This window comes from Limnohabitans sp. (assembly GCF_030158565.1).
In the GTDB taxonomy this organism is placed as follows: Bacteria; Pseudomonadota; Gammaproteobacteria; order Burkholderiales; family Burkholderiaceae_C; genus Limnohabitans_A.
The window spans coordinates 1-52217 of the sequence record NZ_JAOASQ010000036.1 but is presented as its reverse complement, the minus strand read 5'-3'; the positions used below and the strand labels follow the sequence as shown (position 1 = coordinate 52217).

The following is a 52217-nucleotide window of genomic DNA, read 5'->3' as shown; positions in this document are numbered from 1 at the left end:
CGCGATGCCCCGCTGCGCACGCCGTTGGCTACATGCGTGAAATATCCGGGCTAGCCATTCTTACCCCCTAGGCGGAAATGTGTCGTTGCCGTGACTGTCCTTGTATTGAATCTGACCGTTCTGGCCATGGACAACCAACTCGGACTTCTGATTCTGCGATATTTCCCGGGCACGATCCACCGCATCTTGCTTGCGGTCGAACAGTTGTGTGTCTCGTTGGGCACCGGCACCTCGGACGGCCCAGCCATCTTCGCGAGGGACAACATGCTGATTGCGTTTACTCATATTGATGTTCCTTGTTGCAGCGTGATTGCTGCTACATAGGTGTGCGGTGGCAAATCCCAGCGCGGACAATTGTTCGAACGCTGTCCGCATGCAAAATGACAACCGCACACTTAAGAACCTAGGGAGGATTCGTGTCACCAAAACCGTCTTCAGAACGTCATGCCAGTGTCGAGGAGCTATCCCGTGCCCTGACCATGCTGACCGCCGCCGAGCGGCTTCGTTTGTTCGCAAGAGCACGTCTGCTTGTTTGGGGTACCGAGTACACGGATCCCACAGAGTTGTTCAATGAAGCTTTTAAGCGCGCCCTCGTCGCTGCAAGCGGGTCCAAGCAGGACGGTGAACGTGGCCGTCCGTGGCCTATTGATCGAGTTCCGTTTCCGGCCTTTTTGTCCGGCTGCATGGACAGCATTGCCAACGGATCCCGTGAGTCACTAGGACAAACACAGGTTGACCGTTTGGAGAATTTGGCGGGCGAGACCAGGGACATGGACGCAGTGATGCATCGGGCTGGCCGTTGGAACGCTGATGTCGTAGAACAGGCCATGGAGGTAGAGGAGACGTTTGACAGGCAGAAGGAAGTTGAGGCTGATGTACGAATCATTGAGACTCACTTTAAGGACGACCAGGAAGTGCTCGCTGTTATCGAGGGGCAGAAGGCGGACATGCCGGTGGCAGATGTACTTGCTTTATTCGATCTCGATCAAAAAACCTACGACACGGCACGACGGAGGCTGAGGAGACAGGTGGATAAATTGATGCCAGGAAGGAGACAGCGATGACCAACGAATTTCAGAAAACTCTCGACGCAGTTCGAGTGTTGTCACTCAAAGACCTCGATGCCTCGTCTGACGAAGACATTTGGGCTGAGTTTGTCGCTGAAGGTATTGACCCCGATCAACTTGCGACCAGCATTGCAGTGAGTCTTGATGACGTTCTGGCTGCCAGTCTCCGTCAACAAGCTGCAGCTTCCAAGGTGGCTATGCAGGTGCGCGCGGTCCCCAAGAAATCATTAGGGCTTACGTTGGATCTAATAAAGAAGCGCATCGCGCAAGCCTTCGCGACGGAACCACAGTTAGCGACCGCCTTCCGAGATGGAAGTCGCCAAAGTGATGCCGATCTGGAAACGCTCTATGACGATCTAGTGCTAATGGGCAAGATCATCGATGCCGATGATGATCGTTAATGTCGACATGCTCAGCCGCCCGGAGCGTTTGCTCTGGGTGCATGGCGTAAGGATGCCCGAACACATTGATTTGGAGGCCATTGCCAGCGCTAAAGGTGCGCACATCGTTTACAGAAAACTCGACGGCTGCGCGGCCCGTTTGGTTGCTACCGATGATCGTGCTGTTATCAGTGTCGCCGTGGACGACAACATAGGAAGAAGGCGCTTCTCACTGGGTCATGAATTGGCTCATTGGATCCAGGATGCTCAGAGAGCATCATTCAAGTGCTCGAGCGCTGATATTGGTCCACAGAACGCAGAAGCCAAGACTATTGAGGCTGATGCAAATAATTTCGCTAGCCAACTGATTCTTCCGGATTATTTAGTCTGGCCATGGGTTGCAGATCGCAAACCCAGCCTTGATCTTGCCAACGCAATGGGCGACGCTTTTCAAGCCAGTTTGACTGCTTCCGCTTTGAAGCTGCTTCAGCGTGCCCAGGGGGCGATCGCGATCACCTGTCACGATCAACGAAGGTTGAAATGGTCCAGGCGCAGCCGTAACTTTTCAACCGATTTCTACATCCTCAACGAATTACATCAGGACACCATCGCATTCGAAATGGCTTTTGGCGCAGTGAAAGGGCTGAGTCGCCCGAAGCGAGAGGGTGCCTCCCGCTGGATTAGCGGCCCAAGCACCTATCGAATGGAGGTCTGGTCGCAATCGATCAAACTTCCCGAAGGTTCAGTGTTGACTATGCTTTCGGTTATATAGTCAGTCGACGGCATCAGGCGTGCCATCGCAACGATATATCGAAGGCTACATAGAATTTTTCTGTGCCGATTACCGCCAGCAGAGGCCGTCGATCCCTGTGGTCACGTTGTAGATGATTGGGCATTTTTATTCATGACCGAACGGCTGAAGTTCGTCTGAAATTTAATATTAAAAGAACGACCACACATATTAAGGATCGCGTATATTTGGAACTCGTTTTGCGACCCGGCTAGGCATGGTAGCAATAGTGGTAGCAGATTTTTGTAGAGTGAACTGCAAAAAGTCTAATGAAATCAACGATGTTTTTAGTTTGGCGTAGAGTCCCGTCCACTCCGCCAAAATAAAAAAGCCGCTGCAGAAATGTAGCGGCTTTTTTCATGCCTGCTCACCAACTGGAAAGCAGGCGCTTCAAGCGCTGTTCAGGTCTGCAGTTCCACGTGGCGGCCTGCGATCAACGCGGTGAAAAAACCATTGAACCATTGCATGTTGATGGGCTTGGCCATGAACACCGTGCCTTCTGGCAAGCCACCGCGAGCGGCAATGTCCTCTTGAGACAATGCAGAAATGACCAAGCAGGTCATTCGGTTGAACTGAGGTGTTTGGCGTATCGTGCGCAAGAGCTCAAAACCATCAACACCGGGCATGTTCAAGTCGGCGATCAGCACGTCTGGCTGAATGCTGGCCATGTCGATCAGTGCTTCTAGGCCCGATGACATGGCCGTGCAATCGACGGGTGTTTCGCACCTGTTGCAAAAATCCCGCAGCATGTCACGTGTGACAGCATCATCTTCAACCAGCAATACTTTCAGCCGACCTTCCCGATTTTCGGCGGGCGACATGAGCATGTTGTGCTTGCGCTGGTATTCACGAATGGACTGCATGGAAATTCGCCTGTGGCCACCCTGTGTTTTCCAGGCTTGAAGTTCATTCTTTTCGACCAATGTCTGGATGGTCCCTACCGACAGTCCAAGCAATTTGGCTGCATAGGTGGTGCCACAGTAGTCTTCGATGGTGTCGTGGGTAGGATGTGTTTGCATAAGTTTATTTTAGTGATAAAAATGTGAAATGTTCCTTAAATTAAAACCAAATTACTTATTAATAAACAATTTGAAACAGGTGAGCAAGGATGGGTCTATGCATTCATGGGGGCTCAGGTCCCGCCTGCGACAAAACCCACCCTTGTGGGCGGCGTGTGGCCTATTAACATGCAGGCCAAGCCACAAGAATCAGGAGACCATCAATGCCAGCCCATGATGCCGTTTGGCCAGCGCGCCTGCCCGCCAAAATCACGCCACCGGTCACGTCCCTGTGGATGAATTTGGCAATCAGCGCCATGCGATACCCCGATAAGCCTGCCTTGGTTTTTATGGCCAGAAGTTGGTCGTACCGGCAGCTGCAGGCTGCGGCCGAAAATATGGCCTCAGCGCTGTCGGCTTTGGGTGTAAAGGCAGGCGATCGCGTCATCCTGAACATGCAGAACTGCCCTCAACTGGTGATCACGCATTTCGCGATCTTGCGTTTGGACGCGGTGGTCGTACCCGTCAACCCGATGAACAAGGCCGAGGAGCTCAAGCACTACATCACAGACCCCGATGCCCGGGTGGCTGTGACCACGGCAGATCTGGCGCCAGAACTGGCCCAAGCGAGCAATGCTTTGCCCGCGGATCAACAGCTGCGGCACATGGTCGTGACGCAGTTCTCGGATGTCTTTGATCCTGAAGCCTTGACGGCCGATGACTTGCCACCAGCCTGGCATTCCTGGCTTTTGCCGGTGCGCGATCTGCCCGCATTGTCGGCAGGTCAAACCCACGCATGGCAGGCTTTGATGGATGCTCCAGCAGTCGCTTTGCCTGCGGTGAAGGCCAGCTCCGATGACTTGGCCATCTTGCCCTATACAAGCGGGACCACGGGCTTGCCCAAGGGGTGCATGCACACGCATGGCACGATCATGCACAACGCCATGGCGTCTGGCTTGTGGGGCAACGGCACGCCTGAAAACGTGACACTTTGCGTGGTGCCCATGTTCCACATCACGGGCATGGTCAGCGTCATGCATGCCAGCATCTTTATCGGGGCCAGCCTCGTCATCATGCCGCGCTGGGATCGGGATGCTGCGGGGCACTTGATTTCCAAATGGCGTGTGACGCACTGGACCAACATCCCGACCATGGTGATCGATTTGCTGGGCAGTCCGAACTTGCAAAAGTACGACCTGAGCAGCTTGGCTTACATCGGCGGTGGCGGTGCCGCCATGCCCGAAGCGGTGGCCCAGCGTTTGCTCGACCAGTTCGGTTTGCGTTACATCGAAGGCTATGGCTTGACCGAAACCGCAGCCCCTTCGCACACCAACCCGCCCGACGCACCGAAGAAGCAATGCCTGGGCATTCCGATCTTGAGTGTGACGTCACGCATCGTTGACCCAGAGACGTTGGCCGAGTTGCCACAGGGTGAGTCCGGCGAGATCGTGATCAGTGGCCCGCAAGTTTTCAAAGGCTACTGGAAACGTCCGGATGCGACCGAGAGCGCTTTTTTTGAGCGCGATGGCCTGCGCTTTTTCCGTTCGGGGGACATGGGGCGCATCGATGAAGAAGGCTATTTCTTCATGACCGATCGCCTCAAACGGATGATCAATGCCAGCGGCTTCAAGGTCTGGCCCGCAGAGGTCGAGGCGCTGATGTTCCGGCATCCCGCCATTCAGGAAGCGTGCATCATCTCGACCCGCGATGCCTACCGCGGTGAATCCGTCAAGGCCGTGGTCGTGCTGCGGCAAGACCACAAGGGCCAAGTCAGCGAGCAGGACATCATCGACTGGTGTCGTGAGAACATGGCGGTCTACAAAATGCCCCGCGTGGTGAGCTTTGTCGATGCGCTGCCCAAGAGCGGCAGCGGCAAAGTCATGTGGCGTGCCCTGCAAGAGGCTGAAATGGCCGGCTTGGACAGCTCGGCCAAGGCCTGAGTCCTTCATCCCACATCCGAATGCCTTTGAAACTTTCCATTCTTGACCAATCCGCTGCCGCCTCAGGGCGCGGGCAAGACCTCACGATTCGTCAGACGCTGGCGCTGGCCGAGCAGGCCGAAGCCTTAGGCTACCACCGCTTTTGGGTGAGCGAACACCACAGCCACCCCAGCATCGTGGGCACGGCGCCTGAGGTCTTGATGGCCGCCATCGCCGCCCGCACGCAGCGCATACGCTTAGGCAGTGCGGGGGTGATGCTGCCGCACTACTCGGCGCTCAAGGTGGCCGAGCAGTTCCGCGTGCTCGATGCGCTGGCTCCAGGCCGAATTGATTTGGGCGTGGGCCGCGCACCGGGCAGCGACGGGCGCACCGCTCAGCTGCTCAATCCCGACCGCAACGCCTCTGAGCGCTTTCCGCAGCAAGTGATGGAATTGCAAGCCTGGGTCAAGGGCCAGAACCTGCCACCCGGTCACCCGGGCCACAACGTGTACGCTTACCCGCAGTCGGACACTTCACCCGACGTCTGGATGCTGGGCAGCTCTGACTATGGCGCTCAGCTGGCGGCGCACCTGGGGCTGCCCTATGCGTTTGCCTACTTCATCACCGACGGGCAGGGCGCAGATGAGGCCTTGCAGATTTACCGCGAAACCTTCCGACCCAGTGCCACGCTGCAAAAGCCCGCCGCTACTGTTTGCTTGTGGGCACTGGCTGCTGACACCGACGAAGAAGCGCTGCGCCTGTTCGAGAGCCGTGCCCGCTGGAAGATGGACCGCAACCTGGGCCGCATTGGGCCTTTGTTGCCGCCCGAAGAAGCAGCGCGTGACTACAGCCCGGCCGAGGCGTTCGCGCTGCAACGCCTGCGTGATGGGGCCTTGATCGGCTCGGCCGCCACCGTAGGCCGCAAGCTGCGCCAACTGGCGGCGCGCCTGGAGGTCGACGAGCTGGTCGTCATCACCTGGACGCATGACCCTGCAGCGCAAATGCGCTCTTACGAACTGCTCGCCCAAGAATTTGCCCTTGCGGCAAACTCCTGAGCATTGATTTTTTAACCCAAGGATTTTTGACATGTTCACCACCGCGATCGCTGGCAGCTTGCCCAAACCCGCCTGGCTGGCCGAGACCGAAAAACTCTGGCCCCAGTGGACCACCCAAGGCCCCGAGCTGCAGCAAGCCAAGGCCGATGCCACGCTGCTGTGGATCAAGGCGCAGGAAGACGCGGGCCTGGACGTGATCGGTGACGGGGAGCAGGCGCGCCAGCACTTTGTGCACGGCTTTGTCGAGCAGGTCGAGGGCATCGACTTCGTGAACAAGGTCACCATGGGCATCCGCAACAACCGCTACGACGCGCAAGTGCCCCAAGTCATTGCGCCGCTGCGCCTCAAGGGCCGTGTGCACGCCTTCGAAGCCCAGCTGGCCCGAGCCCACACCAAAAAGAAACTCAAATTCACTTTGCCCGGCCCCATGACCATCGTGGACACCGTGGCCGACCGCTTTTATGGCGACAAGGTCAAGATGGCGATGGCCTTTGCCGAGTTGCTCAACCAGGAAGCGCTGGCGCTGCAAGCCGATGGCGTGGACATCATCCAGTTCGACGAACCGGCTTTCAACGTTTACATGGACGAGGCGGCCGACTGGGGTGTGAAAGCGCTGGAGGTGGCCGCGCGCGGTCTGACCTGCACCACCGCCGTGCACATTTGCTACGGCTACGGCATCGAAGCCAACAACAAGTGGAAAGAAACGCTGGGCCATGAATGGCGGCAGTACGAAAAGGTGTTCCCGGCCTTGGCCAAGAGCAGCATCCAGCAAGTCAGCCTGGAGTGCATGCACTCGCATGTGCCGATGGAAATGATGAAGCTGCTCGAAGGCAAAGACGTGATGGTGGGTGTGATCGACGTGGCCAACCCGGTCATCGAGACGGCCGAAGAAATCGCTGACACCATTGGCCGCGCCTTGCAGTTCGTGCCCAAGAACCGCCTGATCGCCTGCACCAACTGCGGCCTGGCCCCCATGAGCCGCGCTGTGGCCGAGGCCAAACTCAAGGCGCTGGCCGAAGGCGCCAAGCTGGCCAGCCAGCGCTACGCCTGAGGTGATGCCTGTCCTTACGCTGCCAAGGCGATGTCGTCGGGCATGCTGAGCACGCCGGTGGCGGGGTCGTAACCGGTTTTGCGCAAGTGCAAGGCCAGCGCGGCATCCATCGATTGCGAATGGTTGGCGAACCATTGACCCAGTTCGCCGGCCATTTTGCGGATCGTGGCCAACTCGCCCGATTCACCGGCCGCCAATCCTTCGCGCATGACTTGCAGCACCACCTTGTGTTGCGTGCTGTGAATGTGGTCCGATGAAAACTGCGTGGCGTGCATCCACCGGTCTTCGCGCTCAAAAATACGGGCCGTGTGCGTCAACAGATCGCGCCAGCGATCAACCAGCGAGGCGTCGCTGGCTTCATGCGCCAAGTCCAGCAGTTCCACAAAGCGGCGATGACCGTCATCGATGGCGGGCATGTCCAGCGACAAGGCATCGCTCCATTGCAGTCGGGTCATGGTTTTCTCCTGTGCAGCCGGATGCGACCACCTGCGGAGAGCTTAAATTTGGACGTGCCTGCAGATCTTGATCCACATCAGCACTGTCCTTGAAAGTCCCTTCATTCGGCCTTGCTCGTGATCATGGTTCTTGGGGACGTTATGCTTGCAGTCTTTGCCTGATTGCCCGGACGTTTTCATGCCTCAAAACACCCTGCCGCCGCCGCTGACTGCGCCTGACCAACTCAATGTCACCTTGTCTTCTCAAGGCTTCGCGGTCTTGAGCGCCGACAGTGTGTGCGCTTTGGCCGGTGTGTCTGTTCAGGCCTTGCAGGCACTGCAGCCCAGCTGGAACGACTTGCCGCCAGACCAGTACCTCAAAGACGGCGGCCGTTACCGCCGCCGTCGGCATGCCAGTTTTGAAGTCACTGCCCAAAAACTGAAGGCCACGCCGCACCGTGCGCATTGGCAACCCGTGTCCTACAACGCCTTGCACGGCGGCATGCAACGCTGGTTCGAGCCCATGGCTGCCGAGGTGGTGCAACAAGCGGCATGGTCTGCCTTGCTGCGCTGGTTGGCAAGCGTGGCCTCGGCGGCGCAGGGTGATCAAACCTGGTTCACCGAAGCGCACCAATTTCGCATCGATACCACCGACGGCATTGGTCGCCCCACGCCCGAGGGCGCGCACCGCGATGGCGTCAACTGGGTGGCGGTGTTTTTGATTGGACGTCACGGCATCAAGGGTGGGGAGACCCGTGTGTTCGACATGGACAGTCCACGCGGCCAGCGTTTCACCTTGAGCGAGCCCTGGTCGCTTTTGCTGTTGGACGACACCCGCGTCATCCACGAAACCACGCCCATTCAGCCCGAAGCGGAGGGTGGCTGGCGCGACACGTTGGTGATCACCTTGCGGTCGGACAGCTTTCTGGATGAGCCGACTCCTCTTGCCGCTTTGAATGCCCGTTGAATGTTCTGGCATGGACCCCGGATCAAGTCCGGGGTGACGAATGTGCTTGTGACCCCGGGCGAAGACCTGGGGTGACATAAAGGCCATACCCGCGCAGGCGGGTAGCCTTATTACATGCGTTCAAAAATCGCCGCAATGCCCTGACCGCCGCCAATGCACATGGTCACCAGCGCATAGCGGCCGTTCACGCGCTGCAGCTCGTACAGGGCTTTCACAGTGATCAATGCGCCCGTGGCACCGATGGGGTGGCCCAACGAAATGCCCGAGCCGTTGGGGTTGACCTTGGCAGGGTCCAGGCCCAGTTCGCGCGTCACGGCGCAGGCCTGGGCCGCAAAAGCTTCGTTGGCCTCGATCACGTCCAGGTCGTTCACGGTGAGGCCGGTTTTCTTGAGCACGGCGTGCGTGGCCGAGATGGGCCCCACGCCCATGATCTTGGGGTCCAGACCGGTGTGGGCATAACCCACCAGACGGGCCATGGGCTTGGCACCACGGGCCTTGGCGGCACCGGCTTCCATCAGCACCACGGCGGCGGCGGCGTCGTTGATGCCCGAGGCATTGCCTGCGGTCACGGTGCCGTTTTCTTTCACGAACACGGGCTTGAGCTTGGCCATGTCTTCGAGCTTGCAGCCGGGGCGGAAGTGCTCGTCGGTGGCATAGGCCACATCACCTTTTTTGCTTTTCAGCATGACGGGCAGGATCTGGTCTTTGAAACGGCCCTCGGCTGTGGCGCGTTCGGCGCGGTTGTGGCTTTCCAGCGCCAAGGCATCCTGCATCTCGCGGGTGATGCCGTATTTGGCGGCCACGTTTTCAGCCGTCACGCCCATGTGGATGGTGTGGAAGGGGTCGTGCAAGGCACCGACCACCATGTCGACCATCTTGGTGTCACCCATGCGGGCACCCCAGCGGGCGCTCAAGCTGGCATAAGGGCCACGGCTCATGTTTTCTGCACCGCCGCCGATGGCGATGTCGCAGTCACCCAGCAAGATGGACTGGCTGGCGCTCACGATGGCTTGCAGGCCCGAGCCGCACAGGCGGTTCACGTTGAAGGCGGGCGTGCCCTCGGCGCAGCCGCCGTTGATGGCCGCCACGCGCGACAAATACATGTCTTTGGGTTCGGTGTTGACCACATGGCCGAACACCACATGGCCGACGTCCTTGCCCTCGGTGCCCGCGCGGGACAGGGCTTCGCGCACCACTTGTGCGGCCAGCTCGGTGGGGGCAATGTCTTTGAGGCTGCCGCCATAGGTACCAATGGCGGTGCGCACACCGCTGACAACAACAACTTCACGGCTCATGGGAATGTCTCCAGAATTGAAAAAATAAAAACGGTGCAGGAACAACGTTACCAGTGTCCTGCCTAATCGCTACATTCTCCTGACAACGGTGAATGCCGAAGTAACGTGGTTGACAAAAGTCATGACGAGGGCAGGTCTGACCGACTCGGTGGTGTATTTGAATTCCAAAGTGCTGGTTTGGGTATGCTTGGTGTTCTTTGTCGCTGGAAATGGCCCAGCCTGACCCGCGACACGAACCCACCTTGACCCTCCCATGCCCGCACCTCGCCGTTCTGCCAAAGACATCGCCCAATTGAACCAAAACCTGAGCGCGCTGGGGCAGCGCTTTGTGCAGCTCATGGCGCAGGGCGAGCATGCGGCAGCCTTGGGCGTGAATGCTCAGGCGCGGGCCTTGATGCCACAGCACCCACAGATTTTGGGAGATGCCGCGCTGTGCCATCTGCGCCTGCGCGAATACGACAAAGCCCACGCCACCTACCTGAAAGCCTGCGCTCTGGGGCCGAAAGATGTGAACTTGTGGGATGGCCTCACCGAGGTGTGTGGGCACATGGGGAGCATGGCCGAAGTGCGACAGCATGGCGCCCACAGCCTGCATCTGAAGGACCAGCAAACCCTGGCGCAAGTGCCGATGTCTTTGCCCTTGAGCCTGCCCGAAGTTGCACGCGATCCACAACGCCAGGTGATCGCTTTCAGCCTGTTTGGCGACAACCCCCGCTATGGAGAGACGGCCAAGCTCAATGTGATGGTGGCGCAGCAGTTGCTGCCGCAGTGGATTTGCCGCTTTTATGTGGACGACAGCGTGCCCGAACAGGTGCGCGCTGGCTTGCTGGCGCTGGGTGCGCAGGTGCGCGAAGTCAGTCCGCTGGACCGGCAAGAACTCAGCGGTCTGATGTGGCGATTTTTGGTGCTGGAAGATGCGGGTGTGGACCGCTTTCTGATCCGGGACGCCGACTCGTTGATCTCAAGGCGTGAGGTGGCCGCCATCGAGGCTTGGCTGCAAAGCGGCAAATGCTTCCATTTGATGCGCGACTATTTCTCGCACACCGAGCTCTTGCTGGCCGGCATGTGGGGCGGCTGTGGCGGCATTTTCAAAAATGTGCGCCAGCAGATGGTGCAGTACATCGCGCAAGGCCAGTACCTGGGCGCTCGGGTGGTGGACCAGCATTTCCTGCGCCTGCACATCTGGCCCACCGTCAAGCAAAGCCTGCTGTCACACGATCCGGTGTTCGGCTTCATGGACGGGCAGGATTTTCCGCCCCACGAAGCGCAAGATTTGGGGCTGGACTTTCATGTGGGCTGCAACCTGTCGTCCAGCAGCATCGGCGCTGACAGCGCCTTGCCCGAGGGTCAGCGGGTTAGCTGGAAAATCGAGGATTTGCAAGGGCAAACGATTTGCCAGTACGACACAGCTGTGCGCCAGGGCCAGTGGCGTGCCGATGTGCCGGGCCCTTATGCCAAGCTCATCAAGGACGGCGTCTGGCGGGTGCAGGTGCTGGGCGCTTAGGTACTGGGCGCTTGAAGTGCCTCAGTGGTCCTGTGAAGCCCGGATCCGGTTGACCTGCAAGGGGGTGACTTCGCCGCCTTGGTTGCCCCATTGGGTGCGCAGGTGCGTCAGCACCGCTGCGATGTCGCGGTCGTCCAGCTCCAGCACAAAGGGCGGCATGCCAAAGGGCCGAGGGTGACCTGCTGTGGCCGGTGAGTACCCGCCATACAGCACCAGCTGCACCAGGTTGGTCGGGTCGCGCAACTGCACGGCGCGGTTGACTGCCAAGGCCGGGTAAGCGATTTGGCCGCTGGATGAGCGCACACCCTGGCCTTGTTCGCCGTGGCATTGGGCGCAGTGGCGATCGTAGGTTTTCAGACCCATTTCGGCTACACGCAGGCTCACAGGCGCGCGTGTCGCAGGTGTGTCGGTGCCCTTGGCCTTTTGCGCCCGAGATTGAAGGTACACCGCCATGGCCTGCAAATCGGCGGGGTTCATGTATTGCGTGCCGTGTTGCACCACTTCGGCCATGGGGCCGCTGGTTTGGGCCTGTGCCGAGCTGCCGGTTTGGAGCAGGCGCACGATTTCGGCCAAGGGCGTGCTGGCCAGGCCGGTCTCCCGGTCGCTCGTCAGGTCAGGCGCGTACCAGTTGACGACGGGCATGAGCCCGCCCGACAGGTCATTGACCGGGCCACTGGCGCCCAAGGCGTTGCGCGGGCTGTGGCAGGCCGCGCAGTGACCCAGGCCCTGGACCAGGTAGGCACCCCGGTTCCATTCGGCGCTTTGCCGGGTGTCCGCCACAAAGGGTGTGGGTTTGAAAAACAAGCTGCGCCACACCGCGAGGGCGGGCTGTGTACCCACCGGCCACATCAGTGCATGGGGCGTGGGGGCCTGTTGAACAGGGGGCAGGCTGTGCAACCAGGCCAGCAATGCATCGCTGTCTTCGCGGGTGATCACGCTGGTGTGGTTGTAGGGAAAGGCCGGGACCAGCAGGCGACTGCCTTTGGAGCGGCCATGGTGCAGGGCTTGCCAAAAATCATCGCTGTTCCATTGGCCGATGCCGCTTGTGGGGTCCGGCGTGAGGTTGCTGCTGAAGACGCTGCCAAATGGCGTGTCGATGCGCCGACCACCGGCCATGGGTGTGGACCCTTTGGCGCTGTGGCAGGCGATGCAGTTGCCCACCCGCGCCAGGTATTGACCGCGCTCAATCTGTGCAGCGTGCCCCTCCTTGCTGACGTGGTTTGTGGTGGGCGCACTGGCGCGTTCAAACCAAAAGCTGCCCCAGTTGTCAGCGACGACATAAACCACCAAGGCCAGCAGCGTGCCGATCAGTCCCCAAGCGATGCGTGTTGTGCGAGACGGCTTCATGGTTTGCCCCCGTGCAGTTCAGGGGCGCTGCCGCAGCGCAAGGCTTGGGGCAATGGCTGGCCTTGGGGGGCTTGTGCCGCAGGGTGGGTGTCGGTCGGCAAGGGCTGGCGGGCCAGCCAGCTGGAGACCGCGATCAGGTCTTCGGCCGGGATGCGTTTGACCACTTCGGCCATGCAATCGGGGGCCAAGGCTTTGCGTTGGCCGGTTTGCCAGGCGCCGAGCTGGGCGTTCAGGTAGTCCAGGGGCAGGCCCAGCAGGCCGGGCACATTGGCTTGCACACCGGTCAGGCGCGCGCCGTGGCATTGGGTACAGGCTGGCAGGCCCCGGCTGGCATCGCCTTGGGTCACGAGTTGCTGGCCTTTGGCCAGCCGCTCGGGGGTGATCGCATTGCTGGCGCTGGGGGCGGGGTAGGGCAGCTCCAGAGATGAGAAATAACGGGCCATTTCGCCCAGGTACTCGTCCGTCAGCGGATCGATCAGGCGGGCCATCAGTTCGTAGTGGCGGCGGCCTTGGGCGAAGTTGCGCAATTGGTTGTGCAGATAGCCGGCAGGTTTGCCCGCCAGGCGCGGGTAATAGCCATCGGGTCCGGCCCGTCCTTGGTCACCATGGCAGGCCATGCAGGCGCGGGTGCGCTCGGCCATGTTGTCGGCAAATCGGGCGGGCGTTTGGGCCATGGTTGTGGCGGCCACCAAGCTCAGCCAGGCCGCCAGCGGCCATGCCATCAGGCGTGTCGGCCTGGTCAAGCGTGAAAAAAACAGTCTCATCCACTGAAGATAACCGATGCGGCGACAATATCGGGTTTTCCGCTCGGTTGTGCCGGTCACGCCAAGCGCTTTGCGACCCTTTCGAATGCCAAGAACATGTCCGATATCCAAGTCCGATTCGCCTCCCAACAAGACGCCGCCGCTGTGGCCGCTTTGCACCTGAATGCTTGCCGCATGGCCTACGCCGGTCAGGTGCCCGACGAACATTGGGCAGCAACGCCCATGGCCAAGCGCGTGACGTACTGGAAAGAGGCCATCGAATATGGCGAACCTCAGGTCATCGTGGCGGTGGACGGCCAAGAGATCGTGGGCTTTGTGGGCTTTGACCGCTCGCGCGATCCGAAATCGAAAAACACCACCGGCGAAATTTGGGCCATCTACGCCGCCCCAGAGCGCATTGGCCAAGGCGTGGGCCTGGCCCTGTGGGATGCGGCCCGTGAAGGCCTGCAGGACGAAGACTGCACCGACGTGACCGTGTGGTTGCCTTTGTTGCACGAGCAGACCCTGCGTTTCCATGAATTGGCAGGCTTCAAGCGCGAGATGAACACTGCGCGCACCGTGCCACTGGGCGGCGTGAAGGTGGAAGAAGTCCGCCTCAAGCGCAAACTGGGCTGATGGGGCCAGCCCCAATGGACCCCGGGTCTTCGCCCGGGGTGACAAAAATGCCGCGCCGTTCGGGCAGGCAAGTCATTCCACGTCAGCAGGTCATCCTGCGTCAACATGTCATCCCTCGTCAACATGTCATCCCGCGTCAGCATGTCATCCCGCGTCAGCATGTCATCCCGGGCTTGACCCGGGATCCATCCCCAAGGCCAGCCACTGTCCACTGACACCATTCGCCACCGTTCATGAAAATCCTTTTGGCGCCCATGGAGGGCCTGCTCGACCACACGCTGCGGGACATGCTCACGCGGGTGGGTGGGGTGGATTTGTGCGTGACCGAGTTCATCCGGGTGACCAACACGGTCTTGCCGCGCAGGGCCTTCATCCGCGTGGCGCCCGAATTGCTCAACAACAGCCGCACCGTGGCGGGCGTGCCGGTGCGGGTGCAGTTGCTGGGGTCTGACCCCATCTGCCTGGCCGACAACGCGGCGGCTTTGGCCGAGCTGGAGCCGCACGGCATTGACCTGAACTTTGGTTGCCCCGCCAAAACCGTGAACCAGCACCGGGGTGGGGCGGTCTTGCTGGACGAGCCTGAACTGGTGGGCCAAATCGTGGCGGCCGTGCGCCGGGCGGTGCCCGCGCACATCCCGGTCTCGGCCAAGATGCGGCTGGGCTACAACGACGACCGCCGCGCCGAAGACTGCGCTCAAGCGATTGAGGCGGCTGGTGCCAGCGATCTGGTGGTGCACGCCCGCACCAAGGCCCATGGCTACCGCCCGCCAGCGTACTGGGACCGGATTGCCGACTTGCGCCAGCACGTGCGTTTGCCCATGGTGGCCAATGGCGAAATCTGGACCGTGGCCGATGCTTTGCGATGTCGCGAAGTGACCGGTTGCGATCGCCTGATGATCGGGCGCGGCATGGTGTCTGACCCGGGGCTGGCGCTGGCCATTGCCCGCCACGATGCGGGCCAGACCGATGAAGCGGGCAACCGCGCTGTACCTTGGGCGGTGATTGCCGGTTTGATGCAGTTGTTTTGGGTGGGGGTCAGCCAGCGGGTGGCACCCCGACACCGCTCAGGGCGTCTCAAGCAGTGGCTCAATTACCTGCGCAAGGTCTACCCCGAGGCCCAGCAAGCGTTTGATGAATTGCGTTTGATGCATGACCCAGCACAGATCACGCAATGGTTGATGGTCCATGCGGCGGGGGGAATGTGGACCCCGTATCAAGTACGGGGTGACAAGACATGTACGGGGTGACAAGACATGTATGCAGTGGCAAGACCCGTATGCAGTGGCAAGACAACTGCGCGTTGATCGATCATGCGTGTTGGTCAGGCTGGCTTGGCGCCGCGTAGAGACCATTGCGGCTGTTTCTCGGGCATGTCATCCCGGGCTTGACCCGGGATCCAGGTCTTCCAGGGGTCAGCTGTGTTGTGCCAAATGGTCGACCACTTCGGTGCGCAACTGCTCCAGCTGCGGTGCCAGTTGACCATAAGCGTTGCGCACTTCAGCGGGTTCGCCGTGTTTGCTCAACTGCTCCACCGCGACCACGCGCTCGACCAGGCTGTCCACACAAAACACGGGTGTGAAACCTTTGAGCTGGTGCAGGACGCGGTTGGCGCCCAGTACATCGTCCTTGTTCAGCAAATCCACGATCAAGGGTAAATCATTGCTGAGGGTCTGTTGCAAAGTCTTGAGCAGGGTCAGCACCCCATTGGTGTCCCCAATGAACTCCATGGCCCTTTCGACGGACAGGTAAGTGGGGGCAGCAGACGGGCTCATACAGGGTTGATGCAATTAAAGGCTGAGGTGTACGTTACAAAATGAAACGTTTGAGTTACGTATTCTAGTCAAGCAATGCGGCCAGTCCGGATTCGGGCTCAAAACGTTTGTCTTTGAACATCAAACGGCTGGGTCCGGGGAAGGCGGGCTCGGCCACCGAGTGCCGTGGATCGCCGGGGTAACAGATGGTCCGGATGCCGTCCTGGTCAAAGGGCTCGGGCTGCACCACGGGTGGTTTGCGGCTTCTCGCTTCGGCCAGCACGCTTTGGGCATTGGCGTGGCGTGACAGATGAACCAGGCTCATGATCTGCGGTGGGGCCAGCTCGATCTCGCGGTCCCAATAACGCAGCAGGGCTTCGCGTGGGCCGATCCACAGGGTTTCGGTGGTTTCGTGTTCGTCGTGGCGAGCGGTTTGGTCGGCAGGGACTTGGGTGATGAAAAAACGGGTGTCAAAGCGTTTGTTGGTCACCGAGGCCTGTTTGGGCGTGATCCATCGTGTCCAGGGCACCAGGGCTTCGGTTTGCAGTGTCAAGGCGTGGCTCTGTAAAGCTTGCGTCCAGCTTTGGCCGGCGCTGAGGCTCGCTTGCAGGGCGTTCAGGTCGGCGCTGCCGTTTTCGACTTGTCCAAGCAAAACGCGGCATTCTTCAAAGGCTTCGCGCATCGCCGCCACAAACAGCCCCGCCGCTTGTGTTGGCGGCAATTCGGGTTCTGCCAGTCGCTCATGCAGGTGGTCGCTGCTCTGGCTCAAACGGGACAAGACCTCGGGGTGCTGATCGGCCACGTCGAGCTTGCCGCCCGGAAAAACATAGGCCCCGCCCAGCACATTGGAGGCCTGGTGGCGCCTGAGCAGCAAAACCTGCAGGCCATCGGCTGTGTCGCGCAACAAGACCACGGTGGCCGCGTCAGCGGGGGGCGTCGTGATGATTTCGGTGTTCAGTTCCATGGGGCAGGTGTCAAGCGGGTAACAGAGCCAGAGCTCGGGCTGATTTACAGTGGACTGCAAGCAGGTGTGTGTTCATGGCTTCAGATTAGCAGATGGCTGCGAGCAGACCTGTCACCGATTGAACCCCAGCATTTCACAAGAAAGATTTTCATGAGCATCGATTTCAAAGGCCGCGTGGCGATCGTCACAGGCGCAGGCGGCGGCCTGGGCAAACAACATGCGCTGGCGCTGGCCGCCCGTGGGGCCAAAGTGGTCGTGAACGATCTGGGCGGCGATGTGCACGGTGTGGGGGGCTCGGTGTCCGCTGCGCAGGCCGTGGTGGATGAAATCCGCGCCGCCGGTGGCGAAGCCATCGTCAATGGCGCGTCCGTCACCGATTTTGAAGCCGTGCAGGCCATGGTCCAACAGGCCGTGGACACTTGGGGCCGGGTCGACATTCTGGTCAACAACGCCGGCATCTTGCGCGACAAGAGCTTTGCCAAGATGGACCTGGCCGATTTCCGCCTGGTGGTCGATGTGCACCTGATGGGCGCGGTGCATTGCTCCAAGGCCGTTTGGCCCATCATGCAAGCGCAAAACTATGGGCGAATCGTGATGACCACCTCGTCCAGCGGCTTGTACGGCAATTTTGGCCAGGCCAACTACGGCGCGGCCAAGATGGCTTTGGCCGGTCTGATGCAGACCCTCTCGATCGAAGGCGAAAAGCACGGCATCCGTGTCAATTGCTTGGCCCCTACCGCTGCCACGCGCATGACCGAAGGCCTGATGCCCGAAGCGGTGCTCAAAGCCCTGGAGCCACAGGCCGTGGTGCCCGCCATGCTGGTCATGGCCAGCGAGCAAGCGCCCAACCGCACCATCATCTGCGCCGGTGCCGGCAGCTTTGAAGTGGCCCACATCACTCTGACCCAGGGCGTGCACTTGGGCCTGACCCCTGACACGCCAGAGCGCTTGGCTGCCGCCTTGGCCCAGGTGACCGATCGTCAAGGAGAGACCGTCCCGCTGTCGGGCTCTGCGCAAGGCACGCTGGAAGTGGGCAAGGCGATGGTTGCGCACGGCGGTTAACGCCTTTCGTCAAAAGTCAGCCGATGCGGCTGGCCACGAACTTGGCAATGCTGGCGATGTCCATCGGCTTGTAAAGCACCTCGATGTCCAGTTGTTTGAACAAGGTCAGGTGTTGAGGTGCTGTGTCGGCCGTCACGATGCAAGCGGGAATGGATTGGTTGAATTCTTCCCTCAGTTGTTCGATGAAATAGATGCCGTCCTTGTCGCCCAGTCGGTAATCGGAAAGGATGAAGTCCAGCTTTGGGATGGTCATCAGGGCACTCGTGAATTCAGCCTCATCGTGCGGGATGGGATGCACCACATACCCTTGACCGACGAAAAACTCGATGTAGGCATACATCAGAGCACTGTCATTTTCGAGAATGCCCAAGTGCATGGTTTCGGTCGAGTCCATGGACGAGGCCTGTGGCAATGCGAGTGGGCCAGCCGCGGGTGGTGTGGCACTGTCAATCAATCCCGTGATCTCGAAATTGGTGTGGACACTGAAAACCGTCCCTTTGTCTTTCTCGGTTTGAACCGATACCGTGCCACCGGTTCTGTGCAGGATGCGGCTGACAATCGACAGACCCAAGCCCAGACCGTCGTGTTGTGGGCGAGAGCGTTGTGATCGGAAAAACTCCTTGTAGATGAATGGCAAATCCTCTTCGGGAATACCGCAGCCCGTGTCTGCCACGGTCAAGACCAGCATGCCCTGTTCATCGCTGAAATTGACCGTGATGCCGCCTCTGGTGGTGTACTGAACGGCGTTGGACAGCAGGTTGATCAGCACTTGGCTCAGGAGGTTGGCGTCGCCGTAAACCTGAAAGTGCTCATGGTTGAACCGCAGGTCCAACTTCTTCTCGACAGCGAGCTGCTGGAAGGATGGAATCAAATCATCCAGCATGGCATCCAACTCAAAGGAAGCATAAGCCGTGTCCAGTTTTGAGTCGAGTTTGCTGATGTCCAGCAGGGTGTTGAACATTTTGTTGAGCACCGTGATGCTGGAGCGCATTTTCAGGAAAATCGACTTTTCGACCTCCTTGAGGTTGTTCAAGTTGAGCAGTTCAATGAAGATGTTGATGGCTTGCATCGGCTGGCGAAGGTCGTGGCTGGCGGTGGCGATGAATTCTGATTTGGCGATGTTCGCGGCGACAGAGACATTCTTTTCTTGCACCAATTGGTCGAACAACTTCTCGTTTTTGAATCGCAGCGCAATCGACTTTTCCCAAGACTTGGAAAAGAAAAATCCCATCTTGAGGGCGAGGTAAAAGTTGACCAATGAGCCGATCGCGATGGGCCAAATGATGAATTGACTGTGAACGATGATGAACAGCAGTTCCGTGATCTTCAGGGGCAGTGCGAAACTGAAAAACGTTTGCCAATGCACGCAGTAGCCCACCATGCCCACAAACAGCACGGTCAATGAGATGACTTGGTAAATCAGGTAATTGACGGGGTCCATGCCCGGGACCAGCATCAGCCAACCCAAGCCCCAAACCGAGGTCACGATGCCCACGGCCCAGTTCAATTTAACGAAATTTTTGTGTGCGTCATCATCGAGTCGGATGGAGCGAACCAGGAAAATTCTGATCAGTACGGCCACAGCCATCAGTCCGAGCCAGATGTGGAAGTTATTTCCCAGATCAACGCTGTCGAACAAGGGAATGCAAAGCAAGGGGGCAATGACGGTGGCAGGGGTCGATGTTTTGGCGAACCCATGCATGTAGCGGATTTTTTCAAGCGCCACTTGCTGGACTTGGCGCAAATCCATCGGCTCGGACGATGCTGACTGTTCTTCGAAGAAAGACATGCTGGTGATCACGCGTGTGGGATTCACCGCTCCATGGCCCAGCCTCTCCAAGCTCAAATGGATTCAGGAATCGGAGGGATGGGTGCCGTCAGTAAATTGCTTTTTTGCGCCTTCAAGACCGCTTGCGTTCGGTTGAACACCCTCAACTCTTTGAAGATCTGATTGATGTGAATCTTGATGGTCTGTTCCTTGATGTCCAAATAGTCCGCAATCACTTTGTTAGGGTGGCCCAGGGCAATGAGCTGCAGGACTTCCAATTGGCGTTGGGTCAACCGGTACGCTTGAGGCCCGACTTCTTTGGGCAAGACTTTCAAGCTTGGGCTTGCATCGAGCAAAGATTTGATTTTGCCGATGATGCGGTCAGAGGTGTTGTTTTTGGACAGGAAAAGCGTTGCGCCAGCGGCTACTGCCCGGGGCTCCCAAGCGTTCTCATCGAGGCCGGAGACCGCAATCACATGGGCAACGTTGTGCTTGGTTTTAAAGACTTTGATCGAGGCCACACCACTGAGCCCCGGCATCAGGATGTCCAGCAAGATGATCCACTGTTTATGGCCATGGTCCAGGATCTCGAGCCCCTCGGCAGCGCTGCTGGCGCCAAGCACTTCAATTTCTTGGGCCTGGAACTCCTGCGTCAAGCGTTCAACCAGTGCTTCTCTGTAAATCGGATGATCGTCGATGATCAGCAGGGATTGGAAAGGCTGGACGTCCATGTTGCTGATCATCTTACAACTCCACCCCAGCCCATCGCAATAAAACTTAGGTTCAAAGCGCCAAACTGCCCCCATCCGCCTGGCTGTCAATGGTCATTGATGATCTCGGCCAGTTTCGTGCAAACACGGACGAACATGGTCCGTGGCGTGGCCCGTGTGCTGACGGTACCTTTGCCTGCTGGTCCTTCGTAGTCGTAGAACGGGTACCTTTGGCCATCAACGACTTTGCTGTAATAAAACATTCGGTAGGACTCCCCGTTATGGCAATTCCCGGAGAAAACGAACTCGTTTTCGTCCTCACCGATTACAGGAAATTTTTGGGCTGACACCGGAGAAAGGGATGTTGATAAAAAAATCGAAAGGCTTGCTGCTGAAATAAAGGCTATGCCGATGGTGAATGCACGGCTGAACGAGTTGGTTTTCATGACGCTTGTGTTGAATCCGGTACAGCGCAGTGTTACGAACAGAGGGAATTTTGTGAATACGAAAATTGATCTATGTCCAAAGTTTTAGATCTGTAGTTCGGTGTCCATTTGGCCTTCAACTGCAAATACATTCGAGCATGACCGTGTCATTTGTGGGCGTCCTAAGGTGACGCAATCAAGGAACGGTTACCTTCATTCAGAATCGACGAAAGCCACCAGGTGATTGAAAAAATCCCATCCATGTCGCCAGCTTCTTCCATGACTTGGTGCATCTTTTTGTACTGATCGCTAGTCGATGTGCCTTCGCTCCAAACCATCCTTCATGATGAGCTAACTGGTCACCCTCAGCTGATCGAGATCAGTCCTTCAAACTGATCTTTCTGCCAAATAATTCATGGGAAATCGGAATGGGTTTGTCGGTCTTGATCAAAGGTGTTGGGGTCCCTGGCTTGATCGTTTTGAAGGGCAGGAACTCCTCATACCCGCCACTGTTCGACTAGACAATTTGCTCATGGTTGCCCGCCTGAACCAAGACGGGGCTGCCATCATGGCAAAAGCCTGTCTGTGGCTATATGCCGATGGTGCAGATCAGATCCAACCCTGCCGCCAGACACTGTCGTCTTGCAATTCACGCCAACCAATTACCTGCACCGCCTTGGAAAACACCGCTTCGATTTCTACCCGCTCAATCGGATCCGTGGGCTGATCGGGTTGAATCACCCGGCTGACCAAGAAGTGCTTTTGCTTGGCGATGGGCTGGACGGCGGTCCATTTGCTCAGTAAAAGTTTTTTGGGATTGAGAGGGTTCATGGCTGTCGAGTGTATGGGGGTACGCATTTCGAGAACCTCGGTCAATGCAGTTGCCGTTCCGTTCAAGGCGCTTGAAATAATGCCAGGTGATGGAGAAGCGCAAAGTCAGTTGTGTGGCCTGAACGTCAAGTTGGCGGCATGTCAAACAGCTTTTTCAGATAGCGGCCCGCACCATCGGCAGCACCCGAGTCTGGATGCTTCAAGCAATGCGCATCCACGTCGATGATGGCGGGTTCATGGGCCTTGGGATCGTCGTTGTATTTGTCCTCTTTGCTTTTATGAAGACCTTTGAGCGTCAAACTCAGCGGTGCCAAAAAGGCATTCGTCCATGCACGCTTTTCAGCGTAACCAAGGCCCTGCCATGACTGGCAAGAATGGTCACCAAACAAGCTGGCTCCAAGGGCAGTTTGGCCCGACATGACCAGGACAAAAAAGCCCGCCATGAAGCCAGTCCGATATTGAAAAGAGGGCGAAGTGAGATTCATTCCCTGACTGTATGCCGACTTTCAATCGGTATTCGTGGAATGGTCAAGGCGTGTTCTTGACCTCACGCGCCACCGCCTCCGCCAACTCAATCACCGCCATGGCGTAATAACTGCTCCAGTTGTACCGGGTGATCGCATAGAAGTTTTCTGTGCCCGCCACATAGCTTGGGGCGTTGCTGCCATTGCGCAGTTCGATCAGAGCCAGGGGCCCGGGGTGCACCAATGCCGTGCCATTCAGGCCTGCGCCTTTGGCGGTGAAGCTGGTCACGCTGAAGGTGGGCAGGATGTCGGGTGCCAACAAGCTGTCCATGTCGGTTTGGTCGCTCAGGCTCACCGGGTAGTGCGTGGGCATGCCGGTGCGCCACTGGAAGGCTTTGAAGTAATTGGCCACTGAGCCAATCGCATCTGCGGGGCTGGCGAAGAGGTCGACGCGACCGTCCCCATCGAAATCCACCGCGTATTTGGCCCAACTGGATGGCATGAACTGCGGCAAGCCCATGGCTCCTGCATAGCTGCCGCGAATCGACAAGGGGTCTGCGCCGCTGCGCGCACTCAGTACCAAAAAGTGCTCCAGCTCGCTGCGGAAAAATGCCTGCCTTTCCGTGGCACGGGGGTGAGCCTGCGGGAAATGAAAGGCCAAGGTGCCCAGCGCATCCACCAAACGGAAGTTGCCGGTGTTTTGGCCATAAAGGGTCTCTACGCCGATGATGCCGACCACGATGGCGGCGGGTACGCCAAATTCCCGTTCGGCCCTCTCAAGGGTGCTTTGGTGTTTGCGCCAAAATCGTGCGCCAGCTTGGATGCGTGTGGGCTCTATGAAGCGGGCGCTGTACGCAGACCAGTCTTTCGCCGTGGGTGAGGCGGGGGGCAGAACCAGTTTTTCCACCAACGGCAGGCGTTGGGCGTGTGCCATTGTTCTTTGCAGCCACGAAGGGTCCAGTTGCAAGCGTGCTGCCGCTTCCCGGGCCCAGGCCATCACATGGATGTCATCGCTGAGGGGGGAGCCTGTGTGCTTCGTGCTGGGTTTGGCTTTGTGTGATTTGCCAGATTTGGCGTGCGTGCTGTTGTGTGGGGCCTTTTGAGCCAAGGCTGGGGGCGAGGTCAAAAACAGGGCTGCGCAAAGGCCGCCGATGAGGGGCAGTTGTTTGAGGCCTGGATGGCGCAATGGCGTTTCAAAATGCATGCAGGCAGTTTAATGGCCGCCGGGCATGATTTGGCTCAGACTTGTGCAAGATGGCGCGTGATAAGCTGGGCCATCAATTCGAAAAATTCAAGAAAAGCAACAGTCCCGAGGGACTCCGCTTTGGCAGAAAGACAAGCCGTATGGGCGCTACAGGTTATTTCACTCACCCCCAGTGCATGAAGCACGAGATGGGCGCTGGCCACCCCGAATGCCCCGAGCGGCTCAGCGCCATTGAGGACCGCTTGTTGATCACCGGTCTGGACATGGCTTTGCAGCGCCGCGAGGCGGGACCGGCCGCACTGGCCGACATCGAGTTGGCCCATGGGCGCATGCACGTGGCCGCCCTGCGTGGCTTGAGTGACAACTTGCGCGACGACATGGCCGCCGGAGGCCCCAGCCATACCGCGCTGGATTCGGACACCTCGATCAACGTGCACACCTGGGATGCCGCCTTGGTTTCTGCGGGCGCGGCCATCGAGGCGACAGACGCCGTCATGGCGGGCGAATTGGAAAACGCCTTCTGCGCCACCCGCCCGCCGGGCCATCACGCTTGCCGCGACAAGGCCATGGGCTTTTGCTTTTTCAACAACGTGGCCATTGCGGCCAAGCACGCGGTGGAGCGCCACGGCCTGAAACGGGTGGCGATTGTCGACTTTGATGTGCACCACGGCAATGGCACCGAAGACATCGTGGCCGGAGATGAGCGGATCTTGATGGTCAGCTTTTTTCAGCACCCTTTTTACCCCGAGGGCGGCTCGCAATCGACCGCATCCAATCTGCTGAACTTGCCGGTGCCGGCCTACACCCGTGGCATGGACATTCGCGAGCTGGTCGACATGATGTGGATGCCCAGGCTGGAAGCGCACAAGCCCGAGCTGATTTTCATCAGTGCCGGTTTTGATGCCCACCGCGAAGACGATATGGGGCAAATGGGCCTGGTCGAGCAAGACTACGCTTGGATCACCCAGCGCATCAAGGATGTGGCCCTGCGCCATGCCCAGGGGCGCATCGTCAGTTGCCTGGAAGGCGGCTACAGCCTCAGCGCTCTGAGCCGCAGCGTGGAAGCGCATTTGAGGGTTCTGGCGGACGTGTGAGCGGCTGCCCAGCTTGCCGCAGGCCAGCCCTTCTTTGTGCACAATCGAGTGCATGAACTCACCTGCTGAAAACACCAACATCTTGCTGCACGAGCGCGATGCGCGCGGCGTGCACCGACTCACCCTGAACAGCCCCGCCAGCTTCAACACTCTGGGCGAGGCCATGCTGGAGGCCTTGCAAAGCGCGTTCCATCAGATCGCGCAAGACGCCGATGCGCGTGTCGTGGTCTTGGGGGCGACAGGCAAGGCCTTTTGTGCAGGCCACAACCTCAAAGAAATGCGCGCCCAGCCTGAGCTGGCGTATTACCAAAAGCTGTTTGCCCAGTGCACGCGCATGATGCTGTCCATTCAGAACTTGCCCGTGCCTGTGATCGCCAGAGTGCAAGGCGTGGCCACGGCAGCGGGTTGTCAGTTGGTGGCGCAATGTGATTTGGCGGTGGCCGCGCAGGGCGTTCAGTTTGGCGTCAACGGCATCGATGTCGGCTTGTTTTGCGCCACACCCAGCGTGCCGCTGGTGCGCAATATGCACGCCAAACAGGCCATGGAAATGTTGCTCACGGGCGGCTTTGTCTCGGCCGATGAGGCTTGCCAGCGCGGTTTGATCAACCGCGTGTCTCCACCGCAGGAGCTGGATGCCCGTGTGGACGAGTTGGTGAATGCGATCTTGGCCAAACCCCGTGAAGCGGTGCGCATGGGCAAACAGTTGTTTTACACGCAGCGCGAGATGGGCATCGAGGCGGCCTACCAGTTGGCAGGTCAAACCATGGCTTGCAACATGGTGCACGATGTGGCGCAAGAGGGCGTTCAAGCCTTTATTGAGAAAAGGGATCCCTCATGGCGAATCTGAAAACCGTCCATGTGGCCGATCCCATGGCCTGGTTGGACTCCTTGGCTCGCCCAGAGTCATTGCAGGCATTGGCTGCCTTTGCCCTGTGTTTGTTTTTGGCCTGGCTCATGGTTTGGGGTTTGCGGCGTTTGCTGCGCGGCCATGAGCTGAAGATTTTGCTGGGACACCAGTTGGTGGATGGGGTCTTGTTTCCCATCTTGTTGCTGGGCCTGACCTTTGTGGCCCGTACGCTGTTGACAGAGGATCATCCGCTTGCAGTGTTTGATATTTTGCTGCCCGTTTGCACATCTTTGGCCGTGATTCGCCTTGGGGTGAAGGTGCTTCAGGTGGCTTTTTCTGGTGCCGTTTTTGTGCGGGCGTTGGAACGCACCATTTCATGGCTGGCTTGGGCTTGTGTGGTTTTGTGGGTCACGGGCATCTTGCCCTTGGTGCTGGGTGAGCTCGAGCAGATCCATTGGAAGTTGGGAGGCACCTTGGTCTCGGTGCGCACTTTGATCGAAGGCGCATTGACTGCCGGTGCTGTGCTGATCGTGGTGTTGTGGATTTCGGCGGCCATTGAAGCGCGCTTGCTCAAGTCGGCCACGGGCAGTGACTTGTCCTTGCGCAAAGTCATCAGCAACACCGTGCGAGCCATGCTCATGTTTGTGGGCTTGCTGATGGCGTTGTCTTCCGTGGGCATTGATTTGACGGCCTTGTCGGTGCTGGGCGGTGCTGTTGGCGTGGGCATTGGCTTTGGTCTGCAAAAGCTCGCGGCCAACTACGTCAGTGGTTTTGTGATCCTGGCCGAGCGCAGTGTGCGCATTGGCGATACGGTCAAAGTCGATGGCTTTGAAGGCCGGATCACCGACATCAAGGCCCGCTACACCGTGATTCGATCGCCCAATGGCCGTGAGTCCATCGTGCCCAACGAGTTGATGATCACCCAGCGCGTGGAGAACATGACCTTGAGTGACGCCAAACTGGCACAGACAGTGATTGTGCTGGTGGCCTACGATTCACCGGTCGATCAGGTGATCGGCCTTTTGTTGCAGGCGTGCTCGTCACAAGAGCGTGTCCTGGCTGATCCCGCCCCTTCTGTCGCTTTGTCAGCCTTTGGCGCTGATGGACTGGAATTCACGGTCAGTTATTGGTTTGAAGACCCTGCCAGTGGTTTGCTCAATTTGAAGTCCGACATTCATCTGGCCATCTTGAAAGCCCTGAAGGCACACCAGATTGAAATTCCTTATCCACAGCGTGTGGTGCACCTGCAACCTCCCCCCTGATGCCAATTGGAGAGCGTCAGAAAAAAGGCTCGCCTGTGGCGAGCCTTTTTCTTGGGCATGTTTTTCGTTCAATCCATCATGGACGGCAGCCACAGGCTCAGGCCGGGGAATGCCAACAAAATGCCCAAGGTGACGATGAGCACCAGCACCAGTGGCCAGACGCCACGGAAGATGGTCAGCAAGCCGACTTTGGGCAACAAGGTGTTGAGCACAAACAGGTTCATGCCCACAGGGGGTGAAATCAGGCCGATCTGGATGACCATCACGATCAGCACGCCGAACCACACCGGATCAAAGCCCAGTTGAATCACGATCGGGAAAAACAGTGGAATGGTCAACAGCACCATGGTGAGCTCTTCCATCACCGTGCCCAACAGGATGTAGATCAGCATCATGGCCGCCACGATCATGATGGGCGACAGGCCCAGATGGGTGATCCATTCTTTGAGCTCCATGGGCATGCTGGTGAAGTTCACGAAGTTGGCAAAAATCGTCGCAGCGATCAGCAAGGTGAACAGCATGGCGGTGGTTCGCGCCGATTCAACCAGCACCTGGAACAATGTTTTCCAGCTGAGGGCCCGTCGGGCCAGCGCAAACAAGAACGCGCCCATGGCCCCCATGCCGGCGCCTTCTGTGGCCGTGAAAAAGCCGCCATAAATGCCGCCCAACACAACGACCACCAGCAACAAAACGCCCCAGATGCCGCGCAAAGCTGCCCAGCGCTCGGACCAACTGAACTTTTCGCCTGCGGGCGCGTGCTCGGGGTTGCGCGAGGTCATGATGACCACGGCCACCATCATCAGCGCAGCCGTCAACACACCAGGGATCACGCCGGCAGCAAACAGTTTGCCAATGTGTGTCTCGGTGATGATGCCGTAGATCACCATGATGGTGGACGGTGGAATCATGATGCCCAAAGTGCCGCCGGCGGCGATCACGCCGGTGGACATGGCGTCGCTGTAGCCCAGTTTTTTCATGGACGGGTAGGCCACTTTGCTCATGGTGGCGGCGGTGGCAATGGACGAGCCACAAATGGCACCAAAACCTGCACACGCAGCGATGGTGGCATGCGCCAGACCACCACGGCGGTGACCGATGAAGGTGTAGGCCGCATGGAACAGTTCGTGCGCCAGACCTGCTCGGGCCACGAAGTTGCCCATCAAGATGAACAAGGGGATGACCGACAAGGTGTAGGCGAAACCGGTGTCATAGACCACTTGTGCGGTGCTGGCCATGGCGGGGATCCAGCCTCGGGTCAAGCCAATGCCCACCAGGCCAACCAGGCCCATTGAAAAGGCCAGGGGAATGCGCAACAGGGCCAGAACAAAAATGGCCGAAAATCCAATCAGGGCTTCAATCACAGGGCGCCTCCTTCGGTTTCTTCATGATCCAGTGGGCGCAGTATCAGGCTCAGATGGATGAGGCCGGTGAAGCCGCACAGCAAGCCCATGCCGTAAATGAAAGGCGCTTTCAAAATTTTGAGTTGGGCGGTGGTTTCGCCACTGGCCATGAAATCTGTACCGGTTTGCCACATCAGCCAGCCCAGCGCCATCAGGGCTGCCGCACACAGCAGATGCACCAAGGCCCTTTGAACTCTTTTCAGGGCATCGGGCACGAGTGCATCCAAAGAGTCGAACACCACATGTTCACCGCGCTCAGAGACAAGGGGGAGGGCGCCAAAGATCACCACCACCATCAAAAGTTCGGTCAACTCCAGCGATCCGGTGATGGAGTGGTTGAGCATTTTTCGACCACTCACGTCCAAGAAGGTGAGCACCATGATGGCAAAAAGCGCCAGTCCGGCCAAAATGCCGCAGACCGTTTCCAATAGTTTTTTCAAAATCATTCCTTGATGAAAAAAAGCGGTACCCACCGGTTAGGGCAGATACCGCTGCGGGCTGAAGTCTAGTTCAGCCGACCAGCCTGGGTGAAGGTCCGGTTTACTTTTCGAGTTTGGCGATCTCTGCGCGGAATTCGCTGAGCACTTTCGCCGGGTTCTTCAGGCCTTTGGCTTCAGCTGCTTTGATCCAGCCTTGCTCCAAGGGGGCGGTCTTGGATTTGATGTCGGCCACAAATTTGGCGTCTGCCTTGGTCACTTGCACGCCGTTGACTTGCATCAACGCGAAAGCACGGCGGTCCACTTTGTCCCAGCCACGGCCAAAGATGCGCGCTGCGGTTTCGCCAGAAATGGCGTCCACTGCCTTTTTGTCTTCGGCCGACAATTTGTCGTACTTGGCCTGATTCATCATGAACACGAAGCTGGTGTTGTACAGGCCACCTGGGAAGGTGGTGGCGTGCTTGATGATTTTGTCGATGCGGAACGATTCGGTGGACTCGGCCGGAAAGAGGGTGCCGTCCATCACACCGCTGGATAACAACTCGTAGGAGTCGGGGGCGGGCTTCAAGGTGACGTTCATGCCCAATGTTTTGGAGATGTCGTTCACCATGCCGCCGCCGACGCGGAATTTCAGGCCACTCAGGTCGTCAGTCTTGGCAATGGGGCGCTTGGTGTTGAACACAATGCCAGGACCATGGGAGAACAAGGTCAGGACTTTGACGCCCTGGTGTTCCGCCGCGAATTCAGGGTTTTTGCCAGACACGCGGCTCAAGGCCACGGAGATGGTCTCTGCGCTGTTGCCCAAGAAAGGCAACTCGGTCATCTGTGTCATGACAAAACGGCCGGGTGTGTAGCCATGGACGGTGTAGGACAGATCGGCCAAACCGTTTTTGATGGCGTCATAAGTGCCCGGTGCAGGCGATACGCCTCGCGGCAGCATGTTGCACTTGATGCGGCCTTTGGTGTTTTCTGTCAGCAGATCGCACCACTCTTTTTGCGCCATGCTGGCTGTGTGCGTGGGGGGCAGCCAGCTGGAGACCGTCAAAACGGTTTGTGCTTGCGCCAAGCCAACGATGCTGGTCAAGGCCAAAGCGGCCATGGAAATCAGGGTTTTCTTCATCAGAATGCTCCATCAAATTGGTTACAAAACATAATCTAATCGCTCTTTGCCCAGAACTGAATCCATGCTTACCCTGATTTCCCGACTCCTTGGTCGGGAAATTCCTGAGGGTAGGATGTTTCCAAATTCATCGCGAGGGATTAAAAAACCCGAACGACCGTGCTTTTTTACCGATAATGTCTCGTCTTGCAAAGTGTTTTGATGCACAATTGACGTTTACGTCAACGTCAACTCTTTCGGTGGCGTGTCTGAGATCGTCAACGGTTTTGATCTTTCAATGGAGAAGCTTTCATGAAAATTCTGGTTCCCGTGAAGCGGGTGGTGGACTACAACGTCAAAGTGCGGGTCAAGTCCGACGGTTCCGGTGTGGACATTGCCAACGTCAAGATGAGCATGAACCCCTTTGACGAAATCGCCGTCGAAGAAGCCGTGCGCCTGAAAGAAAAAGGCCTGGCCACCGAAGTGATCGCTGTGTCCTGCGGCGTGAGCCAGTGCCAGGAAACCCTGCGCACCGCCATGGCCATCGGTGCCGACCGCGGCATTTTGGTCGAGACCCCAGCCGATCTGGATCTGCAGCCCCTGGCCGTGGCCAAGCTGCTCAAGGCCTTGGTCGCCAAAGAGCAACCCGGCCTGATCATTTTGGGCAAGCAAGCGATTGACGACGATTGCAACCAGACGGGCCAGATGCTGGCTGCTTTGGCCGACTTGCCCCAAGCGACGTTTGCCTCCAAGGTCGAGATCGTGGACGGCAAGGCCCAAGTGACCCGCGAGATCGACGGCGGCCTGGAAGTGCTGTCCATCAGCTTGCCAGCGGTGGTGACCACCGACTTGCGTCTGAACGAGCCGCGCTACGTGACGCTGCCCAACATCATGAAGGCCAAGAAAAAGCAGCTCGACACCTTCAAGCCAGAAGACCTGGGCGTCGATGTGGCACCCCGCATCAAGACCCTCAAGGTGATGGAGCCTGCCAAGCGCAGCGCCGGCATCAAGGTGCCCGATGTCGCCACCTTGGTGGACAAGCTCAAGAACGTGGCCAAAGTGATCTAAGGACTGAAGAACATGACTTCCCTCGTTATTGCAGAACACGACAACGCCTCCATCAAAGGCGCCACCTTGAACACCGTGACAGCCGCTGTGGCTTGCGGTGGTGACGTGCACGTGCTGGTGGCTGGCCACAACGCCGCTGCCGCCGCGCAAGCCGCAGCGCAAATCGCTGGTGTGTCCAAAGTGATCCACGCCGACAGCGAAGCCCTGGCCCATGGCCTGGCCGAGAACGTCGCAGCACAAGTCTTGGCGATCGCTGCCAACTACAGCCACATCTTGTTCCCCGCCACTGCGGCTGGCAAAAACGTGGCCCCCCGCGTGGCGGCCAAATTGGATGTCGCGCAAATCAGCGATGTGACCCAAGTCATCTCGGCCGACACCTTTGAGCGCCCGATTTACGCAGGCAATGCCATCGCTACGGTGCAGTCCACCGACGGCACCAAAGTGATCACCGTGCGCACCACCGGCTTTGACGCCGCAGCCGCCACCGGTGGCGCAGCAGCCGTTGAAAGCGCAGCCGCCCAAGCCGACAGCGGCAAGAGCAGCTTCACGCGCAGCGAGATCGCCAAGAACGACCGCCCAGAACTCACCGCAGCCAAGATCATCGTCTCCGGTGGCCGCGCTTTGGGCAGTTCGGAAAAGTTCAACGAAGTGATGACGCCGCTGGCCGACAAGCTGGGTGCAGCGATTGGCGCCAGCCGCGCAGCAGTGGATGCTGGTTATGCCGCCAACGACTTGCAAGTGGGCCAGACCGGCAAGATCGTTGCACCTCAGCTGTACATCGCCGCAGGCATCTCGGGTGCGATCCAGCACCTGGCGGGCATGAAGGACTCCAAGGTGATCGTGGCGATCAACAAGGACCCCGAGGCCCCGATCTTCAGCGTGGCCGACTTTGGCCTCGAGGCCGATCTGTTTGCGGCAGTGCCTGAACTGACCCAGGCACTGTGATCATTTGATGACCGCAAAAAGGCCTCCAAGAGAGGTCTTTTTTGTACCCGACCCCCGACTGACAGGAGATAACCATGAGCTACATCGCCCCCTTGAAGGACATGCTTTTCAACATCGAGCATCTGGCCCGCATCGACCAGATCGCGCAGATTCCCGGCTTTGAAGACGCCGGTCTGGAAACCGCGCAAGCGGTGCTGGAGGAGTGCGGCAAGCTCAATGCCGAAGTGATCGCGCCGCTGAACTGGGAAGGGGACAAGAACCCGTCTTTCCACCACGACGGCAACCAGGTCACGACCACGCCCGGCTTCAAGGACGCCTACAAACAGTTCACCGAAGGCGGCTGGCAAAGCCTGCAGCACCCGGCCGACTTTGGCGGCCAGGGCTTGCCCAAGACCATCGGCGCGGCTTGCGGCGAAATGCTCAACTCGGCCAACATGAGCTTTGCCCTGTGCCCCATGCTGACCGATGGCGCCATTGAGGCCTTGTTGACAGCAGGCTCGGACGAGCTCAAAGCCACCTACCTGGAAAAGCTGATCTCCGGCGAATGGACCGGCACCATGAACCTGACCGAGCCCCAGGCCGGTTCGGACCTGGCTGCCGTGCGTACACGCGCAGAGCCTTTGCCTGATGGCACCTACAAGGTGTTCGGCACCAAGATTTTCATCACCTACGGTGAGCACGACATGGCCGAGAACATCGTGCACCTGGTGCTGGCCCGCGTGCAGGGCGCACCCGAAGGCGTCAAGGGCATCAGCTTGTTCGCGGTCCCCAAATTCATGGTCAAGGCCGATGGCTCTCTGGGCGAGCGCAACGACGTGCATTGCGTGAGCATCGAGCACAAGATGGGCATCAAGGCCAGCCCCACAGCCGTGCTGCAGTATGGCGACCACGGCGGCGCGATCGGCTATCTGGTGGGCGAAGAAAACCGTGGCCTCGAATACATGTTCATCATGATGAACGCCGCCCGCTATGCGGTGGGGGTGCAGGGCATCTCGATCGCCGAGCGTGCCTACCAAAAAGCTGTGCAGTACGCCCGCGACCGCGTGCAAAGCCGCCCGGTGGACGGCAGCTTGCCCGCAGCCGGCCCCATCATTCACCACCCCGATGTGCGCCGCATGCTCATGACCATGCGCGCTTACACCGAAGGCTGCCGCTCGCTGGCGTCTGTGGCCGCTGCCGCTTATGACGCAGCGCACCACCACCCCGATGCCGAGGTGCGCAAACAAAACCAGTCCTTCTACGAATTCATGGTGCCGCTGGTCAAGGGCTACAGCACCGAGATGAGCCTGGAAGTCACCAGCCTGGGCGTGCAGGTGCACGGCGGCATGGGCTTCATCGAAGAAACCGGCTGCGCCCAGTATTACCGCGACGCCAAGATTTTGACGATCTACGAAGGCACCACCGCCATCCAGGCCAATGACCTGGTGGGTCGCAAGACCTCGCGCGATGGTGGCCAGACCGCCAAGGCCTTGGCCGACCAAGTGGCCCAGACCGAAGCGCAATTGGCCGCATCGTCCAGTGCCGACGCGCAGGCCATGGCCCGTCGCCTGAAGGCTGCGCGTGAAGCCTTTGTTGATGTGGTGAACTTTGTGGCGGGCAACACCAAGGCCAAGCCCAACGACGTGTTCGCAGGCAGTGTGCCTTACCTGATGCTCACCGGCAACCTGATGGCTGGCTGGCAGATGGGCCGTGCCATGCTGGTGGCCCTGACGCCTGAGGCGCAAGCGCAAGACGCGGCCTTCATGGCCAGCAAAGTCACCACGGCGCGTTTCTATGCCGACCACATCCTGTCCAAGGTGCCCGGCATCCGCGACAGCATCGTGGAAGGCGCTGGCAGCGTGACCGAGTTGGCGCTCGAAGCGTTCTGAGCCTGCCCATGACCCTCTGAGAAAATGCCGGTTTCGACCGGCATTTTTCGTCAGGGTGCTCGGTCCATACGCGCTGTGTGTCCCCACTCAGACAGCCAGTCAGACCGGCTGTCTCGCACAATCAACAGATCACTTCAGGAGACCCCATGTCCAAGTTGCCCCCCGTTCTGGCGAACCTGCCATTCCCTGTCATCGCTTCGCCCTTGTTCATCATCAGCAATCCCAAGCTGGTGATCGAGCAATGCAAGGCCGGTATCGTGGGCTCCATGCCCGCCTTGAACGCACGCCCCGCCGCGCAACTGGAAGACTGGCTGGTCGAAATCACCGAGACCCTGGCCGCTTACAACAAAGCCAACCCCGACAAGCCTGCCGCGCCTTTTGCGATCAACCAGATCGTGCACAAGAGCAATGACCGCCTGGACCATGACATGGCCATGTGCGTGAAGTACAAGGTGCCGATCATCATCACCTCGCTGGGCGCGCGTGAAGAGATCAACCAGGCCGCGCACAGCTACGGCGGTGTGGTGCTGCACGACATCATCAACAACAAGTTTGCCCACAAGGCGATCGAAAAGGGCGCTGACGGCCTGATCGCTGTGGCGGCCGGTGCCGGTGGCCATGCGGGCGTGAAAAGCCCCTTTGCCCTGATTCAGGAAATCCGCCAATGGTTTGACGGCCCGGTGGCCTTGTCGGGCTCGATCGCCACGGGTGACGCCATCCTGGCGGCGCAAGCCATGGGGGCAGACTTTGCCTACATCGGCTCGGCCTTCATCGCCACCCATGAGGCCCGTGCTGCCGAAGACTATAAAAAGGCCGTCGTCGACTGCGACTCCGACGATGTGGTCTACAGCAACCTGTTCACCGGCGTGCATGGCAACTACCTGGCGCCTTCCATCCGTGCCGCTGGCCTGGACCCTGACAATCTGCCCGAATCCGACCCCAGCAAGATGAATTTTGGCGGCGATGCCAAGAAGGCCTGGAAAGACATCTGGGGCTGTGGCCAAGGCATTGGCGCCATCACCTCGGTGGTCAGCACCGCTGAGCGTGTGGCCCAATTCAAGCGCGAATACCAAGCTGCTCGCGCCCGTCTGGCGCTTTGATCTCTGCGCGGTCGATGTCCACAGTAGCCCGTCCTTTGCCTGCAAACGGGCGGGCTTGGCTGCTTGATGTTTTCAAAGCCGCTGGCTGTGTGCTCATCGTCGTGCACCATTTGGCTTTTTATGGACCCATGTCGGATGTGCTCATGCAGGTCTGGCCTGGTTTGATCGAATGGCTCTATGACCGTGCGCGCCTCGCGGTTCAAATGTTTTTGGTGTGCGGCGGATTTTTGACGGCAGCGAGCCTGGCCAAGCTCGACCACTTGAGCGTACGCAGCGCTGCTGCGCTGCTTTGCCGACGTTACTTGCGATTGTCACTGCCCTTGTTGGCGGCTTTGAGCGTCACAGTGCTGGTGTCTGAAATCATTCGTCCGGGCTTTCAACATGACTCTTTGTCGGCCTTGCCGTCATGGCATCAGGCTCTGGCACATGTGGGCTTGGCCCAGCACGTGCTGGAGCTGGAGGCCTTGTCTGCAGGTGTCTGGTACGTGGCCATCGACTTCCAGTTGTACGCGCTGGCCTTGTTGTTGGTGGCCGTGAGCTCGAAGTTGGGGGCTGTCTACTCAGGCTTGTCGTCTGATGGGTGGCAGCGCTGTCTATGGACGGTGTTGGCCGCAGCATCGCTGTGGTGGTGGAGCGGTCAGGACAGCTTGGACAATTACGCGGTCTTCTTTTGCGGGGCTTATGGTCTGGGCTGGCTCGCGCATCATCTGCGCGTGCAAGCCTTCTCAGCCAAGGCTTGGGCGGTTTTGTTGTTGTTGGGTCTGGTGGCCTTGGCGCTCGATCCGCGCTGGCGTCTGGTCACGTGCTGGCTGGTGGCAGCCTTGCTGGCGGGGGCCCCAGTTTCTTGGTTTGAACCACGCCAAATGCCTGCAAGTTTGCAGCGCAGCGTCCAGTACCTTTCCCGAATTTCGTATTCCGTCTTCGTGATCCACTTTGGGGTGAGCCTGCTGGTCAATGCCGGGGTCACCAGGCATTGGCCCGGCCAGATTTGGCCTAACGGTTTAGGGATGCTGGCCTCTTTGGGCTTGTCAATTGGTGCGGGTGCCGTGTTGTTCCATTTTGTCGAGCAGCCCAAACCCAATGTGCAGCGCTGGGCCATGTGGGTATTGATCTTCATGACCAGCGTTGCGCTGGCCATGCGAATCAACAATTTGGCTGCCTGATTCGTCGGCCAGAGCGCCGTCAAGCAGCGGCTTTGACCTTTTCGGTGATGTAGGCCAAGGCCTCTTCCACCTGGTCGATCAGGATCAGGCACAGGTCACCATTCTTCAGTCGTGCCAATGCCCTGTCGATGGCATTGAACTCACCCTGAATGTCTTCGACGTGGCTGGTGCGCTTGGCGCCTTGCAGACCTTCGCGCAGGAGCTTGAGCACCTCACCGTCGGCGCGGCCACGTTGGCAGGCGTCCTGGTAAAGCAGCACATCGTCGAAAGCCGCCCCCAGAATTTGTGTTTGGTCACGGATGTCCTGGTCGCGCCGGTCACCTGCGCCGCTGATCACCACCAGACGTTTTTTGGCGGGCATGTTGTCCACCGCCTGCACCAGTGCCTGGATGGCATCGGGGTTGTGGCCGTAGTCGGCGATGAGGGTGGCGCCTTTGTAGTCAAAAATATTGAAGCGACCGGGCACGCCCTGGATGTCACTGATGAAGGTCGCCAGGCCTTGGGCGATCGCGTCCCAGGGCACGTTCACGGCCCAGGCGGCGGCCACCGCGGCCATCACGTTTTCGGTTTGGAAGCCGATCTGGCCCTGGCGGGTCAGCGGTACATTGGCCAAAGGGATGCGGAAAATTTGCTTGCCTTTTTGGGCCACGATGTCGCCGTCATCGGTGAAGACCACGCGCTTGCCTTGGGCCCGGTGGGCCGCCAGCACAGGCTGGTTGCCATCGAGGGCAAAAAAGGTCACATCGCCGGGGCAATGGTGTGCCATGGACACCACGGCCGGATCGGCTGCATTGAGCACGGCTGTGCCGTTTTGCGCCACGTTGAGCACGATCACGCGCTTGAGCACCGACAGGTCTTCGAGCGTGGTGATGTAATTCAAACCCAGGTGGTCGCCAGCACCCATGTTGGTGACGATGGCCACCTGGCAGCGGTCAAAGGCCAGGCCTTCGCGCAGCAAGCCACCACGGGCGGTCTCGAACACAGCGGCATCCACATCGGGGTGCATCAACACATTGCGTGCACTGCGTGGGCCACTGCAGTCACCAGAATCGGTCTGGCGACCGTTGACGTACACGCCATCGGTGTTGGTCATGCCCACGCGCAGGCCTTGAGCCTTGAGCAGATGAGCAGTCAGACGCACGGTGGTGGTCTTGCCATTGGTGCCGGTCACGGCAATCACCGGCACGCGGCCGTTGTCGCCGTTGGGGTACATGTGGTCGATCACGGCCTTGCCCACGTCACGGCCCTTGCCATAAGAGGGGCTGATGTGCATGCGCAATCCGGGGGCGGCATTGACTTCCACGATGCCGCCGTTTTGCTCTTCCAGAGGGCGCATGACGGATTCACACACCACGTCCACACCGCAGATGTCCAGGCCCACCATCTGGGCGGCCTCGATCACGCGGGCGGCCACTTCGGGGTGCACGTCGTCGGTCACATCGGTGGCTGTGCCACCGGTGGACAGGTTGGCGTTGTTGCGCAAAATGACGCGACTGCCCTTGACGGGCACCGATTCGGGCTCCATGCCTTGCTCGCGCAGGCGGCCAATCGCGATGTCGTCAAAACGGATTTTGGTCAGCGATGTGGAGTGGCCTGTGCCCCGCCGTGGGTCGGCATTGACCTGGTCCACCAACTGGCGCACGGTGTGCTTGCCATCACCGACCACCAGTGGCGGTTCGCGGCGCGAAGCGGCCACCAGCTTGTTGCCCACCACCAGCAAACGGTAGTCGTGGCCGGGCAGGAATTTCTCGACCATGACCACGCCATAACGCACGGCGGTGGCATATGCGGCCTCGAAGGCTGTGCGGTCGGTGATGTTGACCGATACGCCTTTGCCCTGGTTGCCATCTTGCGGTTTCACGACCACGGGCAGGCCGACTTCTTGGGCAACGGCCCAAGCTTCTTCGATGTTGTGAGCGGGACGGCCCATGGGCACCGGCACGCCAGCGGCGTGCAGCAGGCTTTTGGTCAGGTCTTTGTCCTGGGCGATCGACTCGGCGATGGCGCTGGTCGAGTCGATTTCGGCAGCCTGGATGCGGCGCTGTTTGGCCCCCCAGCCGAACTGCACCAGACTGCCATCGGTCAGGCGTCGAATGGGCACGCCACGGGCGACGGCAGCATCCACGATGGCGCCAGTCGATGGGCCCAGGCGCACATCTTCGTCGAGTTCATGAAGCTGGGCGATGGCCGCTTCCAGATCAAAACCCATGCCTGCGATGGCCGCTTTGCACAATTGTTCTGCCAATTCCAGAGCCTGTCGACCAACAGACTCTTCGGAGTATTCGATGACCACTTGGTACACGCCCGGCTCTTGCGTGGGCGTGGTCCGACTGAACGAGACTGGGCAGCCGGCCTGCGTTTGCAGACCGAGAGTCACTTTTTCAAGTGCATGGGCAATGGTGATGGTCTGGCCCGGGCGCAGGCTGTGAAAAGGCCCCACCTCTGGAAAAATGCGGCGCAATTGCTGCTCAACCGGGTGTTGAGGACTTAGCCCTTGCTCGTCGGTTGTGCAGGTGATGATGGCTTCAATGGCCGTGTGGCGGCTCCACAAGTTGGGGCCGCGCAGGGCGCGAATTCGGGACACTTCCATGGGTATGGGTTCCTGTTGTTCTTCTGGGGCCGCTTCAGGCGGCAGAGGATTGGCCGTAGCTCTTGACGCCGGCACGGATCAAGTCGGCACCCATGTCCATGGCCCATGCGGCGCAAGCGGCAATCAGCATGTCACTTTGGCTGAGCGTGTCGGTTTTGAGCAGGCGGGCCACGGCCGGGCGCTGAATGGACAGCACGGCTTGCTCTTTGCTGCCTTCGGCCAGGATCAATTGACCGTCACGCCAAAAGCCCACGCGACCACCTTCGGCGCGGTGCGCACTCAGCCTTGCTTCGGATTCGTCTTGGGCATACAGGATCACGCCGCCGTCGCTGTACTGCGCCAGGTCGGCCACCGCTTCGTCGGCCGCATTGAGCACGGCATAACCGTTGCTCAACACCAGGTCGATCTGGGTGCGGATGTAACTGGGCATTTTGTCGTCGGGGCCGGGGTACAGGTCTTCCAGGGGCGCAGCCTTGGGCATGCTGGTGACGATGCCAACTTGGCAGCGGTCGTAGGGCAGACCTTGGGTCAACAGACGGCGCGCATCGCTTTCAAACACCGCGGCTTGTACCGAGCGGTTGACCAGCAAACGTTCTGCTTGGTCAAAGTCCATGGCGTTGTGCTTTTGCAGGCAGCGTTGGTTCATGTACAGACCGTCGGCACAGGCCAGGCCCGTGTAGAGACCTTGCAAGTGCAAAAGCCAGGAGATCAGTTTTGCTGGTCGTGTGGTGTCGCCATCGCCCATCAGGCCAACCAGCGGGATGCGGCCGTTTTCCTTGGCAGGAATCAGGTGTTCGGCAATGGCTTGGCCTACTGGGCGCGGTTCTCCCACAGCTGGGTTCAGGTGCATCAGCAAGCTGGGGCCTGCATTGACTTCGACCACCACGCCCTGGTCGCCCAAGGGCTGGCGGATGTCCGGGGTGACCACATCCACGCCAGCAATGTCCAGGCCCACCATGCGGGCGGCCAGCACGGCTTGTGCAGCCACATCGGGGTGCACCACATCGGTCACGTCGGTGGTCATGTTGCCGGTGCGCTTGACCAGAACGGTCTGACCGTCTTTCGGCACGCTGTCGGGCGTCAGGCCTTGGCGAGCCAGTTCAAGCACTTCGGGGCTGTTCTCGCGCAGCTTGACCAGCTCCAAGGGCAAGCTGCCATCGCTGCCGCGGCGTGGATCGGCATTGATTTGCAGGTCCACCAATTCACGCACGGTGTTCTGGCCGTTGCCGATCACGCTGGCGGTTTCGCCTTGGCTGGCCGCCACCATGCGGTCACCCACCACCAGCAGGCGGTGTTCGGAGCCACGGATGAAGCGCTCAACGATGACTTCGCTGCCTTGCTCCAAGGCGATGGCATAAGCGGCTTCGACGTTGGCTTGGCTGCTCAGGTCCAGCGACACACCGCGTGCGCGGTTGCCGTCGCTGGGTTTGACGCACACGGGCAGACCGATGTCTTGTGCTGCAGCCCATGCCGCAGCGGGGCTGTCCACCACTTGGCCTTCTGGCACGGGCACGCCGCACATGGCCAGCAGGTTCTTGGTCAGGTCCTTGTCTTTGGAAATGCCTTCGGCAATGGCGCTGGTGCGGTCGGTCTCTGCGGTCCAGATGCGGCGCTGGTTCACGCCATGCCCAAGCTGAACCAAATTCCCGGCGTTCAGGCGGATGTAGGGCACACGGCGTTCGTAAGCAGCCTCCACGATGCTGGCGGTGCTGGGTCCCACATACAGGCTGTCGACCAGGTCGGTCAGTTTGGCAATGGCGCCAGGCACGTCATAAGGGGTGTCATGGATGGCGGCCAGAATCAACTCGCGGGCCATTTCCAATGAGGTGCGGCCCACGGTCTCGTGGTCGGTGCGGATGACCACTTTGTAAACACCACGAGGCCCCGCTTCGCGGGCCTTGCCAAAGCTCATGGACATGCCGGCGCGGGTTTGCAGCTCCAAGCTGACGTGTTCAAGAATGTGACCCGCCCATGTCCCGTTGTCCAGGCGCTGAAAGAAACCGCCATAAACACCCGGTGTGCAGTAATGTTCGATCATCTGGGGCAACCAAGCCTTGAGACGGTCGTTGAACCCGGGCAGTAAATTTGAAGGGAAGTCTTCCAGTTCACCGATATCGATCAGTGCTTCGATGACCGAGCGGTAAGTCCAGATGTTGGGCCCGCGCAAATAGGTCATGCGCAGGAATTGGATGTTTTTGGCGCTCATGGATGGGGGGGGCAGCGATACAATGATAGGCCGATCAAGGCAGCGGCCAAAGTGTTGACAAGAAGCTCAGGATTCAAAAAATTCATGGGCAATTTTGTTGCAGTCTTTGGCCAAATCAATGGTTGTTTTTTGCGGCTCGCCCATTGGGCGTGTCGGGCTCTTAGCGGTTCACCTTCATGACTCCAACAACTTCTTCAGTCTTGCCGCGTTCGGTGGTTCCGGATGCGTGGCAGGCCGAGGTTTCTTCGCATCTTCAATCAGAAGAAAACGTTTCAGCCTGGCTGGAGGTTGACCTCGATGGGGAACTGCTCTTTGCTAAAAATGTCATTATTTTGACCGATCGGCGGGTTTTATCGCCCGGTCATGCAGAAAAAAGTTGGCAAAGTTGGCCCTTGCAGCCCGATTTGAGCCTGAAACTGAGTGACCATGCGAGTGTGGGGACCTTGGAGCTGGCCCATCCTGGCGGTCGGCTGGGTGTCTGGCGCTTCACTTTGGGCCTGCAATCGGCTGTGGCCCGTTGGATTAGCCAGTTTGAAAACCAGGTGGCTCAGTTGTCCGGTGATGGCCAGCCATTGCAAAAAACCCTGGCGGTCTCGGTCTGCCCGGTGTGCCAGGCGGTCATGCGCGAGGACGATGACGAATGCCCCAGCTGCGGCCGCGAAGACCTGGCACCCCCATCCACCTGGACCCTGCTCAAGCTCTGGCGTTTTGCCAAGCCCTACAAGCGGTCCCTGCTGGGCGGTTTTGTCCTCACGCTGGCATCGACCGCGGCCACCCTGGTGCCGCCGTACCTGACCATGCCCTTGATGGACGACATCCTGATCCCTTACCAAAACGGTGCGCCGATCGATCCTTCTTTGGTCTCCATGTACCTGTTGGGCCTGCTCGGCGCCGCTTTGCTCGCCTGGGTCTTGGGCTGGGCCAAGACCTACATATTGGCGCTGGTGTCCGAGCGCATCGGCGCGGACCTGCGCACCACCACTTATGAGCATCTGCTCAAGTTGTCCTTGGAATATTTCGGCGATCGCCGCACCGGTGACCTGATCGCCCGCATTGGCAACGAGACCGACCGCATCAACGTCTTCCTGTCACTGCACCTGCTGGACTTTGCCACCGACGTGCTGATGATTGTGATGACGGCGGTCATTTTGTTCACCATCAACCCCACCTTGGCGATGGTGACCTTGTTGCCGCTGCCATTCATTGGCTGGCTGATCCATGTGGTGCGCGAGCGCTTGCGCACCGGCTTCGAAAAGATCGACCGCGTCTGGGCTGAAGTGACCAACGTGCTGGCCGACACCATCCCCGGCATCCGCGTGGTCAAGGCCTTTGCCCAGGAAGACCGCGAAGCCACCCGCTTCAAGGACGCCAACCGCCACAACCTGATGGTCAACGACCGCCTCAACCGTGTCTGGGCCTTGTTCTCGCCCACGGTCACGCTGATGACCGAAGTGGGCTTGCTGGTGGTCTGGGGCTTTGGCATCTGGCTGGTCTCGGACGACAAGATCACGGTCGGTGTGCTGACGGCTTTCCTGGCCTACATCGGCCGGTTTTACGGACGTCTGGACACGATGAGCCGCATCGTCTCGCACACCCAAAAAGCCGCCTCGGGCGCCAAGCGCATTTTTGACATCCTGGACCACGTCTCCAGCGTGCCCGAACCGGTGAACCCTTTGCCATTGCCGCCCGTGCAAGGCCGCATCACGGTGCGCGACGCCGGTTTCCGCTATGGCAACCGCGCCGTCATCCGCCAGCTCAACCTCGACATCCAGCCCGGTCAGATGATTGGTCTGGTGGGCCACAGCGGCTCGGGCAAGAGCACGCTGGTCAACCTGATCTGCCGCTTTTACGACCTGACCGAAGGGGCGATTGAGCTGGATGGCACCGACATCCGTCAACTCAAAATCGCCGACTACCGCAGCCAGATCGGCTTGGTCTTGCAAGAGCCCTTCCTGTTCTTCGGCACGATTGCCGACAACATTGCCTATGGCAAACCGGGTGCCACACGTGAAGACATCGTGGCCGCTGCCCGAGCAGCCCATGCCCACGAATTCATCTTGCGCATGCCGCAGGGTTATGACTCGCTGGTGGGTGAGCGTGGTCAGGGCTTGTCAGGCGGTGAGCGCCAGCGCATCTCCATTGCGCGTGCTTTGTTGATCAACCCACGCATTTTGATTTTGGACGAAGCCACTTCGGCGGTGGACACCGAGACCGAAAAGGAAATTCAGCGTGCCCTGGACAACTTGGTGCGCGGCCGCACCACGATTGCGATTGCGCACCGTTTGTCGACCTTGCGCAAGGCCGACCGACTGGTGGTCATGGACAAAGGCGTGGTCGTGGAAGAGGGCTCGCACGACCAACTGATCGAAGCGCAGGGCGCGTACTGGCGCCTTTATGAAGCGCAGCAGCGACAGGCCGAAGCCGAAGCGGTTTTGGGCGGCAGCACAGAAGAACAAAAGGTGAGCGCATGAACGCATTTGAATTGCAACGCGATGCCTTTGGCCTCTGGGCCTTGGTGTTGGCCGACGGCACGCGCCATTCGCCCGTGACGGCCATTCGCGCCTACCCCATCACAGACCCTGAGGGCGGTGTGGCCCTCATGGACGCCGAAGGCCACGAACTGCTCTGGATCGACCAGCTGGCCCAATTGGCACCAGATGTGCGCAGCCAAGTCATGCAAGCACTGACGGAGCGCGAGTTCCTGCCCGTGATCGAAAAGCTCGAAGGCGTCAGCAGCTTCGCCACGCCCAGCACCTGGACGGTGGTGACCAACCGCGGCACCACGCAATTCTTGCTGAAAGGCGAGGAAGACATCCGTCGCCTGACCGGCACCGTGCTCTTGATCAACGACGCCGATGGCGTGCAGTACATGATCCGCGACCTGGCGGCCATGGACAAACACTCGCGCAAACTGCTCGACCGCTTCCTGTAGGTCGAGGGCTTCAGCCCCGACATGCGTTTGAGCCCCCATGTCACCCCGGGCGAAGACCCGGGGTCCCTCTGCAGCTTCATGGATACCGGATCAAGTCCGGCATGACCATTTGTTAGCAGCTCGTCGGCACCTTCAGGTCCGACAGGGGGGTGGACGAAGGCGGCATGTCGGGGCTGAAGCCGCCGAACTGCAAGGGGTAAGTCCAATGCATTCTTTTCAAAGCGGCCAGACCGAGCCCTGTTCGGGCACCATGGCACGCCACTTGATCTCGTGCTCGATGCGTTGGCGCAGCATGTCGGACGCTTCGCGCTCGCCGTGTACCACATAGACCTGCCCGGGGGCGCTGGGCATTTTGTGCAGCCAGCTGAGCAACTGGTTGGCATCGGCATGGGCCGAAGCCGATTCGATCTGCACCACCTCGGCCCGCACCGCCACATCCTGCGCATGGATGCGGATGGTGCTTTGGCCGCTGGCCAGCGCGGCGCCCCGTGTGCCGGGGGCCTGGTAGCCCGTCAAGATGATCATGTTGCGGTGATCGCCCGCGTATTGCGCCAAGTGGTGCAGCACGCGCCCACCGGTGGCCATGCCGCTGGCCGCCAGGATGACCATGGGGCCATGCCGCTTGGCCAACGATTTGGATTGCTCGGGTGTCTCCAGCATGGTGGCCACGCGGTCCATGGCATGTACTTCTTGCGCACTGAGTCGGTGTTCGCCCATGTGCCGATCAAACAGCGCCGTGGTGTGGATGGCCATGGGGCTGTCCAGAAAAATCGGCAAACCATGCGGAATCTCACCTGCAGCCTTGAGCTGTGCAATGGTGTGCAATACCGCCTGCGCACGCCCCACGGCAAACACCGGTACCACCGCCACACCACCGCGTGCGGCCAGCTTGTGCAGCAAGGGGCCGAGTTCGGCAAACAGTTTTTCCTTGGGGTGCTGGCGGTCGCCATAGGTGGACTCGATCAGCACCGTGTCCGCTTGCGGTGGCGGCTCGGGCGGGTTCATCAGCGGATCATCGGGGCGCCCCAAGTCACCCGAGAACAGGATGCGCCGGCCGGCCACATCGAGCAGCAAACTGGCCGCACCCAAAATGTGACCGGCGGGTTGAAAGCGTGCTTTCCAGCCTCGGATCGGTTCAAACCATTGGCCTTGCCGCTCGGCATGCAATTGCTTGAGACTGGTGATCGCCTCTTGCTTGGTGTACAGCGGCAGTGCGGGGGCGTGCTTGGAAAAGCCATGCCGATTGGCAAAGAAGGCGTCTTCTTCCTGAATGTGTCCACTGTCCGGCAGCAAGATGGCCGCCAGATCGCAGGTGCCCGAAGTGGCATGCACGCGACCGCGAAAGCCTTCTTTGACCAGCAAGGGCAAGTAACCGCTGTGGTCCAGATGCGCGTGGGTCAGCACCACTGCGTTGATCTGACTGGGTACCACAGGCAACGGATTCCAGTTGCGCAGGCGCAGTTGTTTGTAGCCCTGAAACAGGCCGCAATCGACCAGCAGACGCTGTCCGTTGTGCTCGATCAGGTACTTGGAGCCGGTGACGGTGTCGGCTCCGCCGAGGAAGGTGATGGTGGCGCTCATGCTTTGCATATTGCCTCTAAAACAAAAAGGCTGTTTGACTTGAGTCAAACAGCCCTTGTTGATGCGACGCTCGAAGTGTTGGACTCATGGATCCCGGCTCGGAGGCCGGGATGACAAACTGATGCGACGTTCGAAGTAATGGGCTCATGGATCCCGGCTCGGAGGCCGGGATGACAAATGGAATGGACAGCTTGTTTGTATGCCGACTTGGTTTGTCACCCCGGACTTGATCCGGGGTCCATCCCTTGCAGTTTCAATGCGCAGTTCACCCGCCGAAAAAGCCCTTGAGCTTGTCGGTCCAGCCTTCACCGGAGGGCTGGTGTTTGCCGCCGCCTTTCTGGATCGAGTCCTCGAACTCCTTGAGCAGCTTTTTCTGGTGCTCGGTGAGTTTGACCGGGGTCTCGACGGTGATGTGGCAATACAGATCGCCGGGATAGCTGCCGCGCACGCCCTTGATGCCCTTGCCGCGGATGCGGAACTGCTTGCCGGTTTGTGTGCCTTCGGGGATGTCGATGGCCGCTTTGCCGCCCAGTGTCGGCACTTCGATCTCGCCGCCCAAAGCGGCTTTGCTGAAGCTGATCGGCACGGCGCAATGCAGGTCGTCGCCATCGCGCTCAAAGATCGCGTGCTTTTTGAGGCGGATCTCGATGAACAGGTCGCCAGGCGGCCCGCCATTGGTGCCGGGCTCGCCGTTGCCTGCGCTGCGGATGCGCATGCCGTCGTCGATGCCGGCCGGGATTTTGACTTCCAGCGTTTTTTGTTTCTTGACCTTGCCTTGACCGTGACAGGTGCCGCAAGGATCAGGGATGATCTTGCCGGTGCCTCGGCAGTGCGGGCAGGTTTGCTGCACGCTGAAAAAGCCTTGGCGCATCTGCACCTGACCTTGCCCGTGGCAGGTGGAACAGGTCTTGGCGCTGGTGCCAGGTTTGGCGCCGCTGCCGTGGCAGGTGTCGCACTCGTCCCAGCCGGGGATGCGCAGTTGCGAGTCCTTGCCGTTGGCCGCTTCTTCGAGCGTGATCTCCATCGCGTAGCTCAGGTCGGCCCCGCGGAAGACCTGACGGCCACCGCCACGACCACCGCGGCCCTGGCCGCCAAAGATGTCGCCAAAGATGTCACCGAACGCATCGCCGAAACCGCCAAAGCCTTCTGCGCCGCCGCGCATATTGGGGTCCACGCCGGCGTGGCCGTGCTGGTCGTAGGCCGCACGTTTTTGGGGGTCCGACAGCATCTCGTAGGCCTCTTTGACCTCTTTGAACTTGGCTTCGGCGTCCTTGGCGGCGTCGCCCTGATTGCGGTCAGGGTGGAACTTCATCGCCAGCTTGCGATAGGACTTCTTGATGTCTTCGTCCGAGGCGTTTTTGGGAACGCCCAGCACTTCGTAAAAATCTCGTTTGGCCATGGCTCAATCAAACCGTTAGAACAAGAACGCCGCGAAGGCGATTCAGTCACCTGAATCAGCTTGCGCGGCGGGACTGCGACCCCAGGGCCGCAGAGCTTGGGGTATCAGCCCTTTTTGACTTCCTTGACTTCAGCGTCCACGACGTTGTCGTCTTGTGGTTTGGCTTGCTCGGCGCCTGCACCCGCAGCGGCTTGCTGCGCTTGCATCTCGGCATAGACCTTCTCGCCCAGCTTCTGGCTGGCCGTCATCAGGGCTTCGGTCTTGGCTTCGATGGCGTCTTTGTCTTCGCCCTTCAACACTTCTTCCAAGTCCTTGGCAGCGGCTTCGATGGCTTCTTTTTCAGCCGCTTCGATCTTGTCGCCATGCTCGCTCAGGCTCTTCTTGACGCTGTGGACAGCGGCTTCGCCTGCGTTGCGCGCTTGCACCAGTTCGAGCTTTTTCTTGTCTTCGGCAGCGTTCAGCTCGGCATCTTTCACCATTTGCTGGATTTCTTCTTCCGACAAGCCCGAGTTGGCCTTGATGGTGATCTTGTTTTCTTTGCCAGTGCCTTTGTCTTTGGCGCCCACGTGCAAGATGCCGTTGGCATCGATGTCAAAAGACACTTCGATCTGGGGCGTGCCACGCGATGCGGGTGGAATGCCTTCGAGGTTGAATTCACCCAACAGCTTGTTGCCCGAAGCGATCTCGCGCTCGCCCTGGAACACCTTGATGGTCACGGCCGGCTGGTTGTCTTCAGCCGTCGAGAAAGTCTGTGCAAACTTGGTCGGGATGGTCGTGTTCTTGGTGATCATCTTGGTCATGACACCGCCCATGGTCTCGATGCCCAAAGACAAAGGGGTCACGTCCAGCAGCAGCACGTCTTTGCGGTCGCCCGAGAGCACCTGGCCCTGGATGGCGGCGCCGACGGCCACGGCTTCGTCAGGGTTCACATCTTTGCGGGGTTCCTGGCCAAAGAATTCTTTGACTTTCTCTTGCACCTTGGGCATGCGGCTCATGCCGCCCACCAAAATCACATCGTGGATGTCGGAGACCGACACGCCCGCGTCCTTGATGGCCATGCGGCAAGGGGCGATGGTGCGCTCGATCAGCTCTTCCACCAACTGTTCCAGCTTGGCGCGGGTCAGCTTGACGTTCAGGTGTTTGGGGCCTGTGGCGTCAGCCGTGATGTAGGGCAGGTTGACGTCGGTCGAGGCCGAGCTGGACAGCTCGATCTTGGCCTTTTCAGCGGCTTCTTTCAGGCGCTGCAGGGCCAGCACGTCCTTGGTCAGGTCGACGCCGGATTCTTTCTTGAACTCGGCAATGATGAAGTCGATGATGCGCTGGTCGAAGTCTTCGCCGCCCAGGAAGGTGTCACCGTTGGTGGACAACACTTCGAACTGCTTTTCGCCGTCCACGTCGGCGATTTCGATGATGGACACGTCAAACGTGCCGCCACCCAAGTCATACACGGCGATCTTGCGATCGCCTTTTTCGGTTTTGTCCAGGCCGAAAGCCAAGGCAGCCGCGGTCGGTTCGTTGATGATGCGCTTGACGTCCAAACCAGCGATGCGGCCTGCATCTTTGGTGGCTTGACGTTGTGCATCGTTGAAGTAAGCGGGCACCGTGATGACGGCTTCGGTCACTTCTTCGCCGAGGTAGTCTTCGGCGGTTTTCTTCATCTTGCGCAGAATTTCAGCGCTGATTTGAGGTGGGGCCAATTTGTTGCCGCGCACTTCCACCCAAGCGTCGCCGTTGTCGGCTTTGGCGATGGTGTAAGGCATCAGGTCGATGTCTTTTTGGACTTCTTTTTCGGCGAACTTGCGGCCGATCAGGCGCTTGACCGCGTACAGGGTGTTGCGGGGGTTGGTGACCGCTTGGCGCTTGGCCGAGGCGCCGACCAGGATCTCGCCGTCTTCCTGATAAGCAATGATCGACGGGGTGGTGCGAGCGCCTTCGGCGTTCTCGATCACTTTGGTCGTGTTGCCTTCCATGATGGCCACGCACGAGTTGGTGGTGCCCAAGTCAATACCGATGATTCTTCCCATGTTGATTCTCCAAAATTCAGTGAAAGTGCAGATGGTCTGCAAGTGGGGCGGGGTGGAAACTTTTCAAGTCCCCCCACGCCAAAAAAGGTTTTGCGTTGTTTTTGCAGGAGCCCACCCCTTGGGCGATGGGCGTGGCACACGCCCTGAAAATCATCGCCCACGGGGTGGGCTCCTACAGGAATTGGCCTTATTTGGGGGCGGTGACCGTCACCAGGGCCGGGCGCAACACGCGCTCGGCGATCAGATAGCCCTTTTGCAGCACCGTGACCACGGTGTTGGCGTCCTGCTCGGCAGGCACCACGCTGATGGCCTGGTGGTGGTGCGGGTCGAACTTGGTGCCCGCAGCCGGGGCGATCTCGACCACTTTGTTGCGCTCCAGCGCGCTTTTGAGTTGGCGCAGGGTGGCTTCCGAGCCTTCGCGGATCTGTTCCAGCGTGGCGTTGGGGATGGCCAGACCGGCTTCCAGGCTGTCCAGCACGGGCAGCAAGCTGTCGGCAAAGCCTTCAACAGCGAACTTGCGAGCCTTGGCGATCTCGTCGTCGGCACGGCGGCGGGCGTTTTGCACATCGGCCTGGGCGCGCAGGTACTGGTCGGCCAGATCGGCGTTTTGGGCCTTCAGGTTGGCCAGTTCGGCTTGGGCATCGGCCAATGGATCGGTCGGCTGCATGGCTGCTGCAGCGGCCAGTTCCTCGTCGCTCAAAGGTGTGTTTTCGGGGTTATGAGTGGCTTCTGACATGAAAAATGTCCGCAAAAATGAATGAACCCCTTTCAAATAGGGGTTCAGGGTGGGGTTTTCAAGAGGGGGCGCCGCCATCGGCGCGCGCTCAGTTCAGCGCCAACAGTTCCACATCAAATTTCAAGGTGGCGTTCGGTGGGATCACGCCGCCAGCGCCACGGGCGCCATAGCCCAGTTCCGAAGGAATGATCAGCGTGCGCTGACCGCCCACTTTCATGCCGGCCACGCCTTCGTCCCAACCCTTGATGACCATGCCTGCGCCCAGAGGGAACACGAAGGGGTCACGGCGGTCGCGGCTCGAATCGAACTTGGCGCCTTGCTGGCCGTCCTTGTAGAGCCAGCCGGTGTAATGCACGGTGACGTCCTGGCCTTTGGTCGCTTCTGCGCCTTCGCCCACGACGGTGTCTTCGTATTGCAGGCCGGATGGGGTGGTGTTCATGGTGAGCTTTCTGTGAATGCGCGAGGCCTGAAACGGTGGCCTCGCTGCGTGCGTAAACCCAAAATTATGCCAGCAGGCCCCTGCGGGCCAGATCGCGCATCAAGGCGCTGATGCCATAGACCCAGGGAGAGGCCTGGTCCGAGGTGGTGATGGTGTTGGTCAAAGTGCCCAGCTTGGGGGTGGACACGCTCACCACATCGCCCACCACATGGGTAAAGCCCTGGCCTGGGCCATGCCGGTCTTGCGTGGGCGCAAACATGGTGCCCAAAAACAGCATCATGCCGTCCGGGTACTGGTGGCAAGGGCCCATGGCCTGGCCCACCAAGTCGAGTGGGTCTCGGCTGATCTGGCTGAGCGAGCTGCTGCCTTGCATCACAAAGCCCTCTGGGCCTTGCACTTTCAGGCTCAGGTCGCACTGGCGCACATCGTCGATGCCAAAGTGTGCGTCGAACAAACGGATGAAGGGGCCAATCGCGCAGCTGGCGTTGTTGTCCTTGGCCTTGCCCAGCAGCAGGGCGCTGCGGCCTTCAAAGTCGCGCAGATTCACGTCGTTGCCCAAGCTGGCACCGACCACTTCGCCACGCGAGTTGACGGCCAACACGATTTCGGGCTCGGGGTTGTTCCATTGGCTACCGGGGTGGATGCCCGCCAGTGCCCCTGTGCCGATGGCGCTCATGGGCTGCGATTTGGTGAAGATTTCGGCGTCCGGACCAATGCCCACCTCCAGGTATTGCGACCACATGCCCTGGGCCAGCAAGACCTCTTTGAGCTTGGCCGATTCGGGCGAGCCGGGTTTGACGCTGCGCAGGTTGTCGCCAATCACGGCCACCACGGCCTCACGCACGGCTTCGGCCTTGCTGGCGTCGCCGCGTGCTTGCTCTTCGATCACGCGTTCCAGCATGCTGGCCACAAAAGTCACGCCCGAGGCCTTGATGGCCTGCAGGTCGCAAGGGGCCATGAACCAGGGTGAAGTCGCATCCAGCTGCGGCGCTTGCGAGTTGGTCAACACATCGCCGGTTTGGGCCAGCACGGGTGCTTTGCCAGCGGCGATGAACTGCCGCACTTGCGTGGCGGCTTGCGGCAATTCGAGCAGTTGGCTGCTGGTCGGGGCCAAGCCAGACAAATCGAACACTTGGCCATCATGGATGCTGACGAGGGTGGCACCCAGGTCAGCTTGCCACATGCGCCCGATGAGGCAGGCTTGTGAAGAGTCGGTGGGCAAAGCGGGGTGGTTCATGGTCGGTTCAGAGATGGCTGAAATAGGAAAAGAGCATGCCAGAAGCCTGAGCGGCATGCTGTCACGCAAGAGCGGTCGTGTCCCGCAAAAGGAAGCAATTTGTTGCAAGCTTGTGCTTTGCATCACGGTTCGGCAGGCTTGATCGCGGTAAATTAAGAGCGTCTACAAACAAAGGATTTTCCACATGACACTTTCAACTCCCCTGAAAGCCACAGGCGCCTTGGTGTGCGGCTTGGCCATCTTGTTGTCCGGTTGCGCCACCGCAACCCCTGAGCAAAAAGGCGCAGGTACGGGTGCTTTGATTGGCGCTGTGGCTGGTCAGGTGCTGGGCCGTGATGCAAAGTCTTCGGCCATCGGTGCCGGCTTGGGCGCTTTGGGCGGCTACATCTGGTCCAAGAACATGGAAGACAAAAAGCGCGCCATGGAAGCGGCCACGGCGGGCACGGGCACTGTGGTCACGCAAACAGCCGACAACCAGCTCAAGCTGAGCATTCCAAACGACATCTCGTTTGCCACTGGGCGCCATGACATTCAGCCGCGCCTGATGCCGATCCTGGACCAGTTCGCGCAAGGCCTGAACCAGCAGCCTTCCATGGAAGTGCGCATCGTGGGCCACACCGACAACACCGGTGGGGATGCCATCAACAACCCGCTTTCGGTCAACCGTGCGCAAAGTGCGCGTGATTATTTGGTGTCGCGTGGGGTGAGCGCCAACCGTATGGCCATCGATGGTCGTGGCTCTCGTGAGCCGATTGCCGACAACAGCAGCGAAGCCGGTCGTGCGCGAAACCGCCGCATTGACATCTATTTGGCCGAACGGGCAACAAGCCGTTGATACCTGGCTTGAATGCATGGACCCCCGATCAAGTCGGGGGTGACCATTTCAAGTCGTGGCGGCGATGCCACGTGGACCCCCGATCAAGTCGGGGGTGACAATTCCAAGTCGTGGCGACGATGCCACATGGACCCCCGATCAAGTCGGGGGTGACCATTTCAGTAGGGGTTGACGACTCCAAGCGGGATTAACTATTCCGAGAGGGGCCGACGATTCCACTTTGGGGCTGTTGTCGATGGATGTCATACCCGCGAACGCGGGTATCCATGTTTGACGACCCGCCACTCAAAGGTAAATTTTTTGCAGCAAGGTGAGCAGTGTTTTGCGTTGCGCAGGCGTCAGTCGTGTGGTTTTTTCGACTTCCAGATCTGACGCGGTTTGCTCTGCCTGCACCATCAGGGCCTGGCCTTTGGCGGTGGCGTGCAGGCCGACGGCACGGCCATCGTGTGGGTGGGGTTTGCGTTCGATCAGGCCGCGCGACTCCAGTGACTGGATCAGGCCCACCAGGTTGGGGGGCAGCAAATTCAAAGCGGCACACAGCTGGCGCGAGGTCACGCCGGGGTTGTGGTGGATGGTGGTCATCACCGAAA

Annotated in this window: 48 protein-coding genes; 22 read left to right on the top strand and 26 right to left on the bottom strand. The window is 59.5% G+C overall.

The window, feature by feature from the left end; all coding sequences use genetic code 11:
- Positions 1 to 60: 60 nt before the first annotated feature.
- Complete coding sequence (locus Q1W40_RS07525; protein WP_300710608.1) at positions 61 to 285, bottom strand: DUF2188 domain-containing protein; 225 nt, start codon at positions 283 to 285, stop codon at positions 61 to 63.
- A gap of 194 nt (positions 286 to 479) precedes the next feature.
- Between Q1W40_RS07525 and Q1W40_RS07520 the strand changes: the two genes are divergently transcribed.
- Genes Q1W40_RS07520 through Q1W40_RS07510 form a run of 3 tightly spaced genes read left to right on the top strand, consistent with a single transcriptional unit; the run spans position 480 to position 2219 of the window.
- Positions 480 to 1064: a hypothetical protein gene (locus Q1W40_RS07520; RefSeq protein WP_300710606.1), complete on the top strand. Its 585-nt coding sequence runs from the start codon at positions 480 to 482 to the stop codon at positions 1062 to 1064.
- Complete coding sequence (locus tag Q1W40_RS07515) at positions 1061 to 1468, top strand: hypothetical protein (protein ID WP_300710604.1); 408 nt, start codon at positions 1061 to 1063, stop codon at positions 1466 to 1468. The genes Q1W40_RS07520 and Q1W40_RS07515 overlap by 4 nt, the downstream gene beginning before the upstream one ends.
- Positions 1455 to 2219 (top strand): ImmA/IrrE family metallo-endopeptidase, encoded by a 765-nt coding sequence (locus Q1W40_RS07510; RefSeq protein WP_300710602.1) that lies wholly within the window; start codon positions 1455 to 1457, stop codon positions 2217 to 2219. Before Q1W40_RS07515 ends, Q1W40_RS07510 begins: the two co-directional genes overlap by 14 nt.
- A 419-nt stretch (positions 2220 to 2638) precedes the next feature.
- Here Q1W40_RS07510 and Q1W40_RS07505 read toward each other — a convergent pair whose 3' ends face one another.
- Entirely contained in the window at positions 2639 to 3256 is a 618-nt protein-coding gene (locus Q1W40_RS07505; protein WP_300710600.1) for a response regulator, read from the bottom strand.
- Positions 3257 to 3459: 203 nt separating this feature from the next.
- On the opposite strand from Q1W40_RS07505, the gene Q1W40_RS07500 reads away from it, so the two are divergent.
- From Q1W40_RS07500 to Q1W40_RS07490, 3 genes are read left to right on the top strand one after another with little or no spacing between them, the layout of a single operon-like run.
- Positions 3460 to 5175, top strand: coding sequence for a long-chain fatty acid--CoA ligase (locus Q1W40_RS07500; protein ID WP_300710598.1), 1716 nt, complete (start codon positions 3460 to 3462; stop codon positions 5173 to 5175).
- A gap of 20 nt (positions 5176 to 5195) precedes the next feature.
- Entirely contained in the window at positions 5196 to 6209 is a 1014-nt protein-coding gene (locus Q1W40_RS07495; RefSeq protein WP_300710596.1) for an LLM class flavin-dependent oxidoreductase, read from the top strand.
- 31 nt (positions 6210 to 6240) lie between these two features.
- Positions 6241 to 7260, top strand: coding sequence for a methionine synthase (locus tag Q1W40_RS07490; RefSeq protein ID WP_300710594.1), 1020 nt, complete (start codon positions 6241 to 6243; stop codon positions 7258 to 7260).
- A gap of 14 nt (positions 7261 to 7274) precedes the next feature.
- Here the strand turns inward: Q1W40_RS07490 and Q1W40_RS07485 are convergent, their stop codons facing one another.
- Positions 7275 to 7715, bottom strand: coding sequence for a hemerythrin domain-containing protein (locus tag Q1W40_RS07485; protein ID WP_300710592.1), 441 nt, complete (start codon positions 7713 to 7715; stop codon positions 7275 to 7277).
- A gap of 178 nt (positions 7716 to 7893) precedes the next feature.
- Here Q1W40_RS07485 and Q1W40_RS07480 point away from each other — a divergent pair, with 178 nt between their 5' ends.
- A complete protein-coding gene (locus tag Q1W40_RS07480) occupies positions 7894 to 8661 on the top strand; it encodes a 2OG-Fe dioxygenase family protein (protein ID WP_300710590.1) in 768 nt (255 codons plus the stop codon).
- 110 nt (positions 8662 to 8771) lie between these two features.
- On the opposite strand, the gene bktB is transcribed toward Q1W40_RS07480, so the two are convergent.
- Entirely contained in the window at positions 8772 to 9956 is a 1185-nt protein-coding gene (bktB, locus tag Q1W40_RS07475; protein WP_300710588.1) for a beta-ketothiolase BktB, read from the bottom strand.
- 253 nt (positions 9957 to 10209) lie between these two features.
- Here bktB and Q1W40_RS07470 point away from each other — a divergent pair, with 253 nt between their 5' ends.
- Positions 10210 to 11460: a tetratricopeptide repeat protein gene (locus tag Q1W40_RS07470; RefSeq protein ID WP_300710586.1), complete on the top strand. Its 1251-nt coding sequence runs from the start codon at positions 10210 to 10212 to the stop codon at positions 11458 to 11460.
- Between the two features lie 21 nt (positions 11461 to 11481).
- Here the strand turns inward: Q1W40_RS07470 and Q1W40_RS07465 are convergent, their stop codons facing one another.
- Both Q1W40_RS07465 and Q1W40_RS07460 read right to left on the bottom strand, forming a co-directional pair.
- The gene (locus Q1W40_RS07465) at positions 11482 to 12807 is read right to left on the bottom strand and encodes a cytochrome c (protein ID WP_300710584.1); all 1326 of its coding nucleotides are present in this window, start codon (positions 12805 to 12807) and stop codon (positions 11482 to 11484) included.
- On the bottom strand, positions 12804 to 13529 hold the full coding sequence (locus tag Q1W40_RS07460) for a c-type cytochrome (RefSeq protein ID WP_300710582.1): 726 nt from the start codon (positions 13527 to 13529) through the stop codon (positions 12804 to 12806). Before Q1W40_RS07460 ends, Q1W40_RS07465 begins: the two co-directional genes overlap by 4 nt.
- Positions 13530 to 13667: 138 nt before the next feature.
- Between Q1W40_RS07460 and Q1W40_RS07455 the strand changes: the two genes are divergently transcribed.
- Positions 13668 to 14186, top strand: coding sequence for a GNAT family N-acetyltransferase (locus Q1W40_RS07455; RefSeq protein ID WP_300710580.1), 519 nt, complete (start codon positions 13668 to 13670; stop codon positions 14184 to 14186).
- Between the two features lie 233 nt (positions 14187 to 14419).
- Complete coding sequence (locus Q1W40_RS07450) at positions 14420 to 15433, top strand: tRNA-dihydrouridine synthase (protein ID WP_300710578.1); 1014 nt, start codon at positions 14420 to 14422, stop codon at positions 15431 to 15433.
- 165 nt (positions 15434 to 15598) lie between these two features.
- Here Q1W40_RS07450 and Q1W40_RS07445 read toward each other — a convergent pair whose 3' ends face one another.
- Together Q1W40_RS07445 and Q1W40_RS07440 are read right to left on the bottom strand one after the other, a co-directional pair.
- Complete coding sequence (locus tag Q1W40_RS07445) at positions 15599 to 15958, bottom strand: Hpt domain-containing protein (RefSeq protein WP_300710575.1); 360 nt, start codon at positions 15956 to 15958, stop codon at positions 15599 to 15601.
- A 64-nt stretch (positions 15959 to 16022) separates the two neighbouring features.
- Positions 16023 to 16901, bottom strand: coding sequence for an NUDIX hydrolase (locus tag Q1W40_RS07440; RefSeq protein WP_300710573.1), 879 nt, complete (start codon positions 16899 to 16901; stop codon positions 16023 to 16025).
- 150 nt (positions 16902 to 17051) lie between these two features.
- Here Q1W40_RS07440 and Q1W40_RS07435 point away from each other — a divergent pair, with 150 nt between their 5' ends.
- Complete coding sequence (locus Q1W40_RS07435) at positions 17052 to 17963, top strand: SDR family NAD(P)-dependent oxidoreductase (protein WP_300710571.1); 912 nt, start codon at positions 17052 to 17054, stop codon at positions 17961 to 17963.
- A gap of 16 nt (positions 17964 to 17979) precedes the next feature.
- On the opposite strand, the gene Q1W40_RS07430 is transcribed toward Q1W40_RS07435, so the two are convergent.
- The 6 genes from Q1W40_RS07430 to mltB all read right to left on the bottom strand — a co-directional run bounded on the left by Q1W40_RS07430 (position 17980) and on the right by mltB (position 23158).
- Positions 17980 to 19752 carry an ATP-binding protein gene (locus Q1W40_RS07430; protein ID WP_300710569.1) on the bottom strand — a complete coding sequence of 591 codons (1773 nt, stop codon included), beginning with the start codon at positions 19750 to 19752 and terminating at the stop codon, positions 17980 to 17982.
- 53 nt (positions 19753 to 19805) lie between these two features.
- On the bottom strand, positions 19806 to 20474 hold the full coding sequence (locus Q1W40_RS07425; RefSeq protein ID WP_300710567.1) for a response regulator transcription factor: 669 nt from the start codon (positions 20472 to 20474) through the stop codon (positions 19806 to 19808).
- 74 nt (positions 20475 to 20548) lie between these two features.
- On the bottom strand, positions 20549 to 20887 hold the full coding sequence (locus Q1W40_RS07420) for a hypothetical protein (protein ID WP_300710565.1): 339 nt from the start codon (positions 20885 to 20887) through the stop codon (positions 20549 to 20551).
- Between the two features lie 588 nt (positions 20888 to 21475).
- On the bottom strand, positions 21476 to 21697 hold the full coding sequence (locus tag Q1W40_RS07415) for a TIGR02450 family Trp-rich protein (RefSeq protein WP_108322148.1): 222 nt from the start codon (positions 21695 to 21697) through the stop codon (positions 21476 to 21478).
- A 125-nt stretch (positions 21698 to 21822) separates the two neighbouring features.
- Positions 21823 to 22140: a hypothetical protein gene (locus tag Q1W40_RS07410; RefSeq protein WP_300710561.1), complete on the bottom strand. Its 318-nt coding sequence runs from the start codon at positions 22138 to 22140 to the stop codon at positions 21823 to 21825.
- A gap of 85 nt (positions 22141 to 22225) precedes the next feature.
- On the bottom strand, positions 22226 to 23158 hold the full coding sequence (mltB, locus tag Q1W40_RS07405; RefSeq protein WP_315171325.1) for a lytic murein transglycosylase B: 933 nt from the start codon (positions 23156 to 23158) through the stop codon (positions 22226 to 22228).
- Between the two features lie 347 nt (positions 23159 to 23505).
- On the opposite strand from mltB, the gene Q1W40_RS07400 reads away from it, so the two are divergent.
- The 3 genes from Q1W40_RS07400 to Q1W40_RS07390 are packed head-to-tail and all read left to right on the top strand — an operon-like array spanning position 23506 to position 26568.
- Entirely contained in the window at positions 23506 to 24459 is a 954-nt protein-coding gene (locus Q1W40_RS07400; protein WP_108326689.1) for a histone deacetylase family protein, read from the top strand.
- A 52-nt stretch (positions 24460 to 24511) separates the two neighbouring features.
- Complete coding sequence (locus Q1W40_RS07395) at positions 24512 to 25306, top strand: enoyl-CoA hydratase (protein WP_300710556.1); 795 nt, start codon at positions 24512 to 24514, stop codon at positions 25304 to 25306.
- The gene (locus Q1W40_RS07390; RefSeq protein ID WP_300710554.1) at positions 25294 to 26568 is read left to right on the top strand and encodes a mechanosensitive ion channel domain-containing protein; all 1275 of its coding nucleotides are present in this window, start codon (positions 25294 to 25296) and stop codon (positions 26566 to 26568) included. Before Q1W40_RS07395 ends, Q1W40_RS07390 begins: the two co-directional genes overlap by 13 nt.
- A gap of 68 nt (positions 26569 to 26636) precedes the next feature.
- On the opposite strand, the gene Q1W40_RS07385 is transcribed toward Q1W40_RS07390, so the two are convergent.
- The 3 genes from Q1W40_RS07385 to Q1W40_RS07375 form a co-directional block, all read right to left on the bottom strand.
- Positions 26637 to 27929, bottom strand: coding sequence for a TRAP transporter large permease (locus Q1W40_RS07385; protein WP_108326518.1), 1293 nt, complete (start codon positions 27927 to 27929; stop codon positions 26637 to 26639).
- Entirely contained in the window at positions 27926 to 28414 is a 489-nt protein-coding gene (locus Q1W40_RS07380; RefSeq protein ID WP_300710551.1) for a TRAP transporter small permease, read from the bottom strand. Before Q1W40_RS07380 ends, Q1W40_RS07385 begins: the two co-directional genes overlap by 4 nt.
- 94 nt (positions 28415 to 28508) lie before the next feature.
- Positions 28509 to 29525, bottom strand: coding sequence for a TRAP transporter substrate-binding protein (locus Q1W40_RS07375; protein ID WP_300710549.1), 1017 nt, complete (start codon positions 29523 to 29525; stop codon positions 28509 to 28511).
- A gap of 291 nt (positions 29526 to 29816) precedes the next feature.
- Between Q1W40_RS07375 and Q1W40_RS07370 the strand changes: the two genes are divergently transcribed.
- The 5 genes from Q1W40_RS07370 to Q1W40_RS07350 all read left to right on the top strand — a co-directional run bounded on the left by Q1W40_RS07370 (position 29817) and on the right by Q1W40_RS07350 (position 35648).
- Positions 29817 to 30572 (top strand): electron transfer flavoprotein subunit beta/FixA family protein, encoded by a 756-nt coding sequence (locus Q1W40_RS07370; protein ID WP_300710547.1) that lies wholly within the window; start codon positions 29817 to 29819, stop codon positions 30570 to 30572.
- Between the two features lie 12 nt (positions 30573 to 30584).
- Positions 30585 to 31517, top strand: coding sequence for an FAD-binding protein (locus Q1W40_RS07365; protein ID WP_300710545.1), 933 nt, complete (start codon positions 30585 to 30587; stop codon positions 31515 to 31517).
- A 74-nt stretch (positions 31518 to 31591) separates the two neighbouring features.
- On the top strand, positions 31592 to 33385 hold the full coding sequence (locus Q1W40_RS07360; RefSeq protein ID WP_300710515.1) for an acyl-CoA dehydrogenase: 1794 nt from the start codon (positions 31592 to 31594) through the stop codon (positions 33383 to 33385).
- Between the two features lie 146 nt (positions 33386 to 33531).
- Positions 33532 to 34485 carry a nitronate monooxygenase family protein gene (locus Q1W40_RS07355; RefSeq protein ID WP_300710513.1) on the top strand — a complete coding sequence of 318 codons (954 nt, stop codon included), beginning with the start codon at positions 33532 to 33534 and terminating at the stop codon, positions 34483 to 34485.
- Between the two features lie 14 nt (positions 34486 to 34499).
- The gene (locus tag Q1W40_RS07350) at positions 34500 to 35648 is read left to right on the top strand and encodes an acyltransferase family protein (RefSeq protein ID WP_300710511.1); all 1149 of its coding nucleotides are present in this window, start codon (positions 34500 to 34502) and stop codon (positions 35646 to 35648) included.
- Between the two features lie 19 nt (positions 35649 to 35667).
- Here Q1W40_RS07350 and cphA (Q1W40_RS07345) read toward each other — a convergent pair whose 3' ends face one another.
- Together cphA (Q1W40_RS07345) and cphA (Q1W40_RS07340) are read right to left on the bottom strand one after the other, a co-directional pair.
- A complete protein-coding gene (gene cphA / locus Q1W40_RS07345; protein WP_300710509.1) occupies positions 35668 to 38238 on the bottom strand; it encodes a cyanophycin synthetase in 2571 nt (856 codons plus the stop codon).
- A gap of 34 nt (positions 38239 to 38272) precedes the next feature.
- Positions 38273 to 40444, bottom strand: a complete 2172-nt coding sequence (cphA, locus tag Q1W40_RS07340; protein ID WP_300710507.1) for a cyanophycin synthetase — start codon at positions 40442 to 40444, stop codon at positions 38273 to 38275.
- A 176-nt stretch (positions 40445 to 40620) separates the two neighbouring features.
- Between cphA (Q1W40_RS07340) and Q1W40_RS07335 the strand changes: the two genes are divergently transcribed.
- Positions 40621 to 42915 carry an ABC transporter transmembrane domain-containing protein gene (locus Q1W40_RS07335; protein ID WP_300710505.1) on the top strand — a complete coding sequence of 765 codons (2295 nt, stop codon included), beginning with the start codon at positions 40621 to 40623 and terminating at the stop codon, positions 42913 to 42915.
- Positions 42912 to 43376 carry a DUF1854 domain-containing protein gene (locus Q1W40_RS07330; protein ID WP_300710503.1) on the top strand — a complete coding sequence of 155 codons (465 nt, stop codon included), beginning with the start codon at positions 42912 to 42914 and terminating at the stop codon, positions 43374 to 43376. Before Q1W40_RS07335 ends, Q1W40_RS07330 begins: the two co-directional genes overlap by 4 nt.
- A gap of 216 nt (positions 43377 to 43592) precedes the next feature.
- On the opposite strand, the gene Q1W40_RS07325 is transcribed toward Q1W40_RS07330, so the two are convergent.
- From Q1W40_RS07325 to Q1W40_RS07300, 6 genes are all read right to left on the bottom strand, one after another.
- On the bottom strand, positions 43593 to 44957 hold the full coding sequence (locus Q1W40_RS07325; RefSeq protein ID WP_300710501.1) for an MBL fold metallo-hydrolase: 1365 nt from the start codon (positions 44955 to 44957) through the stop codon (positions 43593 to 43595).
- 265 nt (positions 44958 to 45222) lie between these two features.
- Positions 45223 to 46356 carry a molecular chaperone DnaJ gene (dnaJ, locus tag Q1W40_RS07320; protein ID WP_300710499.1) on the bottom strand — a complete coding sequence of 378 codons (1134 nt, stop codon included), beginning with the start codon at positions 46354 to 46356 and terminating at the stop codon, positions 45223 to 45225.
- Positions 46357 to 46460: 104 nt separating this feature from the next.
- A complete protein-coding gene (gene dnaK, locus Q1W40_RS07315; RefSeq protein ID WP_300710497.1) occupies positions 46461 to 48380 on the bottom strand; it encodes a molecular chaperone DnaK in 1920 nt (639 codons plus the stop codon).
- Between the two features lie 187 nt (positions 48381 to 48567).
- Entirely contained in the window at positions 48568 to 49116 is a 549-nt protein-coding gene (gene grpE, locus Q1W40_RS07310; RefSeq protein ID WP_300710495.1) for a nucleotide exchange factor GrpE, read from the bottom strand.
- Positions 49117 to 49204: 88 nt separating this feature from the next.
- The gene (locus tag Q1W40_RS07305; RefSeq protein ID WP_108326534.1) at positions 49205 to 49555 is read right to left on the bottom strand and encodes an FKBP-type peptidyl-prolyl cis-trans isomerase; all 351 of its coding nucleotides are present in this window, start codon (positions 49553 to 49555) and stop codon (positions 49205 to 49207) included.
- A gap of 64 nt (positions 49556 to 49619) precedes the next feature.
- Positions 49620 to 50792 (bottom strand): fumarylacetoacetate hydrolase family protein, encoded by a 1173-nt coding sequence (locus Q1W40_RS07300; RefSeq protein ID WP_300710492.1) that lies wholly within the window; start codon positions 50790 to 50792, stop codon positions 49620 to 49622.
- 184 nt (positions 50793 to 50976) lie between these two features.
- On the opposite strand from Q1W40_RS07300, the gene Q1W40_RS07295 reads away from it, so the two are divergent.
- Positions 50977 to 51627: an OmpA family protein gene (locus Q1W40_RS07295; protein ID WP_300710490.1), complete on the top strand. Its 651-nt coding sequence runs from the start codon at positions 50977 to 50979 to the stop codon at positions 51625 to 51627.
- A gap of 285 nt (positions 51628 to 51912) precedes the next feature.
- On the opposite strand, the gene Q1W40_RS07290 is transcribed toward Q1W40_RS07295, so the two are convergent.
- A partial coding sequence (locus tag Q1W40_RS07290) for a MarR family winged helix-turn-helix transcriptional regulator (protein WP_300710487.1) occupies positions 51913 to 52217 on the bottom strand: 305 nt, incomplete at its 5' end.

Coding starts and splice junctions, on each gene's coding strand:
- Q1W40_RS07525 (WP_300710608.1), bottom strand. CDS start 285: ATGAGTAAACGCAATCAGCATGTTGTCCCTCGCGAAGATGGCTGGGCC.
- Q1W40_RS07520 (WP_300710606.1), top strand. CDS start 480: ATGCTGACCGCCGCCGAGCGGCTTCGTTTGTTCGCAAGAGCACGTCTG.
- Q1W40_RS07515 (WP_300710604.1), top strand. CDS start 1,061: ATGACCAACGAATTTCAGAAAACTCTCGACGCAGTTCGAGTGTTGTCA.
- Q1W40_RS07510 (WP_300710602.1), top strand. CDS start 1,455: ATGATGATCGTTAATGTCGACATGCTCAGCCGCCCGGAGCGTTTGCTC.
- Q1W40_RS07505 (WP_300710600.1), bottom strand. CDS start 3,256: ATGCAAACACATCCTACCCACGACACCATCGAAGACTACTGTGGCACC.
- Q1W40_RS07500 (WP_300710598.1), top strand. CDS start 3,460: ATGCCAGCCCATGATGCCGTTTGGCCAGCGCGCCTGCCCGCCAAAATC.
- Q1W40_RS07495 (WP_300710596.1), top strand. CDS start 5,196: ATGCCTTTGAAACTTTCCATTCTTGACCAATCCGCTGCCGCCTCAGGG.
- Q1W40_RS07490 (WP_300710594.1), top strand. CDS start 6,241: ATGTTCACCACCGCGATCGCTGGCAGCTTGCCCAAACCCGCCTGGCTG.
- Q1W40_RS07485 (WP_300710592.1), bottom strand. CDS start 7,715: ATGACCCGACTGCAATGGAGCGATGCCTTGTCGCTGGACATGCCCGCC.
- Q1W40_RS07480 (WP_300710590.1), top strand. CDS start 7,894: ATGCCTCAAAACACCCTGCCGCCGCCGCTGACTGCGCCTGACCAACTC.
- bktB (WP_300710588.1), bottom strand. CDS start 9,956: ATGAGCCGTGAAGTTGTTGTTGTCAGCGGTGTGCGCACCGCCATTGGT.
- Q1W40_RS07470 (WP_300710586.1), top strand. CDS start 10,210: ATGCCCGCACCTCGCCGTTCTGCCAAAGACATCGCCCAATTGAACCAA.
- Q1W40_RS07465 (WP_300710584.1), bottom strand. CDS start 12,807: ATGAAGCCGTCTCGCACAACACGCATCGCTTGGGGACTGATCGGCACG.
- Q1W40_RS07460 (WP_300710582.1), bottom strand. CDS start 13,529: ATGGCATGGCCGCTGGCGGCCTGGCTGAGCTTGGTGGCCGCCACAACC.
- Q1W40_RS07455 (WP_300710580.1), top strand. CDS start 13,668: ATGTCCGATATCCAAGTCCGATTCGCCTCCCAACAAGACGCCGCCGCT.
- Q1W40_RS07450 (WP_300710578.1), top strand. CDS start 14,420: ATGAAAATCCTTTTGGCGCCCATGGAGGGCCTGCTCGACCACACGCTG.
- Q1W40_RS07445 (WP_300710575.1), bottom strand. CDS start 15,958: ATGAGCCCGTCTGCTGCCCCCACTTACCTGTCCGTCGAAAGGGCCATG.
- Q1W40_RS07440 (WP_300710573.1), bottom strand. CDS start 16,901: ATGGAACTGAACACCGAAATCATCACGACGCCCCCCGCTGACGCGGCC.
- Q1W40_RS07435 (WP_300710571.1), top strand. CDS start 17,052: ATGAGCATCGATTTCAAAGGCCGCGTGGCGATCGTCACAGGCGCAGGC.
- Q1W40_RS07430 (WP_300710569.1), bottom strand. CDS start 19,752: ATGTCTTTCTTCGAAGAACAGTCAGCATCGTCCGAGCCGATGGATTTG.
- Q1W40_RS07425 (WP_300710567.1), bottom strand. CDS start 20,474: ATGATCAGCAACATGGACGTCCAGCCTTTCCAATCCCTGCTGATCATC.
- Q1W40_RS07420 (WP_300710565.1), bottom strand. CDS start 20,887: ATGAAAACCAACTCGTTCAGCCGTGCATTCACCATCGGCATAGCCTTT.
- Q1W40_RS07415 (WP_108322148.1), bottom strand. CDS start 21,697: ATGAACCCTCTCAATCCCAAAAAACTTTTACTGAGCAAATGGACCGCC.
- Q1W40_RS07410 (WP_300710561.1), bottom strand. CDS start 22,140: ATGGCGGGCTTTTTTGTCCTGGTCATGTCGGGCCAAACTGCCCTTGGA.
- mltB (WP_315171325.1), bottom strand. CDS start 23,158: ATGGCCTGGGCCCGGGAAGCGGCAGCACGCTTGCAACTGGACCCTTCG.
- Q1W40_RS07400 (WP_108326689.1), top strand. CDS start 23,506: ATGGGCGCTACAGGTTATTTCACTCACCCCCAGTGCATGAAGCACGAG.
- Q1W40_RS07395 (WP_300710556.1), top strand. CDS start 24,512: ATGAACTCACCTGCTGAAAACACCAACATCTTGCTGCACGAGCGCGAT.
- Q1W40_RS07390 (WP_300710554.1), top strand. CDS start 25,294: ATGGCGAATCTGAAAACCGTCCATGTGGCCGATCCCATGGCCTGGTTG.
- Q1W40_RS07380 (WP_300710551.1), bottom strand. CDS start 28,414: ATGATTTTGAAAAAACTATTGGAAACGGTCTGCGGCATTTTGGCCGGA.
- Q1W40_RS07375 (WP_300710549.1), bottom strand. CDS start 29,525: ATGAAGAAAACCCTGATTTCCATGGCCGCTTTGGCCTTGACCAGCATC.
- Q1W40_RS07370 (WP_300710547.1), top strand. CDS start 29,817: ATGAAAATTCTGGTTCCCGTGAAGCGGGTGGTGGACTACAACGTCAAA.
- Q1W40_RS07365 (WP_300710545.1), top strand. CDS start 30,585: ATGACTTCCCTCGTTATTGCAGAACACGACAACGCCTCCATCAAAGGC.
- Q1W40_RS07360 (WP_300710515.1), top strand. CDS start 31,592: ATGAGCTACATCGCCCCCTTGAAGGACATGCTTTTCAACATCGAGCAT.
- Q1W40_RS07355 (WP_300710513.1), top strand. CDS start 33,532: ATGTCCAAGTTGCCCCCCGTTCTGGCGAACCTGCCATTCCCTGTCATC.
- Q1W40_RS07350 (WP_300710511.1), top strand. CDS start 34,500: ATGTCCACAGTAGCCCGTCCTTTGCCTGCAAACGGGCGGGCTTGGCTG.
- cphA (WP_300710509.1), bottom strand. CDS start 38,238: ATGGAAGTGTCCCGAATTCGCGCCCTGCGCGGCCCCAACTTGTGGAGC.
- cphA (WP_300710507.1), bottom strand. CDS start 40,444: ATGAGCGCCAAAAACATCCAATTCCTGCGCATGACCTATTTGCGCGGG.
- Q1W40_RS07335 (WP_300710505.1), top strand. CDS start 40,621: ATGACTCCAACAACTTCTTCAGTCTTGCCGCGTTCGGTGGTTCCGGAT.
- Q1W40_RS07330 (WP_300710503.1), top strand. CDS start 42,912: ATGAACGCATTTGAATTGCAACGCGATGCCTTTGGCCTCTGGGCCTTG.
- Q1W40_RS07325 (WP_300710501.1), bottom strand. CDS start 44,957: ATGAGCGCCACCATCACCTTCCTCGGCGGAGCCGACACCGTCACCGGC.
- dnaJ (WP_300710499.1), bottom strand. CDS start 46,356: ATGGCCAAACGAGATTTTTACGAAGTGCTGGGCGTTCCCAAAAACGCC.
- dnaK (WP_300710497.1), bottom strand. CDS start 48,380: ATGGGAAGAATCATCGGTATTGACTTGGGCACCACCAACTCGTGCGTG.
- grpE (WP_300710495.1), bottom strand. CDS start 49,116: ATGTCAGAAGCCACTCATAACCCCGAAAACACACCTTTGAGCGACGAG.
- Q1W40_RS07305 (WP_108326534.1), bottom strand. CDS start 49,555: ATGAACACCACCCCATCCGGCCTGCAATACGAAGACACCGTCGTGGGC.
- Q1W40_RS07300 (WP_300710492.1), bottom strand. CDS start 50,792: ATGAACCACCCCGCTTTGCCCACCGACTCTTCACAAGCCTGCCTCATC.
- Q1W40_RS07295 (WP_300710490.1), top strand. CDS start 50,977: ATGACACTTTCAACTCCCCTGAAAGCCACAGGCGCCTTGGTGTGCGGC.